Source organism: Actinomadura coerulea (assembly GCF_014208105.1).
Lineage (GTDB): Bacteria > Actinomycetota > Actinomycetes > Streptosporangiales > Streptosporangiaceae > Spirillospora > Spirillospora coerulea.
Genome location: NZ_JACHMQ010000001.1, coordinates 226,440 through 282,421, shown reverse-complemented (window position 1 = coordinate 282,421; position 55,982 = coordinate 226,440). Strand labels below are relative to the sequence as shown.

Annotated in this window: 54 protein-coding genes and 1 pseudogene (1 of these 55 only partly in view); 23 read left to right on the top strand and 32 right to left on the bottom strand. The window is 73.1% G+C overall.

Annotated elements, in window-relative coordinates; all coding sequences use genetic code 11:
* The 14 genes and pseudogenes from BKA00_RS01350 to rimP form a co-directional block, all read right to left on the bottom strand.
* Positions 1-326, bottom strand: partial view of an FMN-dependent NADH-azoreductase gene (locus BKA00_RS01350; RefSeq protein ID WP_185023184.1) — the 5' portion only. It extends 298 nt beyond the left edge of the window; only the first 326 of its 624 coding nucleotides appear in the window; the start codon lies at positions 324-326; its stop codon lies off the left edge, out of view.
* Between the two features lie 91 nt (positions 327-417).
* Positions 418-1,734 (bottom strand): M16 family metallopeptidase, encoded by a 1,317-nt coding sequence (locus tag BKA00_RS01345; protein WP_185023183.1) that lies wholly within the window; start codon positions 1,732-1,734, stop codon positions 418-420.
* A gap of 92 nt (positions 1,735-1,826) precedes the next feature.
* Complete coding sequence (locus BKA00_RS01340) at positions 1,827-4,199, bottom strand: polyribonucleotide nucleotidyltransferase (RefSeq protein ID WP_221492973.1); 2,373 nt, start codon at positions 4,197-4,199, stop codon at positions 1,827-1,829.
* A gap of 237 nt (positions 4,200-4,436) precedes the next feature.
* Positions 4,437-4,706 (bottom strand): 30S ribosomal protein S15, encoded by a 270-nt coding sequence (gene rpsO / locus BKA00_RS01335; protein ID WP_067792110.1) that lies wholly within the window; start codon positions 4,704-4,706, stop codon positions 4,437-4,439.
* Positions 4,707-5,043: 337 nt separating this feature from the next.
* Positions 5,044-5,985, bottom strand: a complete 942-nt coding sequence (locus BKA00_RS01330) for a bifunctional riboflavin kinase/FAD synthetase (RefSeq protein WP_185023182.1) — start codon at positions 5,983-5,985, stop codon at positions 5,044-5,046.
* Between the two features lie 136 nt (positions 5,986-6,121).
* A complete protein-coding gene (trhA, locus tag BKA00_RS01325; protein ID WP_230299203.1) occupies positions 6,122-6,790 on the bottom strand; it encodes a PAQR family membrane homeostasis protein TrhA in 669 nt (222 codons plus the stop codon).
* Positions 6,791-6,895: 105 nt separating this feature from the next.
* Entirely contained in the window at positions 6,896-7,765 is an 870-nt protein-coding gene (gene truB / locus BKA00_RS01320; RefSeq protein WP_185023181.1) for a tRNA pseudouridine(55) synthase TruB, read from the bottom strand.
* Between the two features lie 98 nt (positions 7,766-7,863).
* On the bottom strand, positions 7,864-9,090 hold the full coding sequence (locus BKA00_RS01315; protein WP_230299202.1) for a DHH family phosphoesterase: 1,227 nt from the start codon (positions 9,088-9,090) through the stop codon (positions 7,864-7,866).
* A complete protein-coding gene (gene rbfA / locus BKA00_RS01310; protein ID WP_185023180.1) occupies positions 9,087-9,626 on the bottom strand; it encodes a 30S ribosome-binding factor RbfA in 540 nt (179 codons plus the stop codon). The genes BKA00_RS01315 and rbfA overlap by 4 nt, the downstream gene beginning before the upstream one ends.
* Before the next feature lie 83 nt (positions 9,627-9,709).
* The gene (locus BKA00_RS01305) at positions 9,710-10,006 is read right to left on the bottom strand and encodes a DUF503 domain-containing protein (RefSeq protein WP_230299211.1); all 297 of its coding nucleotides are present in this window, start codon (positions 10,004-10,006) and stop codon (positions 9,710-9,712) included.
* Positions 10,007-10,207: 201 nt separating this feature from the next.
* Positions 10,208-13,288 carry a translation initiation factor IF-2 gene (gene infB, locus BKA00_RS01300; protein WP_185023178.1) on the bottom strand — a complete coding sequence of 1,027 codons (3,081 nt, stop codon included), beginning with the start codon at positions 13,286-13,288 and terminating at the stop codon, positions 10,208-10,210.
* A gap of 108 nt (positions 13,289-13,396) precedes the next feature.
* Positions 13,397-13,699: a YlxR family protein gene (locus tag BKA00_RS01295; RefSeq protein WP_185023177.1), complete on the bottom strand. Its 303-nt coding sequence runs from the start codon at positions 13,697-13,699 to the stop codon at positions 13,397-13,399.
* A 4-nt stretch (positions 13,700-13,703) separates the two neighbouring features.
* Positions 13,704-14,753 carry a transcription termination factor NusA gene (gene nusA / locus BKA00_RS01290; protein WP_185033527.1) on the bottom strand — a complete coding sequence of 350 codons (1,050 nt, stop codon included), beginning with the start codon at positions 14,751-14,753 and terminating at the stop codon, positions 13,704-13,706.
* Between the two features lie 25 nt (positions 14,754-14,778).
* A pseudogene (gene rimP / locus BKA00_RS01285) lies at positions 14,779-15,369 on the bottom strand (ribosome maturation factor RimP); the annotation flags it as partial.
* A gap of 345 nt (positions 15,370-15,714) precedes the next feature.
* On the opposite strand from rimP, the gene BKA00_RS38555 reads away from it, so the two are divergent.
* The 3 genes from BKA00_RS38555 (at position 15,715) to BKA00_RS01270 (ending at position 18,319) form a co-directional block, all read left to right on the top strand.
* Complete coding sequence (locus BKA00_RS38555; RefSeq protein WP_230299201.1) at positions 15,715-16,722, top strand: ferritin-like domain-containing protein; 1,008 nt, start codon at positions 15,715-15,717, stop codon at positions 16,720-16,722.
* A 79-nt stretch (positions 16,723-16,801) separates the two neighbouring features.
* Positions 16,802-17,164, top strand: a complete 363-nt coding sequence (locus tag BKA00_RS01275) for a hypothetical protein (RefSeq protein WP_185023175.1) — start codon at positions 16,802-16,804, stop codon at positions 17,162-17,164.
* Between the two features lie 93 nt (positions 17,165-17,257).
* Positions 17,258-18,319: a TRM11 family SAM-dependent methyltransferase gene (locus tag BKA00_RS01270; RefSeq protein ID WP_185023174.1), complete on the top strand. Its 1,062-nt coding sequence runs from the start codon at positions 17,258-17,260 to the stop codon at positions 18,317-18,319.
* A 37-nt stretch (positions 18,320-18,356) separates the two neighbouring features.
* Here BKA00_RS01270 and BKA00_RS01265 read toward each other — a convergent pair whose 3' ends face one another.
* Positions 18,357-19,058, bottom strand: a complete 702-nt coding sequence (locus BKA00_RS01265; RefSeq protein WP_185023173.1) for an HAD family hydrolase — start codon at positions 19,056-19,058, stop codon at positions 18,357-18,359.
* 106 nt (positions 19,059-19,164) lie between these two features.
* On the opposite strand from BKA00_RS01265, the gene BKA00_RS01260 reads away from it, so the two are divergent.
* The 4 genes from BKA00_RS01260 (at position 19,165) to BKA00_RS01245 (ending at position 23,254) form a co-directional block, all read left to right on the top strand.
* Complete coding sequence (locus BKA00_RS01260) at positions 19,165-20,709, top strand: hypothetical protein (protein WP_185023172.1); 1,545 nt, start codon at positions 19,165-19,167, stop codon at positions 20,707-20,709.
* A gap of 60 nt (positions 20,710-20,769) precedes the next feature.
* Entirely contained in the window at positions 20,770-21,039 is a 270-nt protein-coding gene (locus tag BKA00_RS01255) for a hypothetical protein (protein WP_185023171.1), read from the top strand.
* A gap of 334 nt (positions 21,040-21,373) precedes the next feature.
* Positions 21,374-22,579 carry a lysylphosphatidylglycerol synthase transmembrane domain-containing protein gene (locus tag BKA00_RS01250; protein WP_185023170.1) on the top strand — a complete coding sequence of 402 codons (1,206 nt, stop codon included), beginning with the start codon at positions 21,374-21,376 and terminating at the stop codon, positions 22,577-22,579.
* Between the two features lie 129 nt (positions 22,580-22,708).
* Positions 22,709-23,254 carry a flavin reductase family protein gene (locus BKA00_RS01245; protein WP_185023169.1) on the top strand — a complete coding sequence of 182 codons (546 nt, stop codon included), beginning with the start codon at positions 22,709-22,711 and terminating at the stop codon, positions 23,252-23,254.
* On the opposite strand, the gene BKA00_RS01240 is transcribed toward BKA00_RS01245, so the two are convergent.
* From BKA00_RS01240 to BKA00_RS01215, 6 genes are all read right to left on the bottom strand, one after another.
* Positions 23,232-24,452, bottom strand: a complete 1,221-nt coding sequence (locus BKA00_RS01240) for an ROK family transcriptional regulator (protein WP_185033523.1) — start codon at positions 24,450-24,452, stop codon at positions 23,232-23,234. The genes BKA00_RS01245 and BKA00_RS01240 overlap by 23 nt on opposite strands.
* The gene (locus BKA00_RS01235) at positions 24,452-25,210 is read right to left on the bottom strand and encodes an ATP-binding cassette domain-containing protein (RefSeq protein WP_185023168.1); all 759 of its coding nucleotides are present in this window, start codon (positions 25,208-25,210) and stop codon (positions 24,452-24,454) included. The genes BKA00_RS01240 and BKA00_RS01235 overlap by 1 nt, the downstream gene beginning before the upstream one ends.
* A 218-nt stretch (positions 25,211-25,428) precedes the next feature.
* Positions 25,429-26,712 (bottom strand): sugar ABC transporter permease, encoded by a 1,284-nt coding sequence (locus BKA00_RS01230; RefSeq protein ID WP_185023167.1) that lies wholly within the window; start codon positions 26,710-26,712, stop codon positions 25,429-25,431.
* Positions 26,713-26,723: 11 nt separating this feature from the next.
* Positions 26,724-27,509, bottom strand: a complete 786-nt coding sequence (locus BKA00_RS01225; protein WP_185023166.1) for an ATP-binding cassette domain-containing protein — start codon at positions 27,507-27,509, stop codon at positions 26,724-26,726.
* 118 nt (positions 27,510-27,627) lie between these two features.
* Positions 27,628-28,704 carry a sugar ABC transporter substrate-binding protein gene (locus tag BKA00_RS01220; RefSeq protein WP_185023165.1) on the bottom strand — a complete coding sequence of 359 codons (1,077 nt, stop codon included), beginning with the start codon at positions 28,702-28,704 and terminating at the stop codon, positions 27,628-27,630.
* A gap of 577 nt (positions 28,705-29,281) precedes the next feature.
* Positions 29,282-29,575, bottom strand: coding sequence for a hypothetical protein (locus tag BKA00_RS01215; protein WP_179278877.1), 294 nt, complete (start codon positions 29,573-29,575; stop codon positions 29,282-29,284).
* A 199-nt stretch (positions 29,576-29,774) separates the two neighbouring features.
* On the opposite strand from BKA00_RS01215, the gene BKA00_RS01210 reads away from it, so the two are divergent.
* Both BKA00_RS01210 and BKA00_RS01205 read left to right on the top strand, forming a co-directional pair.
* A complete protein-coding gene (locus BKA00_RS01210; RefSeq protein ID WP_185023164.1) occupies positions 29,775-30,368 on the top strand; it encodes a hypothetical protein in 594 nt (197 codons plus the stop codon).
* Positions 30,369-30,422: 54 nt separating this feature from the next.
* Positions 30,423-32,945, top strand: a complete 2,523-nt coding sequence (locus tag BKA00_RS01205) for a M14 family zinc carboxypeptidase (RefSeq protein ID WP_185023163.1) — start codon at positions 30,423-30,425, stop codon at positions 32,943-32,945.
* Between the two features lie 59 nt (positions 32,946-33,004).
* Here the strand turns inward: BKA00_RS01205 and BKA00_RS01200 are convergent, their stop codons facing one another.
* Positions 33,005-33,679, bottom strand: coding sequence for a hypothetical protein (locus tag BKA00_RS01200; protein WP_185023162.1), 675 nt, complete (start codon positions 33,677-33,679; stop codon positions 33,005-33,007).
* A gap of 100 nt (positions 33,680-33,779) precedes the next feature.
* Between BKA00_RS01200 and BKA00_RS01195 the strand changes: the two genes are divergently transcribed.
* Positions 33,780-34,850: a hypothetical protein gene (locus tag BKA00_RS01195; protein WP_185023161.1), complete on the top strand. Its 1,071-nt coding sequence runs from the start codon at positions 33,780-33,782 to the stop codon at positions 34,848-34,850.
* On the opposite strand, the gene BKA00_RS01190 is transcribed toward BKA00_RS01195, so the two are convergent.
* The gene (locus tag BKA00_RS01190) at positions 34,851-35,438 is read right to left on the bottom strand and encodes an HAD family hydrolase (protein WP_185023160.1); all 588 of its coding nucleotides are present in this window, start codon (positions 35,436-35,438) and stop codon (positions 34,851-34,853) included. It lies immediately after the preceding gene.
* A gap of 126 nt (positions 35,439-35,564) precedes the next feature.
* Between BKA00_RS01190 and BKA00_RS01185 the strand changes: the two genes are divergently transcribed.
* Positions 35,565-36,233 carry a TetR/AcrR family transcriptional regulator gene (locus tag BKA00_RS01185; RefSeq protein ID WP_185023159.1) on the top strand — a complete coding sequence of 223 codons (669 nt, stop codon included), beginning with the start codon at positions 35,565-35,567 and terminating at the stop codon, positions 36,231-36,233.
* On the opposite strand, the gene BKA00_RS01180 is transcribed toward BKA00_RS01185, so the two are convergent.
* A complete protein-coding gene (locus BKA00_RS01180; protein WP_185023158.1) occupies positions 36,220-38,361 on the bottom strand; it encodes an MMPL family transporter in 2,142 nt (713 codons plus the stop codon). The genes BKA00_RS01185 and BKA00_RS01180 overlap by 14 nt on opposite strands.
* A gap of 259 nt (positions 38,362-38,620) precedes the next feature.
* Here BKA00_RS01180 and BKA00_RS01175 point away from each other — a divergent pair, with 259 nt between their 5' ends.
* The gene (locus tag BKA00_RS01175; protein ID WP_185023157.1) at positions 38,621-38,851 is read left to right on the top strand and encodes a hypothetical protein; all 231 of its coding nucleotides are present in this window, start codon (positions 38,621-38,623) and stop codon (positions 38,849-38,851) included.
* A gap of 301 nt (positions 38,852-39,152) precedes the next feature.
* Here BKA00_RS01175 and BKA00_RS01170 read toward each other — a convergent pair whose 3' ends face one another.
* Positions 39,153-39,452, bottom strand: coding sequence for a Dabb family protein (locus tag BKA00_RS01170; RefSeq protein ID WP_185023156.1), 300 nt, complete (start codon positions 39,450-39,452; stop codon positions 39,153-39,155).
* Positions 39,453-39,481: 29 nt separating this feature from the next.
* On the bottom strand, positions 39,482-39,937 hold the full coding sequence (locus tag BKA00_RS01165) for a flavodoxin family protein (protein ID WP_185023155.1): 456 nt from the start codon (positions 39,935-39,937) through the stop codon (positions 39,482-39,484).
* A 165-nt stretch (positions 39,938-40,102) separates the two neighbouring features.
* Between BKA00_RS01165 and BKA00_RS01160 the strand changes: the two genes are divergently transcribed.
* The 5 genes from BKA00_RS01160 (at position 40,103) to BKA00_RS01140 (ending at position 45,280) form a co-directional block, all read left to right on the top strand.
* Positions 40,103-41,800, top strand: a complete 1,698-nt coding sequence (locus BKA00_RS01160; RefSeq protein ID WP_185023154.1) for a bifunctional lysylphosphatidylglycerol flippase/synthetase MprF — start codon at positions 40,103-40,105, stop codon at positions 41,798-41,800.
* A gap of 69 nt (positions 41,801-41,869) precedes the next feature.
* Positions 41,870-43,054 (top strand): serine hydrolase domain-containing protein, encoded by a 1,185-nt coding sequence (locus tag BKA00_RS01155; protein WP_185023153.1) that lies wholly within the window; start codon positions 41,870-41,872, stop codon positions 43,052-43,054.
* A gap of 42 nt (positions 43,055-43,096) precedes the next feature.
* Positions 43,097-43,792, top strand: coding sequence for an endonuclease V (locus tag BKA00_RS01150; RefSeq protein ID WP_185023152.1), 696 nt, complete (start codon positions 43,097-43,099; stop codon positions 43,790-43,792).
* 86 nt (positions 43,793-43,878) lie between these two features.
* Positions 43,879-44,448, top strand: coding sequence for a TetR/AcrR family transcriptional regulator (locus BKA00_RS01145; protein WP_221492971.1), 570 nt, complete (start codon positions 43,879-43,881; stop codon positions 44,446-44,448).
* 70 nt (positions 44,449-44,518) lie between these two features.
* Positions 44,519-45,280, top strand: coding sequence for a glucose 1-dehydrogenase (locus BKA00_RS01140; RefSeq protein ID WP_185023151.1), 762 nt, complete (start codon positions 44,519-44,521; stop codon positions 45,278-45,280).
* A gap of 56 nt (positions 45,281-45,336) precedes the next feature.
* On the opposite strand, the gene BKA00_RS01135 is transcribed toward BKA00_RS01140, so the two are convergent.
* Positions 45,337-46,713, bottom strand: coding sequence for an amidase (locus BKA00_RS01135; protein WP_185023150.1), 1,377 nt, complete (start codon positions 46,711-46,713; stop codon positions 45,337-45,339).
* A 75-nt stretch (positions 46,714-46,788) separates the two neighbouring features.
* Here BKA00_RS01135 and BKA00_RS01130 point away from each other — a divergent pair, with 75 nt between their 5' ends.
* Positions 46,789-47,349, top strand: a complete 561-nt coding sequence (locus BKA00_RS01130) for a TetR/AcrR family transcriptional regulator (RefSeq protein WP_185023149.1) — start codon at positions 46,789-46,791, stop codon at positions 47,347-47,349.
* A 705-nt stretch (positions 47,350-48,054) separates the two neighbouring features.
* On the opposite strand, the gene BKA00_RS01125 is transcribed toward BKA00_RS01130, so the two are convergent.
* The gene (locus BKA00_RS01125; protein ID WP_185023148.1) at positions 48,055-48,204 is read right to left on the bottom strand and encodes a hypothetical protein; all 150 of its coding nucleotides are present in this window, start codon (positions 48,202-48,204) and stop codon (positions 48,055-48,057) included.
* 326 nt (positions 48,205-48,530) lie between these two features.
* On the opposite strand from BKA00_RS01125, the gene BKA00_RS01120 reads away from it, so the two are divergent.
* Entirely contained in the window at positions 48,531-49,025 is a 495-nt protein-coding gene (locus BKA00_RS01120; RefSeq protein ID WP_185023147.1) for an SH3 domain-containing protein, read from the top strand.
* 63 nt (positions 49,026-49,088) lie between these two features.
* Positions 49,089-49,592, top strand: coding sequence for a DinB family protein (locus tag BKA00_RS01115; RefSeq protein ID WP_185023146.1), 504 nt, complete (start codon positions 49,089-49,091; stop codon positions 49,590-49,592).
* A 111-nt stretch (positions 49,593-49,703) separates the two neighbouring features.
* Here the strand turns inward: BKA00_RS01115 and BKA00_RS01110 are convergent, their stop codons facing one another.
* Entirely contained in the window at positions 49,704-51,059 is a 1,356-nt protein-coding gene (locus BKA00_RS01110) for a sensor histidine kinase (RefSeq protein ID WP_185023145.1), read from the bottom strand.
* Positions 51,056-51,736, bottom strand: a complete 681-nt coding sequence (locus BKA00_RS01105) for a response regulator transcription factor (RefSeq protein WP_185023144.1) — start codon at positions 51,734-51,736, stop codon at positions 51,056-51,058. Before BKA00_RS01105 ends, BKA00_RS01110 begins: the two co-directional genes overlap by 4 nt.
* Positions 51,737-51,763: 27 nt before the next feature.
* On the opposite strand from BKA00_RS01105, the gene BKA00_RS01100 reads away from it, so the two are divergent.
* Both BKA00_RS01100 and BKA00_RS01095 read left to right on the top strand, forming a co-directional pair.
* Positions 51,764-52,288, top strand: a complete 525-nt coding sequence (locus BKA00_RS01100; protein ID WP_185023143.1) for a hypothetical protein — start codon at positions 51,764-51,766, stop codon at positions 52,286-52,288.
* Positions 52,289-52,409: 121 nt separating this feature from the next.
* Complete coding sequence (locus tag BKA00_RS01095; protein WP_185023142.1) at positions 52,410-53,741, top strand: MFS transporter; 1,332 nt, start codon at positions 52,410-52,412, stop codon at positions 53,739-53,741.
* Here BKA00_RS01095 and BKA00_RS40225 read toward each other — a convergent pair.
* Positions 53,725-54,357, bottom strand: a complete 633-nt coding sequence (locus BKA00_RS40225) for a PaaI family thioesterase (RefSeq protein WP_221492970.1) — start codon at positions 54,355-54,357, stop codon at positions 53,725-53,727. The two genes, BKA00_RS01095 and BKA00_RS40225, sit on opposite strands and share 17 nt — an antisense overlap.
* Before the next feature lie 191 nt (positions 54,358-54,548).
* Here BKA00_RS40225 and BKA00_RS01085 point away from each other — a divergent pair, with 191 nt between their 5' ends.
* Complete coding sequence (locus tag BKA00_RS01085; protein WP_185023141.1) at positions 54,549-55,109, top strand: DUF4870 domain-containing protein; 561 nt, start codon at positions 54,549-54,551, stop codon at positions 55,107-55,109.
* A 20-nt stretch (positions 55,110-55,129) separates the two neighbouring features.
* Here the strand turns inward: BKA00_RS01085 and BKA00_RS01080 are convergent, their stop codons facing one another.
* On the bottom strand, positions 55,130-55,954 hold the full coding sequence (locus tag BKA00_RS01080) for an LLM class F420-dependent oxidoreductase (RefSeq protein WP_185023140.1): 825 nt from the start codon (positions 55,952-55,954) through the stop codon (positions 55,130-55,132).
* Between the last annotated feature and the right edge of the window lie 28 nt (positions 55,955-55,982).

Here is a 55,982-nt window from a genome sequence, read left to right as displayed (position 1 = left end):
AACTGCTTGAGGATGTACGGGACGCTGGAGTTCCACATCGGGACGCTGAACAGGTAGCGGTCGTAGGAGTCGTAGCGCTCGAAGACCTCCCGGGCGGCCCGCCAGGTGGCGGCCTGCTCGCCGGACGGTTCGTCGCCCGCGAGCACGGTCATCTTGGCGCCGGCCCCCGCGGGGCCGAAGGCGGGAAGGCCGGCCTCCCAGAGGTCGAGGTGGTCGACGGTGTCGCCGTGGGTCTCGCGGTAGGCGTCCAGGAACGCTCCGGCCATCGCCAGCGACTCGGAGGCGGCACCGCGCGGGGACGCGGAGATGTGCAGCAGACGAGACATGGGAGTCCTCTCACCCAAAGATACGGACCAAGGTCCGCTTACTCCCCGGAAGAGTAGCGGACCATGGTCCGTTTAACAAGCGAGAGGTTCGTCAGGCTCCGAACTCGCGGTCCCCCACCGGGCCGATCACGGTCAGGGCCTGCGGGCCCGCCAGCACGTCGCGGGCGATGGCGCGCACGTCGTCGGGCGTGACGGCCTCGATGCGCGCCAGGACCTCGTCCACGGGCAGCAGCGACTCGTAGACCAGCTCGCTCTTGCCGATGCGGCTCATCCGGGAGCCGGTGTCCTCCAGACCGAGCACCATGGCGCCGCGCAGCTGGCCCTTGCCGCGCTCCAGCTCCTCGTCGTCGAGGCCGTCGGCGGCCTTGGCCAGCTCGTCCCGGCAGATCGACAGGACCTCCTCGGCCTTGGCGGGCTGGCAGCCCGCGTAGACGCCGAAGACGCCGGAGTCGGCGTACTGGGCCGTGTAGCTGTAGACGGAGTACGCCAGCCCGCGCTTCTCGCGGATCTCCTGGAACAGGCGGGACGACATGCCGCCGCCGAGCGCCGCGTTCAGCACGCCGAGCGCGAACCGGCGCTCGTCGGTGCGGGACGTGCCGGCGCCGCCGATGATGATGTGCGCCTGCTCGGTGTCCTTGTCGATCACCACGCTGCGCGGGTCCAGCGGGACGGGCGCGCCGTTCAGCCGGGGCGCGGCGGGCCGGGCGTCGCCGCGCAGGTGCTCGGCGAAGGCCTCCGACACCAGCCGGACCGTCTCGTCGTGGTCGATGTTGCCCGCCGCCGACACCACCAGGTTCGGCGGGACGTAGTGCTGCCGGTAGTAGCCGTGGATCCGGTCCCGGGACAGCGTGTTGATCGACTCCTCGGTGCCGAGGATGGGGCGCCCGAGCGGGGTGTCGCCGTACAGCGCCGTGGCGAACTCGTCGTGGATCAGGTCGCCCGGGTCGTCGTCGCGCATGTGGATCTCTTCGAGGATCACGCCGCGCTCGGCCTCGACGTCCTCGGGGCGGTTCACCGACGCCGCCACCATGTCGGAGACCACGTCCACCGCGAGGGGCAGGTCGGAGTCCAGGACCCGCGCGTAGTAGCAGGTGTACTCCTTGGCGGTGAACGCGTTGAGGTCGCCGCCGACCGCGTCGATCGCCGCGGAGATCTCCAGGGCCGACCGCCGCCGGGTGCCCTTGAACAGCACGTGCTCCAGGTAGTGGCTGGCGCCGGCGTCGGCGGGGACCTCGTCGCGGGAGCCGACCGCCGACCAGATGCCGAACGCCGCGGAGCGCACGGTCGGCATCGTCTCGGTGATGACCCGGAGCCCGCCGGGCAGGACGGTGCGGCGGACCGCGCCGGCGCCGTCGGTGTGGATCGTGGTGGTGGTGCCGGGCTCCTGCGCCCGCGCCGGCAGGGTCACGTGTCGCTCACATTCCGTCGGGGGAAAGCGACCGGCCGGCCGGTCCGCAGCCTCGTCGCGCTGCGGACCCGCCGGCCGGTCATGGGCCTGGATCAGGAGTTGCGCTGGCCGGCGTCGTCGTCGGTCCCGCGGCGGGTGCGGCGGCGGCGCGGACCGCGCCCGTCGTCGCGGCGTTCCCGGCGCTCGCCGGACTCGCCGTCACCGGAGGCGGGCGCGGAGTCGGGCTCCTCGCCGCCGTCCGCCTCGGCCTTCCCGGCGGCCTCGCGATCGACCACCTCGACCGGCACCAGCGACAGCTTGCCGCGCTGGTCGATCTCGGTGACCTCGACCTGGATCTTCTCGCCGACGCCCATGACGTCCTCGACGTTCTCGATCCGCGCGCCGCCGTGCAGCTTGCGGATCTGCGAGACGTGCAGCAGGCCGTCCTTGCCGGGCAGCAGCGACACGAACGCGCCGAACGTGGTCGTCTTGACGACGGTGCCGAGGAACCGCTCGCCGACCTCCGGCATGTGCGGGTTGGCGATCGAGTTGATCGCCTGCCGCGCGGCCTCGGCGGACGGCCCGTCGGTGGCGCCGACGTAGATGGTGCCGTCGTCCTCGATCGTGATGTCGGCGCCGGTGTCGTCCTGGATCGAGTTGATCATCTTGCCCTTGGGGCCGATGACCTCGCCGATCTTGTCGACCGGGACCTTGATCGTGATGATCCGCGGCGCGTTCGGGCTCATCTCGGCGGGCGCCTCGATGGCCTCCTGCATCACGTCCAGGATCGCCAGGCGGGCGCCCTTGGCCTGCTTCAGCGCGGCGGCCAGCACCGAGGCGGGGATGCCGTCGAGCTTGGTGTCCAGCTGCAGCGCCGTGATCAGGTCACGGGTGCCGGCGACCTTGAAGTCCATGTCGCCGAAGGCGTCCTCGGCGCCGAGGATGTCGGTCAGCGTGACGTACTCGTCGCCCTCGTTGATCAGGCCCATCGCGATGCCCGCCACCATCTGCCTGAGCGGGACGCCCGCGTCCAGCAGCGACATGGTGGACGCGCACACCGAGCCCATCGAGGTGGAGCCGTTGGAGCCGAGCGCCTCCGACACCTGCCGGATCGCGTACGGGAACTCCTCGCGCGAGGGCAGCACCGGGATCAGGGCGCGCTCGGCGAGGGCGCCGTGGCCGATCTCGCGGCGCTTCGGGGAGCCGACCCGGCCGGTCTCGCCGGTGGAGTACGGCGGGAAGTTGTAGTTGTGCATGTAGCGCTTGGTGCGCTCGGGGTTCAGCGTGTCGATCGTCTGCTCCATGCGGAGCATGTTCAGCGTCGTCACGCCGAGGATCTGCGTCTCGCCGCGCTCGAACAGCGCCGAGCCGTGCACCCGCGGGATGACGTGCGCCTCGGCCGTCAGCTGGCGGATGTCCTTCAGGCCGCGGCCGTCGATGCGCAGCCCGTCGCGGATCACCCGCTCGCGGACGAGCTTCTTGGTGACGGCGCGGTAGGCGGCGGAGATCTCCTTCTCGCGCCCCTCGAACTGCTCGGCGAGCTTCTCGGCGGCGGCCGCCTTGATCTCGTCGAGCCGGGACTCGCGCTCCTGCTTGCCGGCGATGGTGAGCGCCTGCGACAGGTCGCCGCTGACCGCGTCGGTGACGGCGGCGAGCACGTCGTCCTGGTAGTCCAGGAAGATCGGGTACTCGCGGGTCTCCTTGGCGGCCACGGCCGCGAGGTCGCTCTGCGCCTTGCACAGCGCCTTGATGAACGGCTTGGCCGCCTCGAGGCCCTCGGCGACGGTCTCCTCGGTGGGCGCGGTCGCGCCCTCGCCGACGAGCTTGATGGTGTCGCGGGTGGACTCCGCCTCCACCATCATGATCGCGACATCGCCGTCGGCCAGCACCCGGCCGGCCACGACCATGTCGAAGGTCGCGCGCTCCAGCTCGGGGTGGGTCGGGAAGCCGACCCACTGGCCTTCGATCAGCGCGACGCGGACGCCGCCGATCGGGCCGGAGAAGGGCAGGCCCGCCAGCTGCGTGGACATCGAGGCGGCGTTGATCGCCACGACGTCGTACAGGTGGTCGGGGTGCAGCGCCATGATCGTCTCGACGACCTGGATCTCGTTGCGCAGGCCCTTGGTGAACGACGGGCGCAGCGGCCGGTCGATCAGCCGGCAGGTCAGGATCGCGTCCTCGGACGGACGCCCCTCGCGGCGGAAGAACGAGCCCGGGATGCGCCCGGCGGCGTACATCCGCTCCTCGACGTCCACGGTCAGCGGGAAGAAGTCCAGGTTGTCCTTGGGCTTCTTGGACGCGGTCGTCGCCGACAGCACCATCGTCTCGTCGTCGAGGTAGGCGACGGCGGAGCCGGCCGCCTGCCGGGCCAGCCGGCCGGTCTCGAAGCGGATGGTGCGGGTGCCGAACGTGCCGTTGTCGATCACGGCTTCGGTGGTCTGCGCACCGTCGATGCGCACGGCTTCTGTCACGGGAAACCTCCTCATGGGTTCCATGTCGGTCCTCGCGGCCGTTTCCCGTTGGCTGTCACGCTGCCGGTCTTCGATCGAAGCACCCGGATCGAGAGCGCCGCCGACGCGGCGGAACGGATCCGGAAGCCACTACCGAGGACCGGCCCGCACCAGCGGTGTCCGCGAGGCTTTTCTGAAATTGGGGCCGGGGCCGGGTGGGCCCGCCGACCGTAAAAGGAAGGGAGTGGCCCGGCGGACCACTCCCTCACCCTGCTAGCGCCGCAGCCCGAGTCGCTCGATCAGCTGCCGGTAGCGGTTGATGTCCTTGTTCGCGAGGTACTTCAGGAGGCGGCGACGACGGCCGACCAGCAGCAGCAGACCGCGGCGGCTGTGGTGGTCGTGCTTGTGCTCCTTCAGGTGCTCGGTCAGATCGTTGATACGGCGCGTCAGCAGCGCGACCTGGACCTCCGGGGATCCGGTGTCACCCTCAGTGGTCGCGTACTCGGCGATGATCTGGTTCTTGGTGGCGGTGTCGAGCGACACGTGGCTCCTTCGATGGATTCGTCACCCGCAGATCCAGGCCCGGTGGGCGCACGGGTCCGCATGGTGCGTGTTAAGAGGGTGGCGGGCCGCATGAGGGTGCAGCCAGCCGCGCCGGGGCCCTTCCCGGCGACTATTCACCGTACCACGCTGTATTGGTCGCAAGACCGGCCCGAGGTGCTCGCCTGGCGGCTCGCACCTCGACCGGTCCTGGGCGAGCGCGACCTCGCTTCGCGAGCTTCCCGGTGGGTTCGCCTTCGGCTTCGTCCCACCGGTCAGGTCGAGCGCTCGCGTGACGGTTCAGGTCTCCTTGTGGCAGCGCGGCGGGCTTGGGGCAAGCTCAGGAGGTGATCTCGCGGGCTCTTGCCACGTCGCGGTGCATCTCCTCGATCAGCGCTTCCACGGAGTCGAACTTCAACGTGTCGCGGATGCGCGCGGTGAAGTCGACGGCCATGTGCTCGCCGTACAGGTCGAGGTCGTCGCGGTCGAGGGCGTAGGCCTCCACGGTCCGCTCCCCCGCGCCCTCGAAGGTCGGGTTCGTCCCGATGGAGATCGCCGCCGGCCAGCGGAACCCGGGGTAGCGGTCGGAGTCGCAGACGAGCCAGCCCCCGTAGACGCCGTCCGCCGGGATCTCCGTGTGCGGCAGCGTCTCCAGGTTGGCGGTGGGGAACCCGAGCGCGCGGCCCCGCTGGTGGCCGCGGACGACGACGCCCTCGACGCGGTGCGGGCGGCCGAGCGCGTGCGCGGCGGCCTCGACGTCGCCCGCGTCGAGCCGCCCCCTGATGTAGGTGGACGAGATCGTGTCGCCGTCGGCCACCAGCGGCATCCCCTCGGCGGTGAAGTCGTACTTCTCGCCGAGCTCCCGCAGCAGCGCCACGTCCCCCTTGGCCTTGTGCCCGAACCGGAAGTCCTCACCGACGATCACGTGGGCGGCGTGCAGCCGGTCGACCAGCACCGACTGGACGAACTCGTCCGGCGGCACCTTCGACAGCTCCAGCGTGAAGGGCACGACCACGACCGCGTCGGTGCCGAGGCCCTCCAGCAGCTCGACGCGGCGCCTGGTCGTGGCGAGCAGCGGCGGGTGCGTCCCGGGCCGGACGACCTCGTCCGGATGCGGGTCGAACGTGATGACCACCGAGCGGAGCCCGCGGCGGCGCGCCTCCTCGGCGGCGGCCCCCACGATCCGCTGGTGGCCGCGGTGCACGCCGTCGAACACCCCGATGGTGATCACCGAACGGCCCCAGTCTGCGGGAACCTCGTCGAGGCCATTCCAGCGCCGCACCATGCTCTCCCTGCGTAGGACGTTCCTGTCAGGTACTTCTTGCCGTCCTCAAGAGTGCCATGCGGGGCCGGGGTTGGTCGCACCCAGGGGGCGTGGTGTGCGGCACCCGCCCCCCCGGCGCGTCCGGCGGACGGTCTCAGCCGGACTGGTAGACGACCAGCGACACCGCGATGTACTGCAGGACGTAGGCCGCCAGCGTGCAGGCGTGGAACACCTCGTGGAACCCGAACCAGCTCGGGAACGGGTTGGGGCGGCGCAGCCCGTACACCACTCCGCCGACGCTGTAGCAGATCCCGCCTGCGGCGACCAGGAGGCAGGCGGCCAGGCCCGCTCCGGACAGGAACTGCGGCAGGAACAGCACCGCCACCCAGCCGAGCGCGATGTAGAGGGCGACGTAGAGGGCGCGGGGAGCGCCGATCCAGGTCGTCCGGAAGACGACCCCGGCGATGGCCCCGGTCCACACGATGGCGAGGACGGCCACGCGCACGCCGCCGTCCAGCGCCAGCACCGCGAACGGCGTGTACGTCCCCGCGATGATCAGATAGATGTTGGCGTGGTCGAAGCGGCGCAGCACCTCGATCAGCTGGTGCGACCGCTGCCGGTGGTACGTCCCCGAGATCCCGAACAGCATTCCCGAGGTCGCCACGTACAGCGCCGACGCCAGCCGCGCCTCCACGCTCGGGCCTAGCGACACCAGCACGAGCCCCGCGACGAGCACCGCGGGGAACGCGCCGAGATGCAGCCAGCCGCGCAGTCGCGGCCGGGTGGGGGACGCCACCGGGGGGTCGTCTTTCACCGTGGTCACGGACACCTCCTTACGAACCTACGCTCAAGTAGGTTACGTGACCGTAGGTTGGTGGCGCATCTGTTCCTCCGGTGATGCTCGCCACGGGCGCGCACCCCCTCCGGGTCAGGAGACGAACACCGCGAGGGACTTGGCGACCGGTCCCCGCTCCTCGACGAGCGCGAGCAGCGTCCCGTCCGGCGCGAAGACGCCCACCGGGCCCGGCCCGAGGCCGACGGCCGGCAGCCGCCCGCCGTGCGCGACCTTGCGGGCGTCGTCGTCGGAGACGTCCCGGCGCGGGAACACCGCCGCGACGGCCTCGGCCATCGGCAGGATCTCCAGCTCCTCGGCGAGCCGGTCGAGCGTCCGCGCCATCGACAGGTCGTAGGGCCCGACGCGGGTGCGGCGCAGCGCGGTCAGATGCCCGCCGCAGCCGAGCGAGGCCCCGAGGTCGCGGGCCAGCGCCCGGATGTAGGTCCCCGACGAGCAGGACACCGAGGCGTCCACGTCGATCAGGCCGCCGTGCCGCCGGACGTCCAGGACCGCGAACTCGTCCACGGTCACCGGGCGGGCGGCGAGCTCCACGTCCTCGCCCTTGCGGGCCATCTTGTAGGCCCGCTCACCGTTCACCTTGATCGCGCTGACCTGCGGCGGGACCTGCTGGATCGTCCCGGTCAGCTCCGCGACGCCGGCCCGCAGCGCCTCCTCGGTGACGGCCTCGGCGGACGCGGTCGCGATGGTCTCGCCCTCCGCGTCGTCGGTGTTGGTCGACTCGCCCAGGCGGATCGTGGCGTCGTAGCCCTTGCGGGTCAGCGCGAGATGCCCGAGCAGCCGGGTGGCCTTCCCGATCCCGAGGACGAGCACTCCCGTCGCCATCGGGTCCAGCGTGCCCGCGTGCCCGACCCGCCGGGTCTTGGCCAGCCGCCGCATCTTCCCCACGACGTCGTGCGACGTCCAGCCGGCGGGCTTGTCCACGATGACGAGTCCCGAATCCATGCTCTTGCTTCACCTCGAAGACGGCGGGCGGACGGAAACGGCGATTCTAGCCGTCCCCTGCCTCCGCATGTGGTCCGCGGGGAACGGCTTCACTCCGGTCAGTGGTCGGAGGGCAGCAGGGCGCGCAGCCGGTCGAGCGCCTCGTCGAGCGGTCCTCCCCAGACGAAGCCCGCCATCTCGCGGTGGCCGCCGCCGTCGAGGGCCGCGCACACCCTGCTCAGATCGATGTGGCCCTTGGACCGGGCGGAGAAGTACCAGCGGCCGTCGTCGGTCTCCTTGCACACGACGGCGACCTCGGCCTCATCGGTCCGGCGCAGCTGGTCGATGACGCCTTCGAGCTGCTCGTACGGCAGGCCGCGCCGGTCCGCGCGGGCGATCGCCGTCCAGACCAGGCCGCGGCCGCCGGCGGCGTCGCGCTCCAGCCGGGCACGCGCCAGCGCGCCGGCGAGGACCTGCAGGTAGTCGAACGGGGCCCGGTCCCACAGCTCCCGGCTGACCGTCTCCGGCCGGACGCCCGCCGTCAGCAGCCGTCCCGCCAGGTCGTGCACCTCGGGAGTCGTGGAGGGGTACTTGAAGGAGCCGGTGTCGCTGGCGAGCCCCGCGTACAGGCCCTGGGCGATGTCGCGGTCGAGCGGCACGCCGAGCCTGCGGATCAGCTCCTCGACCAGCACCGCCGTGGCGGCGGCGTCCGGGTCGACCAGCCGCACGCCGCCGAACCCGGTGTTGGACGCGTGGTGGTCGATGACGATCAGCGCGCCGGCCCGGTCGGCGGCGCCGGCGAGCGAGCCGAGCCGGGCCCGGCCCGCCGCGTCCAGCGAGATCATCAGCTCCGGGGCGCGCGGCATCCGGCCCGGTTCGACCAGCATCTCCTGGCCCGGCAGGAACCGCAGGATCGCCGGGACGCCGAACGGCTCCCCGAACGAGGCCAGGCAGCGCTTGCCGCACGCGCGCAGCGCCTGTGCGAGCGCCAGCATCGAGCCGAGCGCGTCGCCGTCGGGGACCACGTGGCAGACGAGGCTGATCTCGTCGGCCTCGCGGATCAGCTCGACGGCGCGGTCCCAGTCGAGCTCGGCGGACGCCCCGCGAGGCCCGGCCGCCGGGCCGGACGACGGCGTGCCCGGCCCTGCCGGAACGCCCGCCTCCGCCGGATCGCCGGGCTTGGGCTCAGGCGGCTCGCCGGACGCGGACGTCGCGTCGGCCCCGGCATGCCCGTCGGACCTGGCCGCCATGCCCGGCCCGGAGTACGCGCCCTGTCCGGACAGGGCACCCGCCCCGCAGACTGCGCCGGGCACGGCGCGGGCCGCGGTCTCGGCCGGGCCGTTCACGATGACGGGCGTCCGGTGCGGCCGTCCTCACCGTCCCCCGTGGCGTCGTGCCCGTCGAAGTCGGCCTCGTCTCCGCCGTCCTCGTCGAGCTCGTCGTCCTCGTCCTCGTCCTCGTCGGAGCCGGGCTCGCGGTAGGGGTTGGCGTCCCCCGCGGGGGACGCGCCCTGCGCGGCCCGCGCCACCTCGGCGTCCTTGGCGCGCGCCTGGGCCAGCAGGTCGTCGATGTGCGCCGCGTTCTCCATCAGGGAGTCCATCACGAAGGTGATGCTGGGCGTGTGGCGGACGCCCGTCTTCCTGCCCACCTCCGACCGGATGACGCCCTTGGCGCTCTCCAGCGCGGCGGCCGTCTCGGCGCGCTCGCCGTCCGACCCGTACACCGTGTAGTACACGGTGGCGTCGCGGAGGTCGTTGGTGATGCGGGTGTCCGTCACGGTCACGAAGCCGAGCCGCGGATCCTTGATCCGCCTCTCCAGCATCTCGGCGACGATCTGCTGGATGCGGTCGGCGAGCTTGCGCGCCCGAGCTGCGTCCACCATGATCGCACTCCCTTTCTATGGTCTGAGCGGGACGGTCGGTTCCCGCTCCTTCGTTGTGGGGCGGCGCCCGCCCGCGACGCCCGTCAGTCCTCGCTGCCGTACAGGCGCTGCCGGGCGGACAGCAGCTCGATCTCCGGCCGTCCGGCCACGAGCCGCTCGCACTGGTCGAGGACCTCGGTGCAGTTGGCCGCCGTGCCCGACACCACCGCCACTCCGATCTCCGCCCTGCGGTGGAGGTCGTTGTCGCCGGTCTCGGCGACGGCCACCGCCGGGAAGCGCTTCTGCACCTCGGCGATGACGGGGCGCAGGACGGACCGCTTCTGCTTCAGCGAGCGGACGTCCCCCAGCAGCAGGTCGAGAGTCAGCGCACCCACGTACACCTTGTCGATCACCTCGGAGTCATCAGAGAGGAAACGACGGAGGTCATCCGCCGTGTTCCCGGACATGACAGACGCCAGGCTAGAAGATCCGCCTGGCGCTTGGTCACCCAATTAACGATCACATCGTCGGCGTCCCCGGAGGGCCGCCGGGCCGGCCGGCCGCGCGGCCCCTCACGGGGCCGCGCGGACCTGCCGTCCGCCTCAGTCGCGGGGCTTCTCCCGCATCTCGAAGCACTCGATGACGTCACCGAGCTTGATGTCGTTGAACCCGACGCCGATGCCGCACTCGAAGCCCTCGCGGACCTCGGTCGCGTCGTCCTTGAAGCGGCGCAGCGACGACACCGTGAGGTTGTCGGAGACCACGACGCCGTCGCGGACGAGACGGGCCTTGGCGTTGCGCTGGATGATCCCCGAGGTGACCATCGAACCGGCGACGTTCCCGATCCGCGGCACCTTGAAGATCTCGCGGACCTCGGCGGTGCCGAGCTGGACCTCTTCGAACTCCGGCTTGAGCATGCCCTTGAGGGCCGCCTCGATCTCCTCGATCGCCTGGTAGATGATCGAGTAGTACCGGATGTCGACGCCCTCGCGGTCGGCCAGCTCCTGCGCGTTGCGCTCGGGCCGCACGTTGAAGCCGATGATGACCGCGCCCTCGGACGCCAGCGACAGGTTGACGTCGTCCTGCGTGATCGCGCCGACGCCGCGGCGGATGATCCGCAGGTTGACCTCGTCGCCCACGTCGATCTTGAGGAGGGAGTCCTCCAGCGCCTCGACGGAACCGGACACGTCGCCCTTGAGGATGAGCAGCAGCTCCTGCCGCTCGCCCCGCTCCAGGTCCTTGAACAGCTCTTCCAGCGAGCTGCTCTTGCGGCTCTTGAGCAGTTCGGCGTTGCGCTTGCGCGCGACCCGCTTGTCGGCGATCTGCCGGGCGATCCGGTCGTCCTCGACGACCAGGAAGTTGTCGCCCGCGCCGGGCACGGCCGCGAGGCCGAGCACCATCACCGGACGGGACGGGCCCGCCTCCTCGACGCTGTTGCCGTTCTCGTCGAGCATCGCCCGGACGCGGCCGTTGGCCACGCCGCAGACGATCGAGTCGCCGACCCGCAGCGTGCCGCGCTGGACCAGCACGGTCGCCACGGCGCCCCGGCCCTTGTCCAGGTGGGCCTCGATGGCCGAGCCCTGGGCGGGCATGTCGGGGTTGGCCTTCAGGTCGAGCGCGGCGTCGGCGGTCAGGACGATCGCCTCCAGCAGCCCGTCGATGTTGGTCCCCTGCTTGGCGGACACGTCGATGAACTGCGTGTCGCCGCCGAACTCCTCGGCGACCAGGCCGTACTCGGTGAGCTGCGCCCGGACCCGGTTCGGGTCCGCGCCCTCGACGTCGATCTTGTTGACCGCGACGACGATCGGGACCCCGGCCGCGGTGGCGTGGTCGATCGCCTCGGTGGTCTGCGGCTTGACGCCGTCGTCGGCGGCGACCACCAGCACCACCAGGTCGGTGGTGTCGGCACCGCGGGCACGCATGGCGGTGAACGCCTCGTGACCCGGGGTGTCGATGAAGGTGATCTTGCGCTCCTCGCCGTCGACCTCGGTCTCGACCTGGTAGGCGCCGATGTGCTGGGTGATGCCGCCGGCCTCGCCCGCCTGCACGTTGGCGTGCCGGACGGCGTCCAGCAGCTTGGTCTTACCGTGGTCGACGTGACCCATGACGGTGACGACCGGCGGACGGGACTGGAGGTTCTCCTCGCCGCCCTCGTCCTCGCCGTACTCGATGTCGAAGGACTCGAGCAGCGCGCGGTCCTCGTCCTCGGGGCTGACGACCTGGACGTCGAAGTCCAGCTCGAGCCCGAGCTCCATCAGGTCGTTGGGGTCGACCGACTGGGTCGCGGTGACCATCTTGCCGAGGTGCATCATGATCGCGACGAGCGACGCCGGGTTGGCGCCGATCTTCTCGGCGAAGTCGGTCAGGGTCGCGCCCTGCGCCAGCCGGATGGTCTTGCCGTTGCCGCGCGGAGCCGAGACGCCGCCGGCGGCGGGCGCCTGCATGTTCTCGAACTCTTGACGACGCGCCCGCTTCGACTTGCGACCGCGCGCCGGGCGCCCGCCGGGACGCCCGAAGGCGCCCTGCGTGCCGCCGCGACCGCGACCGCCGCCACCGGGACGGGGGCCGAAGCCGCCGCCGCCCGGACGGCCGCCGGCACCCGCGCGGGGGGCGCCGAAGCCGCCGCCGCCGGGACGACCGCCGCCACCGGGACCGCGGCCACCGCCGCCGCCACCGGGACGACCGCCGCCGCCCGGACCGCGGCCACCGCCGCCGCCACCGGGACCGCCACCGGGACCGCCGCGCCCGGGGGCGCCGGCGGGCCGCGAGGACGGCATGTTCATCGGGCTCGGACGCGGGCCGCCCGGACGGGGCGGCATGCCGCCCGGATTCGGGCGCGGACCGCCGGCGCCGGGAGCGCCGCCCGGCCGCGGGCCGGGACGCGGACCGCCCGCGGCTCCACCGCCGCCACCCGGGCGGTCACCGCCCGGACGGGGGCCGGGACGCGGCCCCGGCTTGGGCGCCTGGCCCATGCCGGTGTTGGTCGAGCTGAACGGGTTGTTGCCCGGACGCGGCCCACCGGGACCGCGGCCGCCGCCACCGCCGCCGCCGCCCTGGCGCGGAGCCGGACGCGGGCCCGGCTTCGGCGCGCGGGGGCCCGGCTTCGGGCCGCCCGGGGCGCCGGGAGCGCGGTTGCCCGCCCCGGTACCGGGAGCGGACGCGGGCGGGGCGCTCGGGCCCTGCGCCGCGGGCGCGTTCACCGGCGTGCTGGGCGCCGGCGGGACCGGCGGACGCGGCGCCGGAGCGGGCTGGGACTGCGGCTGCGGGGCGGGCCTGGGCGCACCGCCCTGACCTCCCTGGCCGCCGGGACCGCCCGGGACACCGGGACCGGTCTGGCCGCCTTGGCCGCCGGAACCGCCGGGACCCGGCCGGGGCGCGGCAGGCCGCGGACCCGGGCGGGGGCCGGGACGGGCACCCTGGGAATCGGAACCGCCGCCGGAAGAACCCGGACGCGGCGGTGCGGACGGGCGCGGACCCGGCTTCTTGGCCGCGCTCCGTCGGTCGCCCTGCTTGGGGGCGGAAGAAGAATTTGAGAAGGCTTCTGTCAGCCTGCGAACGACCGGCGCCTCAATCGTGGAGGACGCCGACCGTACGAACTCGCCCATTTCCTGGAGCTTGGCCATGACGACCTTGCTCTCTACTCCGAACTCCTTGGCGAGTTCATAAACCCGGACCTTCGCCACTGCACTCCCTACTCGGTCCGGGGGTGCGGCCTCCGGACCGTCGCTAACTTGCCGTACTCATCGCGGCGTGCTCATCGAGCGCTCATAGCAATCTCGACCTGCTTCCGACTAGACGTCGCTTACCATTCGGCCATCCTGCTGACTTGCGGCGAGGGCCGCAAGTCGCTCCCGCAGCGGACCGGCGTCGAGCGGGCCCGGCAGGCGGAACGCCCGCGGGAACGCCCGACGCCGCTCTGCGAGTGCGAGACACTCCGGATCGGGATGCAGATGCGCACCCCGTCCCGGCAGCCGCCCGCGAGGATCGGGGACGATGACGCCCTCGACCACCACCAGGCGCAGCAAGTCGGACTTGACCGTGCGAACCCGGCAACCCACGCACGTGCGAACAGCGGCCGCCGGGCCACGTCCCATGAGTCTACCGCGCCGAGGCGTCGGCGGGGCCTGTCGCATGTTCTCCTGACGCAGAAGATCCGGATTCGCCCTGTCCGGCGCTGTTCGGGGGCGTCTGTACGGGCTCGGTGTCGGACCGGATGTCGATCCGCCAGCCGGTGAGCCGGGCGGCGAGCCGGGCGTTCTGCCCTTCCTTGCCGATCGCGAGGGACAGCTGGTAGTCGGGCACCACCACCCGGGCGACCCGGGCGTCGGCGTCGACCACCTCGACACTCGAAACGCGCGCCGGGGACAGGGCATTCCCGACGAACTCCGCGGGGTCCTCCGACCAGTCCACGATGTCGATCTTCTCGCCGTGCAGCTCGCCCATCACGTTGCGGACGCGGCTGCCGAGCGGGCCGATGCAGGCCCCCTTGGCGTTCACCCCGGACTTGCGCGAGCGAACCGCGATCTTGGTGCGGTGGCCGGCCTCCCGGGCGATCGCCGCGATCTCCACGGTGCCGTCGGCGATCTCGGGCACCTCCAGCGCGAACAGCTTGCGGACGAGGTTCGGGTGGGTGCGCGACAGCTGCACCGACGGGCCGCGGTGGCCCTTGCGGACCTGCACCACGTAGGCGCGCAGCCGCTCGCCGTGCTCGTAGCGCTCGCCGGGCACCTGCTCCTGCGGCGGCAGGATCGCCTCGATCTTGCCGAGGTCGACCAGCACGCTGCGCGGGTCCTTGCCCTGCTGGATGATGCCGCTGACGATGTCGCCCTCGCGGCCCGCGTACTCGCCGAAGGTCAGCTCGTCCTCGGCGTCGCGCAGGCGCTGCAGGATCACCTGCTTGGCGGTGGTCGCGGCGATGCGGCCGAACCCGGTCGGGGTGTCGTCGAACTCGCCGACGGCGTTGCCCTCGTCGTCGGTCTCGGTCGCCCACACCGTGACGTGGCCGCTCTGCCGGTCCAGCTCGACGCGCGCCTTCGGCGCCGCGCCCTCCGTCCGGTGGTAGGCGATCAGCAGGGCGTCTTCGATGGCCTTGACGGCCACCTCGAGCGAGATGTCCTTCTCGCTCTCCAGGCCCCGAAGGGCGGTCATGTCGATGTCCACGAGGTTCCCCCCTCTAGTCCGGCTCAGCCGGAGAACGCGATTCCTCGGCCGGCGGCGAAGGCGTGAACTCCACCTGGACGCGGCCGCGCCCCAGCTCGCCGAGGCCGAACCGGCGCCGGACGGTCTCCGGCCCGGACGTCCTCCCCTTCGAGGAGGACGGCTTCCCGGCCCCGCCGGCGGAGGACCCCGACCCGGCGGCCTTGCCGCCGCCCGCCCCGGCTCCCTTGCCCCGGCGCTTCTGGACGACGTCGATCTCCACGGCCTCGTCGTCGGCCGCCACCACGCGGCCCTCGATCTGGCCTCCCTCGGCCAGGGGGGCGACGACCAGCCGGCCGACGGCGCGGCGCCAGTGCCGCGGTTCGGTGAGGGGGCGGTCGACGCCCGGCGAGGTCACCTCCAGCACGTAGGGCGAGGATCCCATGACGTCGGACCCGTCGAGCAGCTCGGAGGTCGTCTCGCTCAGCCGGGCGATGTCGTCGAGGCCGATCCCGCCGTCGGCGTCGACGACGACCCGCACGAGCCGCCGGCGGCCGGCGGGCCGCACGTCGACCTCCTCAAGGTCGTAGCCGGCCTCGGCCATCACGGGCGCGAGCAGCTCGGAGAGGGCCGCGGCGGCCGCGTCGCGGCTCGGCCGGGCGGCGTCGCGCGGCGGGGCCGCCTCCTCCTGCCGGCCGCGCCTCCCCTGAGCGCGGCCGCCACGGGACTCGACGCTCATGGGGTTCCTCCTCCTGTTGTGCGCCTGCGATCTGTTCGTGCGTCTGGCGACGGCGGGGTCGCCGCTCGTCCGCCGACACCTCAAGACTATCGACAGCCGGGGACCGCAGCGGTCTTTCCGGCGCCTCTCCGGCGCGGCGGATATGGAATGCTTGAGCTGGCCTGATGGGCGCGTCCGGAGACCGCGGCCGCAGCGGGCCGCCGCCACCTCCGCAACCGGGTGAGGAGACTCCCTTTGCCAGAGGCCGCACCGCCGCCGGGGCAGGCGACGTCACGCTCGACGCAGGCGCTGTCACGCCGCGCGCTGCTCGGCCGGGCCGCGCTGCTGGGCGGCGGCGCGGTGCCGGCGCTGCCGTGGATCGCGTCCTGCGCGGCGCAGGCCGCCCCGCGCGAGGACGTTGCGACGCTGGTGGGCGCCATCGCCGCCGAGCAGAACCTGGTCGCCGCGTACGAGGCGGCGCGGTCCGCGAACGCCTCCCAGGCCGCGCGGCTCGACCCCGTCCTCGCCCATCACCGCAGGCATCTGGCCGTCCTGAAGCGGCACTACGTCCCGGGCTCGGGGAACCGGGCGGACGAGGGCGGCGCCGTCCCCTCGCCGGTCGCGGCGCGGGTCCCCGCGGGCGCCGCGGGGCTCGCCGCCCTGCGCGACATGGAGGACCGCGCGGCGCGGGGGCGCATGGCCGACGCCGCCAAGGCCGGTCCGGCGCTCGCGCAGCTGCTGGCCAGCATCGGCGCCTGCGAGGCGGGCCACGCCATGACCGTCAAGGGCGGAGCGCCGGCCGTCCGGTCGAGGTCGGACGCCGAGGCCCTGCAGACCGCGCTGGCCGCCGAGCACGCGGCCGTCTACGGGTACGGGGTGCTCGGGGCCCGCCTCCGCGGAACGCTCCGGCAGACCGCGAAGGACCTGTGGAACGTGCACCGCGCCCGGCGGGACCAGCTCGTCTCGTTCCTGTCGGTCGCGCCGGTCGCCGCGGCGACCGCCTACCGGCTGCCCGTCCAGGTCTCCTCCGCCCGGGGCGCCGCGCAGCTCGCGGCGGCGCTGGAGAGCGGGCTCGTGCCGGCCTACGTCGGTCTCGCGGGCGTCTCCTCCCCCGACCTGCGCGCCTTCGCCGCCGACAGCGCGCAGCGGGCCTCGGCGTGGGCGGCGCGCTGGCGGTCCAGGTCGGGCGCCGCGGCGCCGTCGGAGGCGTTCCCCGGGCTGCCGTCCGCGGCGCTGTCCCCCCGTCCCGAACCGGGTGAGTGATCTTCGGCACGACGGGAACGAAGCGTCCGATCAGCGACGTTAGTCCCGTTACGGGATGACTTCGGGGGAGGGAGCCCACGTGACCACGAATCCGCAGGCGGGCAGGACGAGCGCCCTCGACGAGCTGCGGGCCGCCTACCACGAGCAGCTGACGCGGCTGGCGGCCGAGCGCGACGCCGCGCGGCGCCAGGCGCGCAGGGCGCAGGCGCAGGCGGACGTCGCGCGGGCCGACCTCGCCAGCCTCAGGAGCCGCGTCGGGGAACTGCTGAACGCCGCCGCGCGGCACCTTCCGGATCTTCCTCCGGTGGAGGGCCCGGACGCGCCGGAGCTGCCCGCCGCCCAGCAGGCGCGGGCCCTGCCCGCCGCTCCGGCCGATCCCGATCCGGAGCCTCCGGCCCAGAACGGCGAGAAGCCGGCGGACCGCGCGGCGCGAGCGGCCTGACCCGGCCGGAGCACCCGGCCAAGGGCCACGCGGAGGCCGCCGGACGCACCTTTACGGCGGTCTCCGCCCTCGGGGTCCAGTAGGGTCCACCAAATGACCGCGTACGGCCTTCTCGTCTCCCCCTCGCACAACCGGGTCTATGCCCAGGCCGCCGCCGACCTGGTGAAGGCGGAGCTGGCGGTGTTCAGCGAGCGGGCTCTCGGCGGACGCGTCCGCGACATCGAGGAGACCGCGATCGGGGGCGTCCCCTACGTGACGTTCTCCGCCGACGGGTTGACGGAGAAGGACATGCGTCTCCTGTCGAACCTGTCGTCGCTCTACGCGCTCTTCCAGATCGAGGGCGATCTGCTCCGCCCGGTGGCGCTCCAGCCTCTGGACCTGTTCGGCAGCGACCTGCTCACCATCCAGAAGTACTCGGGCAAGACGAACGAGTACTTCACCAAGCTGCTGCTGAACGTCACCGCGATGGCGACCGACTCCCCCATGGACCTGATAGACGGGCGCCCCCGCGTCTTCGACCCGATGTGCGGGCGGGGGACGACGCTCAACCAGGCCATGATGTACGGGCTGGACTCCGCCGGGATGGACGTCGACGGCAAGGACTTCGACGCCTACGCGGCCTTCGTCAAGACCTGGCTGAAGAACAACCGGGTCAAGCACCAGGCCGAGATCGCCAACGTGCGCCGCGAGAAGGCCGTCCTCGGGCGCCGCCTGCACGTGACGCTCGGCGTGTCCAAGGAGCGCTACAAGAGCGGCGAGACGATGGAGATCACCGTCGTGAACGCCGACTCGCTGGGCGCCGGCAGGTTCTTCCGCCCGGCGTCGTTCGACCTGATCGTGACCGACGCCCCCTACGGCGTCCAGCACGGCAGCCGCTCCAAGGGGGCGCAGCCCGGCAAGGGCGGGCCGCGGCTGTCGCGCAGCCCCGTGGAGCTGCTGGCGTCCGCCGTGCCCGAGTGGGCGCGGCTGCTGCGTCCGGGCGGCGCCGTCGGCATCTCCTGGAACACCTTCGTCGGCCGCCGCGAGCAGCTCGCCGAGATCCTCGCCTCCAGCGGCCTGGACGTCCGGGACTCCGACGCCTACCGCGGCTTCCGCCATCGCGTCGACCAGGCCATCTCCCGCGACCTCATCGTGGCGGCCAAGCCCTCGGGCTGAGTGCCGCGGACCGGGTGCCGCCCAGACTGGGCGCCGCTCAGGCCGAGTGCCAGCGCTCCACGTGCGGGAGCAGTTCCTCCAGCTCGTGGATGACGGCGTCGGGCGGCGTGAGCCCCGGGCGTTCGAAGGCGTGGGTGGTCTGGTGCCGGATCTGGACGGCCCGCAGGCCGGCCGCCTTGGCTCCGTGGATGTCGTCGAACGGCCGGTCGCCGACGAAGACGCAGGAGCCCGGATCGGTGGCGCCGACGGCGTCCATGGCGGCGCGGAACGCCTCGGCGTGCGGCTTCGTCCAGGGGATCTCGCTGGAGTAGACGGCGCCGTCGAGCATGCCGAGGACGTCGTCGCGGGCGAAGACGCGCTCGTGCCACTCGCGGGACCAGATGGTGTTGGACAGTACGCCGATCTTGATGTCGCGCTCGCGGAGGGCGGCGAACAGGCCGGGCACGGCGGGGTCGGTGTGGGTGTGCGGGGTCCACGTCTCGAAGTGGGTGTCCAGCAGGGCCTCGGTCGGCTCCAACCCGGCCATCGCGAACGCCTCGGCGAGCGTGGCGCTGCGGTGCTCCTCGGCGCCGCGGCGCCCCAGCTCGTCCTCGGCGGCGACGAGGGCCGCGACGGTCTTCTCGACGGCGTCCGGGGGGAGGTGGGCGGCGCAGACGGTGCGCCAGATGTCGGCGAGTTCGAGGTCGTGCCAGGGGGTCAGCGTGCCGCCCCAATCGAAGATCACAGCTTGTACGCCCATGCCCCGGATCGTAACCATCGGGGCGCGGCGGACGATCACCCTTTCGACGCGGTGGTCGTCCGGAGGGCGCGACCGGGGCCACCCATGTCCGGTCAAGGAGCCCTCCATGCGCAGATCCCTGCTCGCCGCCGTCCTGTCCGCCGTCCTGACGGGCACGGCGGTCCCGGCGGCGGCCGATCCGATCCCCGACGGCCCTGGCAGGGGCCTCGTCCCGGCCTACGTCGGGGCGCCCGCCACCCCCGTGCCCCTGGCGGGGCGGCCCGTCCCCGCCAACCCGCACCAGGGGCCGGTGGGCACGTCGTCCATGCACGCCGACAGTCACGCCTCCGACACATATCCGTTCATGGGCCCGCTCGGCCGCGATCCGCGGGTGCTCGGTGAGGCCAAGGGCGGCGGGCTGCCGGGGCTGTGCTCGACGGTGACGTTCGCCCGCCGGACGGGGCTGATCGTCGCGCAGTGCACGCGCGGGCAGAACCTCATGCTGCGGCTGATCGATCCGAGGACGCTGAAGGACCTCGCGACCTACGAGCTGCCGCCCAGGCCGTCCACCGTCCAGGCGGTGTTCTCGCTGAGCCTCGACACGGTGTTCACCGACACCTCGGGAGGGGCGTACTACTACCTGGACCCGCAGGATCGCGCGGTGCTGGCGGACTCGGCCTTCCATCTGCGCCGTTTCGCGCACGAGAAGGGCCCGGACGGCAAGTGGCGCTTCACGGTCACCGACGACTGGGACCTCCGCGCCCACCTCCCCCACGACTGCGCCACCTGGACCAACCCGTGGCCGATGGGGGAATGCGACCCCGTCACCGCGGTCGGGCCCGACTGGAACGGCCTGATCTGGTGGATCACCAAAGGCGGCCGCGTCGGGACGGTGGACCCCGGGTCCGGGGCCGTCCGGATGACGCGGCTGGGGGGCGAGGGCGTCCAGAACTCGTTCGCGGCCGCCGAGAACGGCGTCTCGGTCGTGTCCGACCACGCGCTCTACCGGATGCGGGCGGGCGCGGACGGGACCCCGGAGATCGTCTGGCGGCAGCCCTACGACCGGGGCAGCGGGCGCAAGCCCGGCCAGATCGACCAGGGGTCGGGGACGACCCCGACGTTCTTCGGCGACGGCTACGTGGCCGTCACCGACAACGCCGACGACCGCATGCACGTGATCGTCCGCCGCGCGGACGACGGCGGGCTCGTCTGCCAGGTCCCGGTGTTCGGAAGCGGGGCGAGCGCGACGGACAACTCGCTCATCGGCTACGGCCGCAGCCTGTTCGTCGAGAACAACTACGGCTACCGCAACTTCTTCGACCTGCCGCCGGGCGGGTCGTCGGTCGGCGGGGTCAGCCGCGTGGACGTGAAGGCGGACGGGACGGGCTGCGAGACGGTCTGGACGAGCGCGGAGCGCTCCCCGTCCACCGTCTCCAAGGTCTCCGTGCCCGCGGGGCTGCTGTACCTCTACACGAAGGAGCCGCGCAAGGATCTCATCGACGCGTGGTACCTGACCGCGGTGGACGTCCACACGGGCCGGACGGTCTACAAGGTGCTCACCGGCACGGGCAAGTGGTTCGACAACAGCTGGGCGCCCGTCACCATCGGCCCGGACGGGACCGCCTACGTCGGCGTCGTCGGCGGGCTCGTCGCCGTCCGCGACGGGGAGTAGGGCGCCGGTCATCGGGGATACCGGTCCGATCAGCGAACCCGAGCCGGACCGGGAGGAGTCATGAGGGCACGCGAGCCCGGTGAGTCCCGCGACTTCCGCGAGGACATCGATGACATGGGAGACAACACCCAGGACGAGCAGATCGCCCTGACCGAGGAATATGTGAACGACCCGCCCGAGGAGCTGAGGATCGAGGAGCCCGAGGAGAGCCGCGACGGCCTCGGCGTCACCGAGTACGAGCGGCAGGCCGCGAGGGAGGGGGACGAGGAGCGCCCCACGCCGATCACGCCGGCCGAGGAGGACGCGGTCAACCCCACCCGCAGGCCCTGACCACGACGGCGGCGCCCGCACCGGTGCGCGGTGCGGGCGCCGCCGTCGCCTCCGCCGCCTCGGGGCCGGGCACGTCCGCGGGCGTGCCCGGCCTTTGCCCGCCGGAAGGGCGTCCCTTCCGGAAGAGTGGGCAGGAACGTAGGGCAGAAGGGAAATGTCGGACATCAAATGACCATCTGGCAGAGCACAGCGACAGGTCTTCGATCAGCCCGCTGATCGCCGCTCGCGACGGGCGTGGCGCACGTCACTTTGCGGTTCGTTTCCCATCTCCAGGGAATGTCCTACCCGGGCCGTAGGTTGCGCATGGCGGGCGAGCTTGCGAGGTGACCGGGACATGCATGAGACAGTCACGGCACCGGTCCGCCCCCCGGCCGAAGCCGACCCGCCGTTCCCCCTCCATGACGAGCCTGACGAACGCGCCGTCGCACGCCCGTGGTGGCGGCGCAGGGCCGGCCTGATCGTCCAGTGGGCGCTGGTCCTCGGCGCCCTCGCCGCACTCCCCCTCTACCGCGACGAACTCCCCGACCTCGGCGCCATCTGGCGGGCGGCGTCGCACGCCGACCCGGGCTGGCTGACCATGGTCGTGCTGGCCGTGGCGGGGTCGATGGGCGCGTTCGCCCGGCTCCAGCGCCGGCTGCTGCGCGTCGGCGGGCTGCGGATGCAGCTGCGCCGCGCGTTCGCGATCACCTACGCGGGCAACGCCCTGTCCACGACGCTGCCGGCGGGCCCGGCGGTGAGCGTGGTCTACACGTTCCGGCAGTTCCGCCGCGCGGGTGCCTCGGCGCAGCTCGCCACCGCGGTGATCCTGGCCGGCGGAGTGATCACCACCACGGCCTACTCCCTGATCGCCCTCCTGGCGCTGGTGGCCGACCCCTACGCGCGCGGTTTCGCGCTGCTCGCCCTCACCGTCCCGCTCGTGCTGGCCGTGCTGCTCGTCCCCGCGCTGCGGCGGCGCCCGCTGCGCGACCTGCTGACGGCGCCGCTGCGGCGCGCCCACCGGGCCGCGCTCGCCCATCCGAAGATCTCTCCGTACGCGGAGCGGCTGGCCGGCGCCCGCGACATCCTGCGGCCGACCCTGCGCGACTGGGCCGCGCTCACCGCGCTGGCCCTGCTGAACTGGGTGTTCGACATCCTGGCGCTGCTGTCGGCGTCGCACGCGGTCGGCATCGACGTCGCGCCGAACGGCGTCGCCCTCGCCTACTTCGCCGCCCAGGCGGCGGGAAGCCTGCTCCCGCTGCTGCCCGGCGGCCTCGGCGCCATCGAGGGCAGCATGGCCGCGTCCCTGGTCGCGTTCGGCGCGACGCTGTCGCCCGCCGCCGCGGCCGTCGGCCTGTACCGGCTCGTGTCCTACTGGGCGGTCGTCGCGGTCGGCTGGGTCGCCTGGGTCGGGCTGCACGAGGGGCCGCGCGTCCCGGCCCGCGCCAAGGCGCACCTGGCCGGTACCGGCCGCCTGATCATGGACGGCATGTCCGCGGCGGCGCTCCTGACCCCCTACGCCGCCGTCCCGGCCCAGACCCCGGCCGAGGCGCCGCGGCCGTAGCGCGGGCTCCGTCCGCGGACCGACCCCGGACCGGGACCTTCGACCGAGATCGGCCTCCAGGGGAATCAGCGCGCCGCGGCAGGGGCTTTAGTGGACGTCGACGCACCCCCGCCCATGGAACGGACTCCAATGCACGGATCGCCCGACCGCTCGTCCGGCCCCTCGGCGACCGGCCTCGACCCGGCCGCGTTCCGCTCGGTGCTGGGCAGGTTCCCGACCGGCGTGGTCGCCGTCACCGCGCTCGATCCCGCGTCGGGACTCCCGGCGGGCCTGGCCGTGAACTCGTTCACGTCCGTCTCCCTCGACCCGCCCCTCGTGGCGTTCTGCGTGGCGCACACCAGCACGACGTGGCCGGTCATGCGCACCGCCGCGCGCCTGTGCGTCAACATCCTGGCCGAGTCGCAGCGGGACGTCTCCGAGCGGCTGGCCTTCGGGAGCGGCCCGCAGAAGTTCGCCGGCGTCCCCTGGGCGCACGGCCCCGGCGGCGCTCCCCTGATCGACGGCGCGCTGGCGTGGATCGAGTGCTCGGTCGAGCAGGAGCACGTCGCCGGCGACCATCTGATCGTCGTCGCCCGCGCCCACGACCTGGCGGAACACCACGACGCCGGGCCCCTCGTCTTCTACCGGAGCGGTTACGGCGCCGTCACGCGCTTCACACCGTCTCAGGGGCTCTGAGCCGCGTCAGGACCTGGACGGGGTCGGAGAGCACCTCCGCGAAGGCGAACTCGGCGGCGCCGACCAGGGTCGTGTCGTCGCCCAGGGTGGCGGTGCGGAGCTTGACCTTCTCGCGGGGGGCGGCGAGGGCGCTGGTCGCCAGGACGCTGCGGATCTGCGCGGCGGCGCCCAGGAAGATGTCGCGGAGCGTGCCGCCGAAGATGACCAGGCCGGGGTTGAAGAGGTTCACGAGGTTAGAGACGCCGAGGCCGAGCCAGTTGCCGACGCGGTGCAGCGCCTCCCGGGCCTTGATGTCGCCCGCGTCGGCGGCGGCGACGACGGCGCGGACCGCGTCGCGCCCGGGCTGGCCGGGGATCTCCTCGCGGCCGGCGAGGTCCAGCAGCGTCCGCTCCCCCACCTCGGCCTCCAGGCAGCCCTTCGAGCCGCAGGCGCAGGGCCGTCCCCCGGGATTGATCACCATGTGCCCGATCTCGCCGCCGAACCCCTCGTCGCCGCCGAGCAGCCGGCCGTGCGCGATGATGCCGCCGCCGACGCCCACGTCGCCGTGCAGGTAGATGAGGTTGTCGCAGCTCACCCCCGCGCCGCGCTCGTGCTCGGCGAGCGCGCCGAGGTTGGCGTCGTTGCACACCGAGACGGGGATGCCGAGGCCGAGGCGGCGGGACAGGGCGTCGCCGAGGCGCAGCCCGCCCACGTCCAGGTTCGGCCCGAACATGATCGAGTCGTCGGAGCGCCGGACGGTACCGGGGAACCCGAGGGCCGCGCCGACGCAGACGGCGTCGCGCTCGGCCTTGCGGACCAGGGAGCGGGCGCCCGCCACGAGTACGCCGAGCAGGTCGGCGGGATCGGACCCGCGGGCCCGGACGCCCTCGCGCCGGTCCAGCACGACGCCGCCGAGGCCGACGCGCGCGACGACGAGCCGGTCGACCCCGACCTCGAACGCCAGCACGTAGACGCGGGTGGACTCGGGCCGCACCACGAGCGACGGCCGTCCGGCGCGGCGTCCCGGGCCGCGCGGCAGCTCCTCGCGGACCAGCCCGGCGGAGGTGAGGTCGGACGTCAGCGCCATGATCGTGCTGCGGTTGAGGCCCAGGGACTCGGCGAGGACGGCCCGGGAGGCGGGGCCGCGCAGGTGCACGAAGCGCAGCAGCGTCCCGAGGTTGTGGCGCCGGATGTCCTCCTGTGACGGGCCCGCCTTCATCATGGGCGCAGCCCCAGCTCTCCGCTGGAGCCCGAAGTGATCAGCTCCACGACCTGCCGGTGGGTGACGTCGGCGGTGCGGACCTGGGCGACCATCCGGCCGAGGTAGAGCGCGGCGATCCGGTCGGAGACCGCGAACACGTCGTTCATGTTGTGCGAGATGAGCACGACGGCGAGGCCCTTGTCGGCGAGCCGCCGGACCATCTCCAGGACCTGCTGGGTCTGGGCGACGCCGAGCGCGGCGGCGGGCTCGTCCAGCACCACGAGCTTGCTGTCCCACAGCACGGCGCGGGCGATCGCGACGGTCTGCCGCTGCCCGCCCGACAGGTTCGAGACCCGCTGCCGGACCGAGCCCATCGTGCGGACGGCGAGGCCCGACAGCGTGGTGCGCGCCAGCTCCTCCATGAAGGTCTCGTCGAGGGCGAGCCCGCGGCGCTCCTCACGGCCGAGGAACAGGTTCTGGACGATGTCGAGGTTCTCGCAGAGGGCGAGGTCCTGGTGGACGATCTCGATGCCGAGGCGGCTGGCGTCGCGGGGGGACCCGACCCGGACCGGCCTGCCCTCGAAGCGGTACTCGCCCTTGTCGAAGGAGTGGATTCCGCCGATGCACCGGACCAGGGTCGTCTTGCCGGCGCCGTTGTCGCCGACGAGCGCGGTGACCTCGCCCGGATAGGCGGAGAACGCGATGTCCTGCAGTACCTTCACGGAGCCGAAGCTCTTGTCGATACCGCGCAGGTCCAGAACAGGCGTCACTGACATGCCGAGGGGCTCCCACCGTGCCGCACCGCCGCCGCGCGCCTGGCGGTCGTCGTGAGTGAGCGTAGCAGTCGGATTCCACGGCCGGGCCCCGTCGGAAGGCCTGCCCGACGGGGTCTGCGGCCAGGCCCGGGAGCCGGTGGGGCGGGCCACCGACTCCCGGGCGCTTCCGGCCGCGCTCACGGGGTCACCGCGCTCACGGGGTTACCGGGTCCACCGGGTCATCTGCCCGCGCCGGACCGGCGGCGCCTCGCCAGGGCGTCGATGCTCGCGGCGAACAGCAGCACGACCCCGGTGATGAGGTAGCTGAGGTAGGCCTTGGTGCCGAGCAGTCCCAGTCCGTTGGCGATCAGCGCGATGACGAGGCCGCCGAGCACGGCGTCGCGTGCCTTGCCGCGCCCGCCGAACAGGCTGGTTCCGCCGATGACCGCGGCGCCCACCGCGTACAGCAGCGTGTTGCCGCCGCCGGCGTCGGTGGCGACCGAGTTGAGGCGGGACGCCGCGACGATGCCGCTGATCGCCGCCAGCGCGGAGGCGATCATGAAGACGGAGATCCGGATGCGGGTCACGTTGATACCGGCCCGGCGGGCGGCCTCGGCGTTGCCGCCCACCGCGTAGATGTGCCGCCCGTAACCGGTGCGGCCGAGCACGAACGTGCAGATGACGAGCAGGGCGCCGACGAGCAGCACGCCCCACGGGATCCCGCCGAGGGTGATCAGCGGGCTGGGGGCGCGGTCCAGGCTCAGCACGTAGGTGCTGATCAGCAGGGCGGCCGCGACGACGGCGCACTGGGCGATCACGAAGCCCAGCGGCTTGGAGTGCAGGTTGCGGACGTTCTGGCGGCGCCAGCGCAGCAGCAGCGTCGCGGTGTAGGCGACGACGCATGCGATGGAGAGCGCCCAGCCGAGCCAGATCGGCATGTTCTTGTTCGAGAGCGCCACGACGAAGTCGTCGCGGACGGGCACCGTCCCGCCCTCGCCGATGAGCCACAGCGTGATGCCCTGGAGGCCGAGGAAGAACGCCAGTGTCACCACGAACGAGGGGATGCGCAGGAAGGCGACGAGCCAGCCGATCACGGTGCCGATGACGACGCCGATCGCGATGGCCCCGAGCACCGCGACGTACCAGGGCTGACCCGAGTCGGCCATCAGCTTGGCCATCACGGTGGCGCAGACACCGCTCGCCACTCCGGCCGACAGGTCGATCTCGCCCAGCAGCAGGACGAAGACGAGACCCATGGCGAGGATCGTGATGGGCAGCGCCTGGGTGGCCAGGTTGGCGATGTTGCCCTTGCTGAGGAAGGTCTCCGGCTTCAGGGCCGTGAACAGCGCGATCAGCGCGATCAGTCCGAGGATCGCGGGAAGCGCGCCCAGCTCACCGGCCTTGATCTTGTGCCAGTAGTCCAGCAGCGCGGAGTTCATGTCATGCTTGCGCCGGTCGTTCGAGAAGTCCGAGTCCGCCAGCTTCACGGCGGCCTCCTTGCTTTGGGGGGCGTCAGTGGACATCTGGTCCCCTTTCAGATGCTCTCGGCGGCGGTCTGCGGCGCGAGGCCGAGATCACCGGAACGGCCGGCGGTGATGAGCTCCACGACCTGGCCGTGGGTCACCTCGGACGTGGCCACGTCCGCGGCGACCCGGCCGAGGTAGAGGGCCGAGATGCGGTCGGCCACCTCGAACACGTCGTTCATGTTGTGCGAGATGAGCACGACGGCATGGCCGGTGTCGGCGAGGCGCCGGACGAGGTCGAGGACCTGCCGGGTCTGGGCGACGCCGAGCGCGGCCGTGGGCTCGTCCAGGATGACGACCTTGGACTCCCACAGCGCCGCCTTGGCGATGGCGACGGTCTGCCGCTGCCCGCCGGACAGGCTCGCCACCTGCTGCCGGACGGACTTGACGGTGCGGACCGAGAGCCGGGCGAGGGTCTCCCGGGCCGCCTCCTCCATGGACGGCTCGTCGAGCACGATGCCCTTGCGCCGCTCACGGCCGAGGAACATGTTCTGCACGATGTCGAGGTTGTCGGCGAGCGCGAGGTCCTGGTAGACGACCTCGATGCCGAGCGCGGAGGCGGTGCGCGGTCCGTCGACCGTGACGGGCTTGCCCTCGAACTCGATCTGCCCCGAGTCGATGGGGTGGATGCCGGCGATGCACTTGATCAGAGTCGACTTGCCGGCGCCGTTGTCGCCGACGAGGGCCATCACTTCGCCCAGGCGCACGGAGAAGTCCACGTCATGCAGGACATGGACGGGTCCGAAGCTCTTGTTGAGCCCGGTCAGGCGGAGGACGGGGTCTCCTTTTTCAGCCACGAGTTTCCTTCCAGAGGTTCGGGCGTCTAGCCCGTGGCGGGCCCCTGGCGTCCCGTGTTTCCGGGAGGCCGGGACGCCCTCAGCGGGGAGGGGCCCGCCACGGAGTGAGGTCGGGCTCCTACTGGATGCCCGCGTCCTTGCACTTGGCCGCGTACGCGCCCTTGCACAGGTCTTCCTTCTTGACGAACCCGTCGTCCGTGACCTGCTTGATGTTGTCCTTGAAGACGCCGATCGGGGTCAGCAGCACCGACGGCACGTCGCGCTTGCCCTCCGGGTCGTTCGTGGTGCCGTTGGTCTCGCCCTTCTCACCCTTGATGAGGGAGACGGCGAGCTTGGCGGCCGCTTCGGCCTCCTGCTTGACCGGCTTGTAGACCGTCATGCACTGGTTGCCGTCGAGGATGTTCTGCAGGCCCTCGAGCGTGGCGTCCTGGCCGGTGACGGAGACCTTGCCGGCCTGCTTGTTCTTCTTGAGGATCGAGATGACCGCGTTGCCGATGCCGTCGTTGGCGGCGAGCACGCCGTCGATCTTGCCGCCCTTCTCGGTCCACATCTGCTCGAAGATCGTGGCGGCCTGCTCGGCCTTCCAGTCCGGGACGGGCTGCTCGGCGACCTTCTTGTAGGAGGTGGCCTTGTCGAGCACGTTGTGGGCGCCCTTGGCGAACAGCGTGGCGTTGTTGTCGGTCGGGGCGCCGTTGAGGTAGGCGATGTTGGCCGACTTGTCACCGAGGCACTTCTGCAGGCCCTTGCCGAGCTCCTCGCCGACCTTCACGTTGTCGAAGGAGACGTAGTAGTCGGACACGCCGCCGAGGGCGAGCCGGTCGTAGTCGATGGTCTTGACGCCCTGGGCCTGCGCCTTGCGCTGCACGGCGGCCGCGGAGTTCGAGTCGATGCCGTCCAGGACCAGGACGGTGACGCCGCTGGTGAGCATCTGGTCGGCGATCGTCTGGAAGCGCTGGGTCGAACCCTCGGCGTTCTGGATGTCGTAGGCCACGCCGGCGGACTTGAACGCCTGCTCCAGGTACGGCCGGTCGAAGCTCTCGTACCGGACGGAGGAGGTCGTGTCGGGCAGGATCACGCCGACCTTGCCCTTGGAGCCGGAGCCGCCCGAGTCGTTGGAGTCGCCGTCGCCGCACGCGGTCAGGCTGAGCGCCGCCGCCGTCGAGACGGCCAAGAAGCTGAGGATCCCCTTGCGCATTGCCCGGGTCCTTTCTGGGGGGTGGCCGCCGTGCGGCCGGGGGTGGTAGCCGGTGAGCGAGATCACCCGCACCGACGGGAATGTTGTGTCCCGCAACTTACGTCGCGCATGTCCGTCGCGCCAGACTTCGGGCGAAGTTCATTTGTTGTCGGCGGTAACAATCATGTAACACGAGATCAACACGGGTGGAACACAAGGGGTACCCAAGCGACGGCAGGAGGAGGTCGGTCATCGCGCGGGCATGCCTCAGCAGACCCACGTCGGCGTAAATGTTTCGTGGATCAACATTCACCGCGACCCGCCGTCAAGCCAGGGCTCACCCCGGTGGCGGCTCCACACGCGGAACGCCCGCCACCGCGCACCGTCCCCGGCCCCGCATCCGCAGGTCAGCGCAACACACCAGGCATCACCGCACGTCAAGCACCCCACGCACGCGGGCGCCCCCGCCCAGCGCACCACCGCGCTGTGCCACGCATGGCGGGCCGGGGCGGGCCGGCCACCGAGACGGTTGCTCAAGCGATCGCAAGAGCCGGCGCGTGCCGCGGTCAGGTGGAGTGATGGGTTCCGGCGGCCCGGGTCACGCGGACAGCACGCGGGCGACGCGGTCGGCCGCCGCGGCGGCGTCGGCGGCGGGCGCGATGCGCTCCGCCCACGACCACCAGTACCACCAGCCGTCCGCGCCCTGCTCCGCCAGGATGTTCTCGGTCAGTGCGGCGGCGTCGGGATTCATCACGTGCAGGCTGGGCGACTGGCCGCGGGGCAGGGTGAGGCGCACCCGGAGGCCGCGCTTGACCAGCTCCTCGCCGAGTTCTTCCAGATATTCGATCCGCGTCTTCGACGGCGCGGCTGTTCCCGTATCGTCAGGCGTCATCCTTGTTCCCTCACGGACTCCGTGCGGCCCGACGTGCGATTCAGCCTCCCTCTTCACCCGCCCGCGCGCAAGCACCCCGGCCTGCCGGCCGCGAGGTCGACGGGGCGGGCCGCGAAGGCGCACCACGTTTCGGAGGTCCACGGGACCCTATCCGGGATATCTTGCGCTTGGCAGACGAACCGGCACTTGGGGGCTGACGATGACGGTGGACGCGGGTGCCCAGCCAGGTCCGGGGCCGTCCGCAGCGCCGGCCCGCGGCGCCGCGCGGACGTGGCACCGGTTCCACTACGCGGTCGGCGTGTTCGTGATCGCCTACGGCGCGGCGGCCCTCGCGACCGCGGCGGCGCTGTGGGGCGACCGGCTGGACGAGATGGAGGGCTACTTCGGGTCCGGCCCGGCCACGGGGATCCTGGTCATCGCCAAGGCGGTCGAGGCCCTGCTGGTGCTCGCCGCCGCGGCGGGCGTGGTCATGCGCCGCGACCTGCTGCTGGTCCCTCCGGTGGCGGGGTGGATGGCGGGGTTCGCGATGTTCGCCGTCCTGGACGTCCTCACCGGCAGGTGGGGCGGCCTCGTCGAGCACCTGGCCTACCTGGCGGCGTTCGTCGTGCTGCTCTTCCTCTCCTACGGGCTGAGCGCGAAGGCCCAGCTCGCGGGCGCGCCGAAGGGCCCCGCGCCGGACGGGTCCCCGCGCGGTCCGGGCGGCCTGACCTGGACGCAGGAGTTCGCGCTCCAGGCCATCAACCGGGCCGCCGCCCTCACCGGCCCCCGGGCGCGCCCGGCCAAGCGCGACTGATCTTGGCAGAAGTTGCCGTTGGTGGAGTCTCCGGCGGGTGCCACGTTGTGCCTCATGAGAGCCCGAAAACTGGCGCTGCCTGTGGTGATGGCCGCGTCCCTGGCGGTCCCGGCGTCGCTCGCCCCGCCCGCCGCCGCGCTGCCCGCCGCGCCCGCGGCCGGTTGCGACCCGACCCGGACCGCACCGGTCTACCGGGGCAAGGTCCCCTCCCCCGAACAGGTCCTCGGCTTCGATCTCGGTGAGCGGCCGGTCAGCGCCGCCGAGTCCGACACCTACCTGGAGACGGTCGCCGCCCGGAGCGAGCGCGTCGTGTCCGGGACGCTGGCCGCCACCGCGCAGGGGCGTCCGCTGAAGTACGCGATCGCCGGACGGCCCGAGCTGGTCTCCAAGGCCGGGCTGGCCGGGGTGCGGCGGGAGGCCGGCCTGCTGCGCGACCCCCGCACGCCGGCCGCGCTCGCCAAGCGGATCACCGATCGCGGCGTCCCGATCCTGTGGGTCAGCGGCAACGTCCACGGCGACGAGCCGAGCGGCACGGACGCGGCGCTGCGGGTGCTGCGCGACCTCGGCGACCGGGCCGACTGCGCCGCGACCGGGATCCTCGCGAACGCGCTCGTGATCGTCCTGCCGACGCAGAACCCGGACGGGCGCACCCTGGGGACGCGGCAGAACGCCTACGGCTTCGACATGAACCGCGACTGGTTCGCGCGCACGCAGCCGGAGACCGACGGCAAGCTCGCGATGCTGAACCAGTACCCGCCCGCGCTCTACATCGACGCCCACGAGATGGGCGGGGACTCGTTCTTCTTCCCGCCGAACGCCGACCCGATCTACCACGAGACGCCCGAGCAGGCGATCGGCTGGATCAACGACCTCTACGGCGCGTCGATGGCGGCCGAGTTCACCCGGCAGGGCATCGACTTCTTCAACAGGGACGTCTACGACCTCTTCTACCAGGGCTACGGCGACACGGTGCCGACCAGCGCGTTCCACGCCGCCGGGATGACCTACGAGAAGGGCGACGAGAGCCCCTACCCGGACCGGGTGAAGGAGCAGTACCTCACCCAGTGGGTGTCGCTGTCGGCGGCGGCGCGCAACCGGCACCGGATCCTCACCGAGTGGCGCCGGATGACGGTCGACGCCTACGCGCAGGGCAAGGCCGGCGAACTGGAGCCCAACCAGATCTACAACCCGCCGAACAAGGTCGACCGCCAGGTGCCGGACCGGAAGGTGCGGAACTACTTCCTGCGCGACGACGACCCCGCCGAGCGCGCCGGGGCCGCGCTCATCGTGCGGCGGCTGCAGCGCATGGGCGTGCGCGTCGAAAGGCTCGCCCGGCCGCTGGCCGTCCCGGACTTCAAGGCCTACGGGCGCCCGGAGGCGGCGACGACACTGCCCGCGGGCACGTACTGGATCTCGATGGCGCAGGGCCAGAAGCACTGGATCCAGTCCATGCTGAACGAGGACTCCTACACGCCGTTCCCGTACTTCTACGACGTGACGGCGTGGAGCCTGCCCCTGCTGGGCAACGTGTCCGGCGGGTCGTCCGGCGCCGTCCTGCGCCCGCGGTCCGTCCCGCTGCGGACGCTCCCGGAGGCGCGTCCGGGGCACGAGGGCAAGGCGCCCCGGCTGGGCGTCCTCCAGCTGTCGGGGACGTCGTCGTCCGCGCGGCAGTCGGCCGGGTGGCTGAGGCACCGCCTCGACCGCGACTGGAAGCTGCCGTTCACGCTGCTCACCCCGGCGGACGTCGCGGCCGGCAAGCTCGATGGCGTCGAGGTCCTGGTCACGCCGAACGGCCCGGCCTCATCCGCCCACACGGCGCTCGGCGACGCCGGACGCGCCGCCCTCCAGCGGTGGACGCGCGACGGCGGCCGCTACATCGGCTGGCAGGGCGGCGCCGAGCTCGCGGCCCGTCTCGGCCTGACGACCGCGACGCTCGCGGAGCCGACGTCCGACATCCCCGGCACGCTGCTCCGCGTGAAGGTGGACGGGGCGAGCCCGCTGGCGAAGGGCGTCGGCGCGACGGCGTGGAACTTCACGTCCTACGACCCGGTCATGAAGGCGTCCAGCGGTGTCGCCGTGTCCTACCCGCCGGTCGATTCGCCGGACTGGTTCGTGTCCGGGTTCGAGCGCGGCGCGGCCGAGCTGGGCGGCACCGCGGCGGTCGTCGACCAGCCCCTCGGGAAGGGGCGGTCCGTGCTGTTCGCCGCCGAGCCCAACTTCCGCGCGTTCAGCGACGGGACGGCCAAGCTGCTCTACAACGCGATCCTCGGTCCCGACCCGGCCCGCGCGGCGGCGCCGCAGGCGGCGGCGACGGCGAAGGCGGCCCAGGAGGCGGCGCGGCTGCCGTCCTACGAGTCGCCGATCCGTGTCTCGGTCAGGGCCGCGGACGCCGCGAGGACCGAGGCCCTGCTGCGGTCCGCCGGCGCGACGTGGACACGGCGCGGCGCAGGCGGCGTCGCCCACTACGTGATCGACAACCTCGAGGGCCTGCCGGCGGACCACCACCCGTTCGCCGGGCGCCTGCCGTCCCTGATCCGCAAGGCCGGGATCACCCCGGTCGCGGTCGTCCTCCCCTGACCGCCCCGCGCGGCGCGCCGGCCCGTTCCGGCGCGCCGCGCCCACGGGCCGTCCGCGCCCTACTTCATGACCAGCCAGGCGATCGCGGTCATCGTGCCGGGCGGGACCTCGGTGAAACCGCCGTCCCTGACCGCGACGGCCGCCTCCTTCACGCACCGGGCCCACGGCACGTCCCGCGCCAGGTGGACGGGGGCGCCCGCCTCGACCCACGCCGCCACGTGCCGGCGGCGCCCCTGGCGGAGCAGCAGCTGGGCGGCGTGCCCGCACTGGGCGGCGGCCTTCCCCGTCGTGATCGTCACCTCCGGGTTGAGGGCGACCACCGCGTACGGGGGCCCGGGCGGCGCCGAGGGCTCCGGCGCCTCCGCCAGGTCGAGGCCCGCCACCTGGAGCTTGGCCAGCTGGGGCGGGACGTCCGACACCGGCCCCGGCGGGAACGCCCGCACCTGCGCGCCCGCGTGCCGGACCGTGACGCCGGGCAGCGCCTCGGCCTCGGGCCAGCGCACGCCGCGGGCCCGCCGCGTCACCTTCCGGATCCGGCGCGACTCCCACTCCCGGACGGCCTCCCGCCACTCCCCCTCGGGCTCGGCGGCGCGCGGGTCGGTCAGCAGCCGGACGACCGCCGTCGCCGCCGCCTCGCAGACCGCGTCGTGACCGGGCGGGTCGGCCTTCTCGGCACGTACCACCAGTTGCATCGCCCAAGGCGGGTCGTCAAGGGGGTCATAGTCGGGTCGCACCCGTGGAGTATTCCAAACCCTCTTCCGCTTCCCGGGAGCGGTAGTGGGTACTGCAACTCTTGCCGTCCCCCGGACGTCGTTCAGGTACGGGAGGTCGCCGGTGGCCAGTGGCGCATGGAGTGATTCCATACCGGGAATCGGGACGTTCTTCGTCGGTATCGACGTCGCTCCCGGCCGCTACCGCTGCGAGGACGGCAAGGGCGGCTGGTGGGTGCGCTTCACCGGCCCCGGCGGAGGCGACCCCGTGGGGTCGTGGCCGCTGCCCGCCGGCCCGACCGAGATCGAGATCGCGCGGACCGACTTCGCCTTCGAGACCCACGTCTCCACGTCCTGGCGGCGCATCGCGCCGCCCCGCTCCCCCGAGGACGGGGCCCCGGCCGAGCTCCGCCCGGTCGCCGACCCGGCGCTGCGCGCCGAACTGGACACGATCGTCGCGCGCCGCAAGCCGCTGGTGTGGCTGGCGCCGCTGTCGGTGCTCGCCCTCGGCCTGGCCGGCTCCCCGCTCCTCGGCTCGCTGTGGCTGATCGGCCTCGGCATGCTCGCGGTGCTGGTCGCGCTCGGCACCCCGTCGGTCTCGCTGGACCTGCGGCGCGCCCGGGAACTGGAGCGCCGCCGCGACCGCTACCTCGTCCCCGAGGACTTCGACGACGACGGCCGCGCGCTGCTGGCCCGCGTCCAGGCCGCGGTCGACGCCGTCCGCGACTCGCAGGTCAACCGCGAGGGCCTGCTGGACGCGGTGGACAACGCGGTCACGCTGCCGCGCCAGGAGTGGGAGATCGCGCAGGTCCTGGCGAAGCAGTCGCGGCTGCGCGCGGACCACGCCGACATGGCCGGCACCGAGACGCTCCCCGAGGTGGAGGCGGCGCTGCGGCCGCTGCGCGACAAGCTCGACGCCTCGGTCGCGGCGGTGACGCGCCGCGTCGAGGCCCTGGAACGCTACGCCGAGCGCGCCACGTCGGCCGACGAGGTGCTCCGCGCCCAGCGCCGCCTGGAGTCGATCGCGCGGAAGGCCCACGAGTACGACGAGCTCCTGGCCGACACCGTCCGCGACGACCTGGCGCTCCCCGCCATCGACCGCCTGACCGAGCAGGGCGACGAACTCCTGCGCACCCTCCGCGAGCGCCTCGCCGAGGCGGCCGAGGCGGGCGGGGAGCTCCCGCCCCCCTCCTAGTCAGGCGGTGAGGGCGCGGACCTGGGCCGGGGAGGTGAACAGTTCGGCGCGCATGCCGGTCTCGCGGGCGGCGAGGACGTTGCGTTCGTTGTCGTCGAAGAACAGGACGTCCGCGGGCTCGACGCCGAGGCGCCCGGCGCAGATCTCGTAGGCGCGGGGGTCGGGTTTGGCGACGCCGATGCGGCAGGAGTAGACGCGCTCGTCGAAGCGGGAGAGCCATGCGCCGTGCCGGGCCTCGAAGCGGGGCACCAGGTCGCCGATGATGTTGGAGAGCAGCCCGAGCGTGCGTCCCTGGTCGGCCAGCTCGCCGACCAGGGCGACCATCTCGTCGTCGACGTCGGTCCAGCTGTCGAGGTCGGCCTCGGTCAGCGCGGGGACGTCGGGGAACGCGGCGCCGAGCCGGTCCGCGACGTCCGCCCAGTAGGCCGCGCTCTCCTGGCCGGCGTCGTAGGCGGGGCGGCAGGCCCAGTAGGCGTCCCAGAACGCGGGCCCCGGCGTCCCGGCGATCTCCTCGATCCGCCGCACCGCCTCCGGCGTCTGGGTGCGGGCGATCACTCCGTACAGGTCGAACACGATCACATCGGGCATGCCCCGAGCCTAATCGGCGCGGCCGGCGGCCCGGGGAAACCTCAGTAGCAAGCGCTTGTTGCACGTCGTACGCTGGTCCGGCCGCCGAATCGAGCAAGCGGTTGGGCGACACGGCATAATGAGAGGGTGACGACCACGAGCGCCAAGTCCGGACGATCGAGAACCCGCGGCGCCGGCGAGGACGCGCCCCGCCGCCGCGGCCGCGGAGCCCCCGCGCTGGCGTCCGAACGGCGCGCCCACCTGGTCAGGCTCGCGGCCGAGCTGTTCGCCGAGAAGGGGTTCCAGGCCACCACCGTCCGCAACATCGCCGACGAGGCGGGCATCCTGTCCGGCAGCCTCTACCACCACTTCGACTCCAAGGAGTCGATCGTCGACGAGATCCTGTCCGGGTTCTTCACCGAGATCATGGCCGCCTACCAGGCGGTGATCGACGAGAACGAGAACCCCCGGGACACGATCGCCGGGCTCGTCCGGGTCGCGTTCGGCACCCTGGAGCCGCACCGCGCCGCGATCACGGTCATGCAGAACGACTGGAACTACCTGCGGGGCATGGACCGGTTCGCCTACCTGACCAAGTCCGAGGACGAGGTCGAGAAGATGTGGGTCACCACGCTCCAGGCGGGCCAGGCGGAAGGGCTGTTCCGTCCCGACCTCGACCCGAAGCTGACCTACCGGATGATCCGCGACACCGTCTGGGTGGCCGTCCGCTGGTTCCGGCCCGGGGGCCGGCTGAACGCCCAGGGGCTCGCCGAGCACTACCTCAAGGTGATGTTCGACGGCATCAACCTGCACTAGCCCGCAGGCTCGCCCTGCCGGCCCCGGCCTCGCGCGCGGGGCGGGAGGGCAGGAGCCGCCGCAGCGGCCCGGGGAGCCACCAGTTCGCCTCGCCGAACAGCTCCATCAGCGCCGGGACGAGCACCAGCCGCACGACGGTCGCGTCGATCAGGATCGCGACGCCGAGGCCGAGCCCCATCTGCTTGACGGCGACGTCCGCGCCGAGCAGCACCGACAGGAACACCATCACCATGATGGCCGCCGCCGCGCTGATCACGCGGGCGGTGCGCGACAGGCCGAGCGCGACGGCCTCGCGGGTGGGCACGCCCTCCTCGTAGGTCTCGCGGATGCGGGACACGAGGAACACCTCGTAGTCCATGGACAGCCCGAACAGGATCGGGAACATCATCAGCGGCACCCACGTGGTGACGGGCATGTCCGTCGGGAAGCCGAGCGCGCGTCCCGCCCACCCCCACTGGACGACGGCCGTCAGCACCCCGTAGGCGGCGGCGATCGACAGCAGGTTCATCAGGGCGGCCTGCACCGCCACCGTGACCGACCGGACGAGCCCGACGAGCAGCAGCAGCGACAGGCCGACGACCACGGCGATCAGCAGCGGCAGCCGGGTGGAGACGCTGTCGGCGAAGTCGATCGAGGCGGCGTTCGGGCCGCCGACGTAGGCGCGGGCTCCCGTGCCCGCGACGGCTCCGGGGATGACGTCGTCGCGCAACGTGTGGACGAGGTCCGGCGTCCGCTCGTCCTGCGGGCCGGTCTTCGGGAACGCCATGACGATGGCGGCCTTCCCGTCCTGGCTCGGGCGCGGGGGCTGCACGGCCGCGACGCCCGGCGTCGCGCGGACCGCGTCCGCGATCCGTCCCGCCTCGGCGAGGCCGCCGCCCTCGGTGACGATGACCAGCGGCGCGGCGGTCCCGGGCCCGAAGCCCTCCGCCATGATCCGGCTGGCCTGGTAGCCGCTGTGGTCGTGCGGCTGGGTGCTGGAGTCCGGCAGGCTCAGCCGCATCGACAGCGCGGGGACGGCGAGGACCAGCAGGACGGCGGCCGCGCACAGCCCGGCGACGACCGGGTGCGCCTGGACGACCCGCGCCCAGCGCTCGGCGAGCGGGCGGCGGGCCCGGCCGAGTCCGGGAACGCGGAGCCGGTCGATGGCGTGCCCGGCGAAGCCGAGCAGGGCGGGCAGCAGAGTGACTGCGGCGAGCATCGTCATCAGCACGGCGACGCCGGCCGCGACCGCCACGCCGTTGAGCAGCTTCTGCTGCATGATGAACAGGCCCATGAGCGCGATCACGACGGTGGTACCGGCGAACAGCACGGCCCGTCCGGCGGTGGTGACGGCGGTGACCGCCGCCTCCTCGGGATCGGCGCCCGCGTGCATCTCCTCACGGTGGCGGGTGACGATGAACAGCGCGTAGTCGATGCCGACGCCGAGCCCGATGAGCGCCGCGATGATGGGGCTGAAGGAGGGCGCGGGCAGCAGGTGCCCGAGCAGCATGATCAGCGCGAGGCCGGTGCCGATGCCGAACAGCGCGGTCACGATGGGCAGCCCCATCGCCAGCACCGACCCGAACGCGACGAGCAGGATGACGATGGCGGCGAGCAGGCCGATGCCCTCGGACGGGCCGCCGCCCGGCGTCTCGGCGGCGTCCACCGCCGACCCCCCGAGTTGTATCCGGACGGGCCCGGAGTCGGCGCGCACGTCGTCCAGGAGCGCGGTCACGTCCGTCCTCGGCATGTCGTCGGACGAGATGTCGAGGCCGCCCGTGGCGAACGCGGTCCTCCCGTCCCCGGAGATCTGCCCGGGCGTCTCGTACGGGGACGACACCGACGCGACGTGCGGCGTCTTGGCGAGCCTGTCGATCGCCTGCTCGACCCGCGCCTTCACCCGCGGGTCCCGGACTCCGCCGTCGGCGTGCACCGCCAGCGTGATGGAGTCGCCGCTGCGCTGGGGGAAGTGCTCCTCCAGCAGATCCGACGCCTTCGCCGAGCCGGAGCCGCCGCCGGAGAAGTCGTTGAGGGGCTCGGCGGCGAAGCCGAAGCCGAGCGTCATGACGGCGATCGTGCCGACGATCCAGCCCGCCAGTGTCAGGCGCCGTCTCCGGTAGCAGAACCGGGCCAGCCTTGCGAGTCTCATGGATACCGCCTCCGCGGACGCGCCGCGACTAGGGATGTCATTGCGCGCCCAGCGTCCTCTCCGGTTGTGGCCGCGGGCATCCGGCGGACGGTGTCACCCAGGGAAGCCGACTACATCCACCGGAGTACATCCGGCGCGGTATCCCACGGTCCGAGGGCTGGAAGGCCCATAGTGTGCTTAGTCACGATTTGCGGAGTAGGAGTGACGTTTTGGTCCGTGGGGACGCTGTCAAGGGAGAGATCTATCGGGGGAGGGCGGCATGACGCCTCGGCAGGGGGCCGCCGGTCGTGACGAGCCCATGCCCGCCGGCCTGCGCGCCGCCACCGCGCGCGCCCTTCAGGAGCAGTTCCCGGGTGTGCGGGTCTGGTACGGCGAGGCGACGGGGTCCTGGTGGGCCATGGTGCCGCTGCGCGAGGGCCCGCGGCTGCTGGAGGCGCCGTCCTCGCAGCAGCTCCGCGAGGAGATCATGAGCTTCCGGTCGCGGGGGTGAGCCCCTCCGCCCGTCGCAGGCCACCGCACGCCGCCGCGTGCGGTTCAGCTCCGCGCTTAGTGAGTCCTGTGCTCCGCGAGCCCCGCGCTTCGCGAGCACGCGCGGCCGGTGAGGCCCGTCCCGGGAGCGCCCGGGACCCCTCGAACGCCGCGACCTGCTTCGCCGCCCGCCGGGAACGGGGCGCGATCCGTTCCCAGCGGGCGTCTCTGAGGAAACTAACCCGAAAAGCCTTCAAGCACAAGCGCTTGCTCGGTTTCCTCCTCGGGGCGGCGCCGCCGCGCCGCCCTCCGGGACCGTTCCGCTACAGCTCGTACTGGATGGCGGCGCGTTCCGCCGTGATCGGCGTGAGGTACTCGTCGACCGCCGCGCGGTGGAGCGGATGGTCGCGGTAGACGAGGTAGGCGTCCAGGTCCGCGAAGTCCGCGACCACCGCGAAGTCGAACACCCCGGGGTTCACCCCCGCGTTCACCCCCACGCCGTACTCCCGGATCTCGGGGATCGCGCCGGGCAGCTCGCGCAGCTTCGCCGCGGCCTCGTCCTGCTGGCCGGTCGTCGTGCCCTCGGTCCATCTGAACAGCGCTATGTGCCGGAAACCACTCATGGCGGCACGCTACAGGCGGCGCACCCGCCTCAGGCGCCTCCGAGCTCCGCCGCCGTGATCGCGCCGAGCTCCCAGCACGCTTCGAGATCGGCCTTGCCGGGCTCTCCCGTCACCACCACGGGCGGCTTGACGGCCCTCCACCTCAGCCCTGTGGTGATGGCGTCCAAGGCCCGCACGGCGCCGGTGGCGTCGTTGTTGCCGTGCAGGAAGGCGCCGAACGGGCGGCGGACCGTCTCCTCCAGGCAGGGGTAGTAGATCTGGTCGAAGAAGTGCTTCAGCGCCCCGGACAGGTAGCCGAGGTTCACCGGCGAGCCCAGAAGGTAGCCGTCCGCCTCCAGGACGTCCACGGCGGTGGCGGACAGCGCCGCGCGGGACACGACCTCCACGCCCTGGATCTCGTCGGTCGACGCGCCGGCGCGCACCGCCTCGACCATCGCCTGGACGGACGGCGAGGGCGTGTGGTGGACGAGCAGGAGCCTCTTCATCACCACGAGGCTAGCGGTGTCCCGGCCGGCGGGCCGGGTATGGCCCGGTTGCAGCGCCCGGCCCGCGCGTCCGGCCGTACGCTGGGTCAAGGCCCCATAACAACGACCGAACCCGGGAATGAGTTCCGGAAGATCTTGGTTGGGGGCTCAGCGGAGGTGTTCTTCGTGCTATCGGACGAGTCTTTGCGGAGGAGCGGGCCCGCCCGCCCTGCGGCCGGGGGCGGGCCGGGTGCGGCGCCCCACGCCCGGCCCGTCTGGCCGCTCGCCCTGACGGCGGCCCTGGTCGCGGCCCTGATCGCGGTGCCCGCGTTCGCGGGTTCCCCGGGCTGGCTCGGCCGGCTGTCCGAGCTCGTCACCGGCAGCCCGCTGCGGCCGGAGCACGCCGTCGTGCTGGCCCTCGCGCTCGCCCTGGTCGCCCGCGGTGTACTGCTGCGCCGCCGCGCCGCCTGGTACGGGCTCGTCACGCTGGCGCTCCTCGGCCTGCTCGCCGTGCTGTCCGGCGACGACCCGCCGTGGCGGCTGCCGCTGCTCGCCGCCGCGCTCGGCGGACTGTGGCTGGAGCGCGGCCGGTTCCCCGTGCGCCCGCACCCCGAGCGCGTCCGCACCGCCGTGAGGACCGGCGCCCTGCTGCTCGCCGCCGCGACCCTGTTCTCGCTGGTCTTCGGAGGGTTGTCGGTCCGGTCGGTCGGCGACGTCGCCAGCGGGCTCGGCGCCACCGGCGCGCCCATGGACGGGGCGTCCTGGCTGCCGGGCGTGCTCGGCCTCGCCGGAGCCGCCGGGCTGCTCGTGCTGGTGATCACACTCCTCGCGCCCGACCCGGCGCCCCCGCCCGGCGACGAGGCGGAGCGCGTCCGCGTCGCGGGTCTCGTCCTGCACCCCGGCTCCGACACCCTCGCCCCGTTCGCGCTGCGCCGCGACAAGGCGTACGTGTTCAGCGCGGACGGCCGCGCCGCGATCGGCTACCGGGTCCTGTTCGGCATGGCGGTGGCGGGCGGCGACCCGGTCGGCGACCCCGCCTCGCACGCCGACGCCGTGCGGGCGTTCCTCGCGATGTGCCGGACGACCGGCTGGCGCCCGGCCGTCCTCGGCGCGAGCGACGCCCTGCTCCCCGCCTGGGGGCCGTGCCGCTCGATCGGCTTCGGCGACGAGGTCGTCATCCGCCCCGCCGAGTTCACCCTGTCCGGGCGGAAGATGCGCAACGTCCGGCAGGCCGTCAGGCGCACCGAGAACTTCGGCGTCTCGTCCGAGATCCTCCCGGAACGGGAGCTCACGCCCGTGCTGCGGGCGAAGCTGCTGGACGTCGCGTCGCGCTCCCTCGGCGGCGCGGCCGAACGCGGCTTCTCCATGAACCTGGACGAGCTGCTCACCGGCTACCACCCGGGCGCGATCGTCGCCGTCGCCTACGACGAGGACAAGGAGCCCATCGCGTTCCAGCGCTACGTCACCGCCGGCGAGGGCGTCAGCCTGGACGCGATGCGCCGCGCCCCCGGCGGCCCGAACGGCGTCAACGAGCGCCTGATCGTCGAGATGGTCGAGTACGCCGCGGCGCACGGGCACGGGCTGGTCTCGCTGAACTTCGCCGCCTTCCGCGAGCTGCTGGACGCGGGCGAGCGCGGCCTGCTGGAGAAGGCCGGCTACCGGGCGCTGCACCTTCTCGACCCGTGGATCGCCGTGGAGTCGCTGTACCTGTTCGACAAGAAGTTCAGGCCGTCCTACAAGCCGCGCAGCGTGGTCTTCCGGTCCTGGTTCGACATCGCGTGGCTGGCCGCGGCGCTGCTCACGCTGGAGTTCGGCCGGACGCGCCCCGCCCAGCGCGCGGCGGGCCCGATCACCGAACCCGTCCACCACCTGGGCCCCTCCTGAGGCGATCCCCGGCGCGGCGGCACGTCCTAGAACGTGATTCTATGGAGTCCCCGCCTGAGAGGATCGCGCATGAGCAGCATCGTGCAGGGCCACTGCGATCCGGCGTTCACCCGCGTCCGCGAGGCGTTCGAGGAGCACTTCGCCGAGGGACGCGAGCTGGGCGCCGCCGTCGCCGTCTACGCGGGCGACCGCAAGGTCGTCGACCTGTGGGGCGGCGTCGCCGACCGCCGCACCGGCCGCGCGTGGCAGGCCGACACGCCCTGCTTCGGGTTCTCCTGCACCAAGGCGGTGACCGCCGCGGCGGCGCTGCTGCTCGCCGAGCGCGGCGCCTACGACGTCGACGGCCCGGTCACGGACTGGTGGCCGGAGTTCGGCGCCGCGGGCAAGGACGGCGCGACGGCCGCGCATCTGCTGTCGCACCAGGCGGGCCTGCCCGCGTTCGCGCGCCCCGTCTCGGCGGAGGAGGCCGCGGACGCCCCGGCCCGCGCGGCGGAGCTGGCCGCGCAGGAACCCGAGTGGACGCCCGGCGACGGCCACGGCTACCACGCGCTGACCTACGGCTGGCTGGCCGGTGAGATCGTCCGCCGCCACTCCGGCGGACGGACGGTCGGCGCGTTCGTGAAGGACGAGTTCGCCCGCGGCCTGGACCTGTGGATCGGGGCCCCGGACGAGGTGATCGAGCGGGCCGCGAAGCTGTCGGCGGGGCGGCGCACCGGCGGCGGGACCGACGCGCCCGGCACCGGCTCCCCCGGCACCGGGCAGGACGTCCTGACCCGGCTCGCCGAGGCCTACACCGACCCGCTGAGCATGATGAACCGGTCGCTCAACAATCCGCATCCGGGCAAGGGCGGCTACAACAACCCGGTCGTGCTGCGCGCCGGGTGGCCGGCCGCCGGGATGACGGTCACCGCGCCCGCGCTCGCCGCGTTCTACCGCGATCTCACGGCGGGCCGCGTCCTGCGCCCGGACACGCTGCGCGAGGCCGTGCGCCCGCGCGTCAGCGGCCCCGACCGCACGCTGCTCGTCCGGAGCTCCTTCGGCCTCGGATTCATGCGCCCCTCGCAGACCTTCTTCACCCCGAGGGCAGGGCGGGAGTCGGCGTTCGGCCACACCGGCGCGGGCGGCTCGGTCGGGCTCGGCGACCCCGAGGCCGGGCTCGCGCTCGCCTACCTGCCGAACCTGATGGGCGACCAGGCGTCCGGCGACCTGCGCGCCTACCGGCTGACGCAGGCGGCGTACGCGTCCCTGTCGTGAGCGGCCGCGGCGCTGTCGTGGGAGAGCGGTAGCGTCCTGCCCATGGACGTACGCGATCTGCATCCCTGGCCGTCCACTCCGCGGGAGGCCGAGGCGATCCAGGACCGGCTGCGTCCGATGCTCGAACTCGACGTCGCGGGCCCGGCCGCGCCGCGCACCGTCGCGGGCCTGGACGTCTCCTACGCGGGCGACGGCGGCGGCGCGGGCGACCGGCTGGCCGCCGCCGTGGTCGTCCTGGACGCGGCGACGCTGGAGGTCGTCGAGGAGTCGGTCGCCGTGGGAACGGCGGCGTTCCCCTACGTTCCTGGCCTGTTCGCGTTCCGGGAGCTGCCCACGCTGCTCGACGCGCTCCGCGCCCTGGAGACCACGCCCGACCTGCTCGTCTGCGACGGCTTCGGGATCGCGCACCCGCGCCGCTTCGGGCTCGCGTGCCACCTCGGCGTGCTGACCGGCCTGCCGTCCGTCGGCGTCGGCAAGACCGCGTTCGTCGGGACGTACGACGCGCCGGGCCCGCGGCGCGGCGACGCGAGCCCGCTCCTGGACGGCGGCGAGACCGTCGGACGGGTGCTGCGGACCCGCGACGGCGTGAAGCCGGTGTTCGTGTCCGTCGGCCACCGCGCCGGCCTCGACGCCGCCTGCCGCACCGTCCTCGCCCTGACACCCGAGTTCCGGCTCCCGGAGACGACGCGCCGCGCAGACCGGCTGTCGCGCGACGCACTCGCCGCGCGCTCCGGGTAGCGCATCCGCCCCGGAAGGTGGCAGGCTCGTCGAAAGAAGCAGGCCGGGGGCCACTTCAGGCCACCCGCGACCGCTGGACGGTGCCCATGGAGACCCGGCCGATGCGGGCCGACGCCCGCCGCAACTACGAGCGACTCGTCACGACGGCTCGCACCGCCTTCACCGAGCACGGCACGGGCGCGTCCCTCGACGAGATCGCCAGACGGGCGGGCGTCGGATCGGGAACGCTCTACCGGCACTTCCCCACCCGGGACGCGCTGCTGCACGCCGTCCTGCGCGAGCGGATCGACGGCCTGCTCGGGCACGCCGACGCGCTGCTGGCCGAACCGGACGCGGAGGCCGCGCTCGCCCGCTGGCTGCGCACCTACCTGGCGGGCGCGTCGACCCCGCGCGGCACCTGCACCGTGATCATCGAGGCGATGGGGACCGAGTGGGCGGGCACCGGGCTCGGCGCCGCGGCCGGCGCCATCCGCACCGCGCTCGGCCGGCTGCTGGACCGGGCGCAGCGGGCCGGCGCGGTCCGCGCCGAGGTCGACCCCGGCGACCTGCTGCGGCTCGCGAACGCGATCGGCGTCGCGTCCGAGCGCACCCCCGACCCGGGCGCCTGCACCGACCGGATGCTCACGCTGCTGTTCGGCGGCCTCCGCGCCGGTTAGGGGGCGCCTTGTCCGGTTGACCAAGCGTTCGCTAGGTTGGCTGGGAGGCAACGGGCGACGAGGAGCGTTGATGGGGCAGCTTGACGGCAAGGTGGCGCTGATCACCGGCGGCGCGCGCGGCATGGGCAAGGCGCACGTCCGGCGGTTCCTGGACGAGGGCGCCAGAGTGGTGTTCGGCGACGTCCTGGAGGAGGAGGGCGCCAAACTGGCCGCCGACCTCGGGGACGGCGCCCGCTTCGTCCGGATGGACGTCTCCCGCGAGGAGGACTGGCAGCGGGCCGTCCAGACCGCCACCGAGTCCTTCGGGGCGCTGAACGTCCTGGTCAACAACGCCGGGATCCTCCGGCACAAGACCATCGAGAACATGGCCGTCGAGGAGTTCCGCCAGATCCTCGAGGTGAACCTGGTCGGCCAGTGGCTCGGGGTGAAGACGGTGACCGCCCCGATGCGCGCGGCGGGCGGCGGCTCCATCGTCAACGTGTCCTCGACCGAGGGCTTCATCGGCGCCGCCGGCCTCGCCGCCTACAGCGCCAGCAAGTTCGGCGTCCGCGGGCTGACCAAGTCCGCCGCCCGCGAGCTCGGGCAGTACGGCATCCGCGTGAACTCCATCCACCCCGGCGGGGTTCTGACGCCCCTGACCATGCAGGACGACATCGTCTCGGCCACGGCCGCCAGCGCCGACGCGTTCATGAAGGCGCTCCCCCTCGGCCGCATGGGCAGGGCGCAGGAGATCACCGGGCTGGTCGTCTTCCTCGCCTCGGACGACTCGGCCTACTGCACCGGCAGCGAGGTCCTCGTCGACGGCGGCATGCTCACGGGCGCCGGCTACTGAACGCGACGGGCCGCCGGTACCGGCTCGGACCCCCGCACCGGCGGCCCGCCACGCGCCTAGGGGCGCCGCTCAGGCCACCCTTCGACCGACTCCAGCTGCGCCGCGAGCGAGATGAGCGTCGCCTCGTCGGAGTCGTGCCCGAGCAACTGGGCGCCGATGGGCAGCCCGGCCTCCGTGAATCCCGCCGGGACGTTCACTCCGGGCCATCCCAGCACGTTCCACGTCCACGCGTAAGGGCACGCGGCGGCGACGCCCGACTGCGTCCGGTGGTAGCCGGCCCCGTCGAAGGCCCCGACCCGCAGCGGCGGCTGAGCGGTCGTGGGCGTCATCACCACGTCGGCGAACCGGAAGATGCGCCCGACCCTCCTCCGCAGATACGGGTCCAGCCGCTTGGCCACGGGCAGCAGCCGCCTGCCGAGGACCCTCCCCAGGCGCGCTTCGGCCTCCGTCCTCGGATCGGGCCGCGGGTTCGGCAGGGAGTCCAGCCAGTCGGCGACCCCGGCCGTCCCGCGCGGGACGAGCCCGAGCGCCGCCGGCCCGTAGTCGGGGTCGGCGGGGAACACCTTGTGCCCGAGGTCGGTCAACCTCCGCGCGAGCCGCTCGACCGCCGCCCTGATCTGCGGGTCGAGCCTCCCGCTGACCCCGAGGGCCGTCCGGTAGGAGACGGCGATCCGCAGCCTCCCCGGCTCCCGCCGCGCCGCCTCGGCGAACGGAGTGATCGGCGGGTCGAGCCGGTGGACGTCCTCCACGTGGCTGCCGGTCAGCACGTCGAGCAGCAGGGCCGCGTCCCCCACGGTGCGCGCCAGCGGCCCCCACACGGTGATCCCGTTGAACGGATCGGTGTGCGGATGCCCGGAGACCCGGCCGCGCTGGGGCTTGATGCCCACCAGGCCCGTCCACGCCGCCGGGATGCGGATCGACCCCGCCCCGTCGGACCCGACCGCCGCCGGGACCATGCCCGCCGCCACCGCCGCCGCCGACCCGCCCGACGACCCGCCCGGCGAGTAGCCGGGATTCCACGGGTTCCTCGCGATCCCGTACTCCCGCGACTCGCTGAACGGCCACAGCCCCAGCTCGCACGTCGTCGTCTTCCCCACGATGACGGCCCCGGCCGCCCGCAGCTTGCGCACGACCTCACCGTCCCGAGCCACCGGCCGGTGGTCCCCCGCCACCGCGAACGGCGTGGTCTCCCCCGCGATGTCCGTGTCGTCCTTGATGGCGACGGGCACACCGAGCAGCGGCAGCCGCTCCCCCTCCGCCAGCCGCTTGTCGGCCTGCAGCGCCTCCTGCGCGGCCGCCTCCGCCCGCACCACCCGGAACGCGCCGAGCGACTCCCGCCGGCCGATGGCCTCCAGGCTCTCCTCCACCAGCTCACTCGAGGAGATCTCTCCCCTCGCCAGCGCCTCCGCCTGCCCGGCCAGCCCCAGCTCCACGCCGCCTCCCGGTATGTATCGTTCGTTCGAACGAACGATACTGAACGCATCCGTTGTGGGGAAGACTGTGCACCGATGAACGCCCGTGACCGGATCCTCCACGCCACCCTCCGCCTGATCGGCGAGCAGGGCATCGGCGCCGTCACCAACCGGGCCGTCGCCCGCGCGGCCGGCGTCTCGCTCGGCTCCCTGACCTACCACTTCGCCAGCCAGGAGGACCTGCTGCGCGAGGCGCTGCACGCCTTCGTCGAGCAGGAGATCGCCCGCATCACGGCCTACGTCACGTCCCTCGCCGAGTCCGGCATGGCCCCCGTCCAGGCCGCCGACCAGGTCGAGAAGGCCGTCGTCGAGTTCGCCCGCGGCCCCGAGCAGATCGCGAACCTCGAACTGCACCTGCACGCGGCCCGCGACCCGGCCCTCCGCGAGACGTCCACGCGCTCCATCGAGGCCTACGACCGCCTGGCCACCGCCATCCTGAAGGCCCTCGGCATCCCGGACGCCGAAGACCACGCCCCCGCGATCGTCGCCATGCTGTACGGCCTGGCGATCCGCCGCCTCGCCACCGGCGACACCACCGCCACCGGCACCGGCGACGCCTTCCGCCTGCTCCTCCTCGGCGCCCTCCCCCGCCCCTGAAAAGGCTTCTGGCCCGCACGGCCCCAGAGCGGGGTTACGGGGCCGTGCGGGCCAGAAGTCTGTCTCAATCAGGAACCTCAGTCGGAACCTCAGCCGACGATCGCTCTGCTCTCCGCCTGTGCACCTCCGCCGTGTTTCCGATCTGACACCGCCAACGCTAGGCCGCCCCACCCCCCAGCAGAACACCTTTAAGCCTCACTTAGGGAACCCCTGAGCCACCCTTATTCGCGCCCCGTCCGGGCCCGTCCGGGGAAGAAGCTGCGGGCGCCGTCCGGGGCCGCTGAGCGCCGCCTAACCGGACCGACTGGCGTTGGCAGGGCATGCAGGTAAGTGAAGGAGCAGGTAACTACGGGGGACCGCTGGGGACGCGCGCACAGCCCCGCTGCGCGGTCGTGTTCCCTCCGGGGGCGCTGGTCTGCTGGGTCTGCCAGCATGGCTCCGGTGCCAGATACAGGCTGCGCAGCATCGCCTCGCGGGTGGGGCCGGTCGTACAAGGATGCCTTTGGCGGCCGAAGCGCCCGGGTGCAGCGCTAAGGCGTCCGATCACATCCGTGGTCGTTTCGACGTCTGCGGCGAAACATACTGAGCGTTGCCGGGCGAGGGTCTGCGGACGAGAAAATCCTGGCGTGGGCAGCTCTGTGCTGCCCACGCCAGGACCTATTTCATGTACGAGTCATCGGGTCGACGGTGGACTCGATGGAACCGTCAGTGGGTCGGACGCGCACCCTCGGTGTCGGTCCGGAGCGTGTTGCCCTGGGGGACCTGAACGTGGACCGTCGGAGAGCTCTCCGAGACGCCACCGTCCTCCGGGAGGTCGGGGGGGCAGGTCTCGTTGTCGTTGTTCGTGTCGGTCACGAGAATCGACTCCTGGTGTTCGTTGCTTCCTGGCCGCCGGTCGCGATCTTGCTCTGACGGCAAGGCCGCAGGCTTGGTGGCGCCTGTGGCGGTGATCACCTTCCTGGTCGTCCCGTCCACCTCGGCGCTGTCGGCGCGCTGCCCGAGATGGCCGGAGGCGTGCGCCGAAGGACCGGCCCCGGGGGCGATTCCGGGGCGGCAGTACAAGGATGCGGAACTTGCCCCTTTCGGGCGTCACGAAAAAATGGCTTCACAACCCTCTGCACTCTTGACCTGACTCTGAGTAACATGAGCCTGTAAGTCCGTCACCTCACTCGGGGGTAGAGATGCACGTAGGCACGAAGCTCGGCCTGGTCCTGGTCGCCACGACGCTGGCCGGCGGCGCGCTGGGCGCCGGGGCGGTCGCCGGGGCCGCGCCGCCGCCAAGACCGGGCCAGGGCGGGTCCGCCGCGGTCCAGGCCAGTCCTCCACAGGAGGAAGAGGAGGGGCACGGGCCGGGCGCCATCGAGGTCGGGCCGGAGGGCGCCGCCGCGGCGATGCACCGGCTCCTCGTCCGGGACGAGGAGCGCGTCCGCCTGTGCGACGGGGTCGTCCTCCCCGCGGACGGGCTCAACGTCCGCACGGGGCCGGGCGTCGGCTACCCGAAGGTCGGTGTCCTGGCGAAGGGCTCCAAGGTCCGGACCGACTGGGACAGCATCCAGCGCAGGGGCGGGTATCTGTGGGTCCGGCTGAACGCCACCCAGTGGATCGCCGACTACATGCTCGGCGCCGACGACGGGGCCGTCCGCGGCAAGTGGTACGTCAACTACTCCAACTGCTGACCGTGCTCCTACCGGGCCGGCGCCGTGCGGGCGCCGGCCCGGTCGGGTTGGTAGCTTCCCCGCATGGAAGAAGTGCCGTACACCGGTGATGAGAAGGAAAGCCTGAAAGCCGCTCTCGATCGGCATCGGGACGTGGTGGTGTGGAAACTGAACGGCCTGGACGAGGAGCAGGCGCGACGTCCCATGACGCCCTCCGGGACGAGCCTCCTCGGCCTCACCAAGCACCTGGCCGCCGTCGAGTACAACTGGTTCTGCGAGACGTTCGGACGCGGGACCGAGCCGCTTCCGTTCCGTGACGACGACCCGGAGGCCGACCTCAGGATCGAGCCCGGCGAGACCATCGAGGGCATCGTCGCGTTCTACGGGCGGGCGCGGGCCGCGGCCGACAAGGTCATCGAGGAGCTGGCGCTCGCGGACACCGGCACCGCCTGGCACGGCGCCACCGTGAGCCTGCGGTGGGTCCTGATCCACATGGTCGAGGAGACGGCACGGCACGCCGGGCACATGGACATCATCCGCGAGATGCTCGACGGCGCGACCGGTGACCACGTCCGCGAGGAGGGCTAGCGCGCGAGGCCCGTCACCCGAAGCGTGTACGAGGTGGGCGCGGTGGGGACGTTGCCGCCGGCGACGAGTCCGGCTACGGCGATGAGGACGGCGACCACGAGGCCGACGGCGCTATGCCGCGTGCTTGGTGCGGGAGTGGCGGCGCCGGACGAGGCGGCGGGAGCGGCGGGCCGGTGGCAGCCACCTCGTGCGGAACCACATCTGCACCTGCGCCCCGCCGAGGACGCTGCGGTGGATGCGCAGGTAGCCGCCCGTCGACTCGGCGGCGCGGCGGGCGATGTCCAGGCCGAGGCCGGTGGAGCCGCCGCCGCTGCTGCCCCGCTTCAGCGCCGCGTCCGGGTCGGCGATGCCGGGGCCGCCGTCGGCGACGAGGATGCCGGTGACGCCCTGGCCCTGGTGGAGGGTGACGACGAAGCCGGTGCCCTCGGCCGTGTGCCGGAAGATGTTGCCGAGCAGGGCGTCCACGGCGGCGGCCAGTTCGGTGCCGGGGATCGGCAGCGGCGCCGGGCCCTCGGCGCCGATCAGCTCGCAGGAGCGCCCCTCGTCCTCGGCGAGGACGGACCAGAACGCGACCCGGTCGCGCAGCACCTTGGAGGCGTCGCAGTTGCCCCGGCCGGTGGGGCGCCGGACCGTCCGGATGATCTGGTCGACCTCGCGCTCGATCCGGTCGACGGCCTCGCGGGTCTGCTCGGCGACGTGCCCGTCCCCGAGCGCCTCGGCGTTGAGGCGGAGCGCGGCGAGGGGGGTGCGGAGGCGGTGCGACAGGTCGGCCGCCATCTCCCGCTCGGCCGCCAGCAGTTGGACGACGTGGTCGGCCATCGCGTTGAACGCCAGCCCCGCCTCGACCAGCTCGGGCGGTCCGTCCGGCTCGATCCGCACCGACAGCTCCCCGTCGCCGAACGCGCCCGCGGCCTCGGCCAGGCGGCGGGTGGAGCGGATCATGCGGGCGCCCAGCCGGTCGGCGACGGCGACGGATCCGGCGACGAGCGCGGCGGCGACCGTGGTCATGACGAGCCACGCCTTCCACACCCCGCGCGACAGGTCCTCGTCGGGCAGGAACACCTCGACGACGGCGGTGCGGCCCGCGTCCAGCGAGACCGGCTGGAGCAGCGCGTACCCGCCGTCCACGCGGGCGGTGTAGGAGCGGCCGCGCCGTCCGGCCTCGGTGAGCTGCTCGGGACGCGCCCCCTCGTCCTCACGGGGGTTCTTCGGGACGAGGCCGCCGTCCGGCATGTGCACGGTCATCCGGCCGGCGGCGCCCGCCTGGGTGCTGGCGACGGCGCGTTCGAGGGCGGCCGGGTCCTCGGTGACGACCAGGACGGGGCCGAGCGCGCTGGCCTGCCGCTCGGCGGTGGTCAGGGCGCGGTCGCGGGCGATCTCCCGGACGGTGAGGGCGAGCGGGATCAGGAAGGCCAGCGCGACCATGGAGGTGACCGCGAGCGACACCAGGACGAGCGTCCGCCTCATGCGCGGGGGTCGGCCAGGCGGACTCCGACGCCGCGGACCGTGTGCAGGTAGCGGGGGGCGGCGGCGGTCTCGCCGAGCTTGCGGCGCAGCCAGGAGAGGTGGACGTCGATGGTCTGGTCGTCGCCGTAGGCCTGCCGCCACACCTCGGCGAGCAGTTCGCGCCGCGCGACGACCCGGCCGGGACGGGCGGCGAGGTAGGCCAGCAGGTCGAACTCGCGGCGGGTCAGCTCCAGCGGCTCGCCGTCCAGCCGCGCCTCCCGGCGGTCGAGGTCGATGTGCAGCCCGCCCACGCTGAGCTCCGCGGTGGGCCCGGACCGCGCCGACCTGCGCAGCACGGCGGCGAGCCGGGCGCTGAGGTGCTCGATGGAGAACGGCTTGATGAGGTAGTCGTCGGCGCCGGCGTTCAGTAACCGGACGATCTCGGGCTCGTCGTCGCGCGCGGTCGCGATGATGACGGGTACGTCGGAGATGCCGCGCAGCATCTTCAGGACCTCGGCCCCGTCGAGGTCGGGCAGCCCGAGGTCGAGCACGACGACGTCGGGCGGGGACTGCGTGACCTCGCGCAGCGCGTCCATCGCGGTCGGGGCGCTGCGCACGACGTGCGACCGGACGCTCAGCTCCCTGATCAAGGCGGTCCGGACGTTCGCGTCGTCCTCGACCACCAACACACTCGCCATGGCGGAACCGTATGCCACCATGTGCCCATGCGTCGCGCGATGTCGTATGTTGCCCCGTGGGCCGGGGTGACCGCGCTCGCGGTGGCGCTCTCCTGGCTCGGCGTGCGCGACGTCGTGCGCAGCGCGGTGTCGGACCGGTCGGCCCCGCCGCCGATCGCCGGACCGGTGATCCATTCCAGCCCGTCCGAGCCGCCGGGGCCGGCCGCCACCGGGTCGCCGGCCGCCCGGTCGAGCCCGCCGACCGGGCAGGACGAGGGACCGGCGCCGTCCCGGGCCCCGAAGGCGCCGCCCGCCAGGCCCGGCGGCGGACGCCCGTCCGCCGGGCCGACCGACCACGTGCGCAGCTACGCGACGCGCGGCGGGAGCGCCGCGATGTCGATCGAGAAGAACCGGGTGCGGCTGGTGTCGGCCACGCCGAACCCCGGCTACGAGACGCGCGTGACGCAGACCGAGGGCTGGCTGCGGGTCGACTTCCTCTCCGACGAGCACACCTCGTCGGTCATCGCGTCCTGGTACGAGCACGCCCCTACCGTCAAGGTCTACGAGTACTGAGCGGGAGACCGCCCGATTGCCGACGGTTCGCGCCGCCACGGTTTCGGCTGCGAACCCAGCGGGAAACAGTGGGTCAAATCGCTGGGACCGTCGGGGGCGGTCGGAAAGGTCAACGGCTCCCATGGTTCTGGATCCCGGAGAGGCCGGACGCGCAGGCGCCGCGGACGCCGAGGAGCGCCGCGCGCAGGTCCGCAAGGCCGCCGCCGCGAGCGTGATCGGCACCTCCATCGAGTGGTACGACTTCTTCCTCTACAACACCGCCGCGGCGATCGTCTTCAAGGACGTCTTCTTCCCCGAGTCGAGCGACTACGCGGGGACGCTGTCGGCGTTCGCGACGTACGCGGTGGGCTTCGCCGCCCGTCCGGTCGGCGCGGCGATCTTCGGGCACTGGGGCGACCGGCTCGGCCGGAAGGCGACGCTGATCGTCACGCTGGTGCTGATGGGCGTGTCGAGCGCGCTGATCGGCGTGCTGCCGGGGACCGGGACGATCGGCTGGACCGCGCCCGTGCTGCTCGTGCTGCTGCGGATCCTGCAGGGCGTCGCGGTCGGCGGCGAGTGGAGCGGCTCGGTGCTGCTGTCGATGGAGTGGGGCGACCAGAGGCGGCGGGGGCTCATGGCCAGCCTGCCGCAGCTCGGCGTCCCGATCGGGCTCATCCTCGGCACCGGCATGATGACCGCCATCGCGCTGTCGGCGGACGAGGCGTTCAGGAACTGGGCGTGGCGCGTGCCGTTCCTGTTCAGCCTCGTCCTCGTCGGAATCGGGCTGTGGGTGCGGATCCGGGTGATGGAGACGCCGCTGTTCGCCGAGGTGGTCAAGCGCGACGAGGTCGCCCGGATCCCGGTCGTCGAGGTCGTCAGGCGGCACCCCAGGGAGATCGTCCTGAGCGCTCTGCTGCGCTGCTCGGAGCAGATGCCGTTCTACCTGTTCACCTCGTTCGCGCTCACCTACGTGCACAAGCACCTCGGCATGGCGCAGGGGCTCGCGCTGAGCGCGGTGACGGCGGCGGCCGCGCTGGAGCTGGTCACGATCCCGGCCGCCGGGCACCTCGGCGACCGCATCGGACCGCGGCGGGTGTACGCGGCCGGCTCGATCTGCGTGGCGCTGTTCGCGTTCCCGTACTTCGCGCTGCTCAACACCGAGGTCGCGGCGCTGGTCGTCGTCGCGGTGGTGGTGGCGCAGATCCCGCACGCCGTGCAGTACGGGCCGCAGGCGTCGCTGATCGCCTCGACGTTCCCGACGCGGCTGCGGTACGGCGGGGCGGGCATCGGCTACCAGCTCGCCTCGGTGTTCGCGGGCGGGCCCGCGCCGCTGCTCGCGACGTGGCTGCTGCACGACTACGGCTGGCAGGCGATCTCGATCAGCATGATCGTGGCCTCGGTGGTGACCCTCGGCGCGCTCGCGCTGCTGCCCGCCCCGGCCGAGGAGCGCGCGGCGGTCAGTACTCCGACGTGACGAAGCGCTGCGGCATGATGAACATGCCGGTCGCCTCGACCGTGACCCGCCCGTCCGGGGCGCTGATCGTCCCCGACGCGTGGACCTTGCGCCCCTCCACCCGGCTGGCCTTGGCCTCGACCTGGAGCGGGACGCCGAGCGGGGTGGGGCGCCGGTAGCGCGTCTCCAGGGTGGCGGTCATGCCGGGCGTGCCGGTGGCGGCCGCCGCCATGCCGAGCGCCTGGTCGAGCACCATCGCGGAGACGCCGCCGTGCACGTACGACGGCGGGCCCTCGTAGACGGCGCCGAGCGTGAACTCGCCCCGGACGACGCCGTCCGAGGTCACCTCCAGGCTGATCGGCGGCGCGAAGGGGTTCAGCGGCCCGGTGACGGGGTTGGCGATCTGGCGGTCCATGCGGCGCTCGCCGGGCGTGACGAACGGCGGGGCGCCGCGGCGCTCGGCGGTGAGCCGGGCGGTCAGCGCCGCGATCTCGTCCGCCACCGCGGCGGCCTCGGCGGCGTCGGCGCCGGTGAGGACGGTGGCCTCGGCCAGTTCGCGCACACGTGCGGCCAGGACCGTCAGCGCCGTCGCCTCGTCGTCCCCCAGCATCGGCCGCTCCATCGGGATCGCGCTCACTCCAGCCTCCTCGCGGGGCTCGCCCCCATCGCCCCATTGGCCGAACGAAATTCTAAAAGACGTCGGGGAGCGGTAGGGACGCGGGTCCCGCTCAGCGGTCGCCCGGCGCTCGCCCGGGGCGCGACAATGGATCCCCAGGTCCCTGCGGCATCCCGCGGAGGGACGCCCGAAGAGGACATGAGGACGATCACGTGACGGACCAGCCCCCGCCGCCCCCCGACCAGCCGCCTTCCGACCAGCCCCCGCCCCATCAGCCGCCGCCGTACCACGGCGCCTACGGCCAGCCGCCGGGTCAGCCGCCGGGCCCGCCGTACGGCCCGCCGCCGGGCGGTGGGTACGACCCGCGCTACGGCTACGGCCCTCCCGGCGTCCCGTACGGGCCGGGCATGCAGAACCCCGGCGAGGAGACGACCTGGGCGATCTTCGCCTACGTCGGGAACATCCTGATCGGCTTCCTGCCGCCGCTGGTCATCTACCTGGTGAAGAAGAACACCTCGCCCTTCACCCGCTTCCACGCGGCGCAGTCGATGAACTACCAGCTCACCATGCTGATCCACCTCGTGGCCGTGGCGGCGGTCTGCGTCCCGCCGGCCATCCTGCTGGACGCGCCCGCGTTCCTCGCCCTGTTCCTCCTCCCCTACCTGGAGCTGCTGATCGGCGGGTGGGTGTTCCTCATTCTCGGCGCGGTGAAGGCCGGCAAGGGCCAGTACTACCGGTTCCCGACCTTCTTCTGCTACCGCATGATCCGCTAGCGGGACGGCGGTCCGCCCGCTCACAGGTGGGAGCGGGCATAGCCGTCCAGCACCGGCAGGACCGCGTCGCGGTCGCCCGCGGGCACGCGCAGCACGACCTCCTCGATCCCGAGCGAGGCGTAGTGGTCGAGCTTGCCGGCAGTGGGCAGCGTCCCGAAGGGGATGACGGGCACGGGGTCGCGTCCCGCGTCCTCGCAGGCGCGGCGCAGGGCGGGCAGGGCCTCGCGGACGCCCGCGCCGCCGATCGGCATCCACCCGTCCCCGTACTCGGCGATGTGCGCGAACAGCGTCGGTCCGGGGGCGCCGCCGAGCAGCACGGGGATCCGGCGGGACGGCTTGGGCCATGCGCGGCTCGGCGCGAAGCTCGCGAACTCCCCGTCGAATGAGGCCTCCTCGTCCGTCCAGAGGGCCCGCATGGCGAGGACGTGCTCGCGCGCCACGGCCCGCCGCCGCTTCCACGGGACGCCGTGGTCGGCGCCCTCCTCGGCGTTCCACCCGTAGCCGATGCCGAGCACGACCCGGCCGGGGGCCAGCCGTTCGAGGGTGGCGACGGCCTTGGCGGTGACGATCGGCTCGCGCTGGGCGGGCAGCAGGACGCCGGTGCCGAGGACGATCCGCTCGGTGGTCACGGCCGCCGCGGCGAGCGAGACGAGCGGGTCGAGCGTGCGGGAGTACTCCTCGGGCAGGGCCGCGGCGCCCGTCGGCGGCGGGGTGGCGCGGGAGACGGGGATGTGGGTGTGCTCGGGGAGATAGAGCGAGGCGAACCCGCGCTCCTCCGCCTCCCGGGCCAGTTCGTGCGGCGCCATGGTCAGGTCGGTCGCGAACATCGTGATGCCGAGGCGCATGCCACGTCCCTTCCCGCCGGTCCCCGCA

Coding starts and splice junctions, on each gene's coding strand:
- BKA00_RS01340 (WP_221492973.1), bottom strand. CDS start 4,199: ATGAGGAGGTTTCCCGTGACAGAAGCCGTGCGCATCGACGGTGCGCAG.
- truB (WP_185023181.1), bottom strand. CDS start 7,765: ATGGATTCGGGACTCGTCATCGTGGACAAGCCCGCCGGCTGGACGTCG.
- rbfA (WP_185023180.1), bottom strand. CDS start 9,626: ATGGTGGACGCAGCTCGGGCGCGCAAGCTCGCCGACCGCATCCAGCAG.
- BKA00_RS01295 (WP_185023177.1), bottom strand. CDS start 13,699: ATGGGACGTGGCCCGGCGGCCGCTGTTCGCACGTGCGTGGGTTGCCGG.
- nusA (WP_185033527.1), bottom strand. CDS start 14,753: ATGACCGCCCTTCGGGGCCTGGAGAGCGAGAAGGACATCTCGCTCGAG.
- BKA00_RS01270 (WP_185023174.1), top strand. CDS start 17,258: ATGACCGCGTACGGCCTTCTCGTCTCCCCCTCGCACAACCGGGTCTAT.
- BKA00_RS01265 (WP_185023173.1), bottom strand. CDS start 19,058: ATGGGCGTACAAGCTGTGATCTTCGATTGGGGCGGCACGCTGACCCCC.
- BKA00_RS01260 (WP_185023172.1), top strand. CDS start 19,165: ATGCGCAGATCCCTGCTCGCCGCCGTCCTGTCCGCCGTCCTGACGGGC.
- BKA00_RS01255 (WP_185023171.1), top strand. CDS start 20,770: ATGAGGGCACGCGAGCCCGGTGAGTCCCGCGACTTCCGCGAGGACATC.
- BKA00_RS01250 (WP_185023170.1), top strand. CDS start 21,374: ATGCATGAGACAGTCACGGCACCGGTCCGCCCCCCGGCCGAAGCCGAC.
- BKA00_RS01245 (WP_185023169.1), top strand. CDS start 22,709: ATGCACGGATCGCCCGACCGCTCGTCCGGCCCCTCGGCGACCGGCCTC.
- BKA00_RS01240 (WP_185033523.1), bottom strand. CDS start 24,452: ATGAAGGCGGGCCCGTCACAGGAGGACATCCGGCGCCACAACCTCGGG.
- BKA00_RS01235 (WP_185023168.1), bottom strand. CDS start 25,210: ATGTCAGTGACGCCTGTTCTGGACCTGCGCGGTATCGACAAGAGCTTC.
- BKA00_RS01230 (WP_185023167.1), bottom strand. CDS start 26,712: ATGTCCACTGACGCCCCCCAAAGCAAGGAGGCCGCCGTGAAGCTGGCG.
- BKA00_RS01220 (WP_185023165.1), bottom strand. CDS start 28,704: ATGCGCAAGGGGATCCTCAGCTTCTTGGCCGTCTCGACGGCGGCGGCG.
- BKA00_RS01215 (WP_179278877.1), bottom strand. CDS start 29,575: ATGACGCCTGACGATACGGGAACAGCCGCGCCGTCGAAGACGCGGATC.
- BKA00_RS01210 (WP_185023164.1), top strand. CDS start 29,775: ATGACGGTGGACGCGGGTGCCCAGCCAGGTCCGGGGCCGTCCGCAGCG.
- BKA00_RS01205 (WP_185023163.1), top strand. CDS start 30,423: ATGAGAGCCCGAAAACTGGCGCTGCCTGTGGTGATGGCCGCGTCCCTG.
- BKA00_RS01190 (WP_185023160.1), bottom strand. CDS start 35,438: ATGCCCGATGTGATCGTGTTCGACCTGTACGGAGTGATCGCCCGCACC.
- BKA00_RS01180 (WP_185023158.1), bottom strand. CDS start 38,361: ATGAGACTCGCAAGGCTGGCCCGGTTCTGCTACCGGAGACGGCGCCTG.
- BKA00_RS01175 (WP_185023157.1), top strand. CDS start 38,621: ATGACGCCTCGGCAGGGGGCCGCCGGTCGTGACGAGCCCATGCCCGCC.
- BKA00_RS01170 (WP_185023156.1), bottom strand. CDS start 39,452: ATGAGTGGTTTCCGGCACATAGCGCTGTTCAGATGGACCGAGGGCACG.
- BKA00_RS01165 (WP_185023155.1), bottom strand. CDS start 39,937: ATGAAGAGGCTCCTGCTCGTCCACCACACGCCCTCGCCGTCCGTCCAG.
- BKA00_RS01155 (WP_185023153.1), top strand. CDS start 41,870: ATGAGCAGCATCGTGCAGGGCCACTGCGATCCGGCGTTCACCCGCGTC.
- BKA00_RS01150 (WP_185023152.1), top strand. CDS start 43,097: ATGGACGTACGCGATCTGCATCCCTGGCCGTCCACTCCGCGGGAGGCC.
- BKA00_RS01145 (WP_221492971.1), top strand. CDS start 43,879: ATGGAGACCCGGCCGATGCGGGCCGACGCCCGCCGCAACTACGAGCGA.
- BKA00_RS01140 (WP_185023151.1), top strand. CDS start 44,519: ATGGGGCAGCTTGACGGCAAGGTGGCGCTGATCACCGGCGGCGCGCGC.
- BKA00_RS01130 (WP_185023149.1), top strand. CDS start 46,789: ATGAACGCCCGTGACCGGATCCTCCACGCCACCCTCCGCCTGATCGGC.
- BKA00_RS01120 (WP_185023147.1), top strand. CDS start 48,531: ATGCACGTAGGCACGAAGCTCGGCCTGGTCCTGGTCGCCACGACGCTG.
- BKA00_RS01115 (WP_185023146.1), top strand. CDS start 49,089: ATGGAAGAAGTGCCGTACACCGGTGATGAGAAGGAAAGCCTGAAAGCC.
- BKA00_RS01110 (WP_185023145.1), bottom strand. CDS start 51,059: ATGAGGCGGACGCTCGTCCTGGTGTCGCTCGCGGTCACCTCCATGGTC.
- BKA00_RS01105 (WP_185023144.1), bottom strand. CDS start 51,736: ATGGCGAGTGTGTTGGTGGTCGAGGACGACGCGAACGTCCGGACCGCC.
- BKA00_RS01100 (WP_185023143.1), top strand. CDS start 51,764: ATGCGTCGCGCGATGTCGTATGTTGCCCCGTGGGCCGGGGTGACCGCG.
- BKA00_RS01095 (WP_185023142.1), top strand. CDS start 52,410: ATGGTTCTGGATCCCGGAGAGGCCGGACGCGCAGGCGCCGCGGACGCC.
- BKA00_RS01080 (WP_185023140.1), bottom strand. CDS start 55,954: ATGCGCCTCGGCATCACGATGTTCGCGACCGACCTGACCATGGCGCCG.